The following is a 55,643-nucleotide window of genomic DNA, read 5'->3' on the forward strand; positions in this document are numbered from 1 at the left end:
AGGGCGCACGCTTGAGCAGGTGATCGGTCTGCTGATGCGTGCCGAACCGAAAACCGATGTCGACTTTATTTCCACCAGTGGTTTCAACTGATTCAGCAGGGAGCAGGCCATGAACGATCCGAAAACCGAAGCCAAATATGAATCCATCCTCCTGCGGGTGTTGTGGATGATTGTTTACATCCTGGTCTGGCAGGTGGCGCAGTTCATCCTCGGCGCGGTGGTGCTGGTGCAGTTGATCTATCGTTTGTTCTATGGCGCCCCAAGCGCCAGCCTGATGAATTTCGGCGACAGCCTGAGCCAGTTTCTGGCGCAGATCGGCCGTTTCGGCAGCTTCCACAGCGACCAGAAACCCTGGCCGTTCGCCGACTGGCCGGCGCCGCGTACGCCGGAAGGTGAAGCGCCACACGTTGTCGCGCCGGCACCGCATCCGGCCCGGGATGAGGAACCCAAGCTATGAAACTCTGGGTATTGCGTCACGGTGAGGCCGAGCCCTATGGCTCGCGCCCCGACTCCGAGCGAGAACTCACCGCCCACGGTCGCAAGGAAGTGTTGAGCAGCGCGGCCCGTTTGATGGGTCAGCCGCTGACCGCCATCTACGCCAGCCCGTACCTGCGGGCGCAGCAGACGGCGCAACTGGTGCGCGAGGCGCTGGGCTTCGAGCCGGAAATCCGTACAGTCGAGTGGTTGACCCCGGAAGTTGACCCGGACCGCGTGGCCGAGCAACTGGTGTCGGTGAGCAACGTGCTGCTGGTCAGCCACAATCCGCTGGTGGGCAATCTGCTCAGCTACCTGCAACACGGTGCGGGCTATCCACCGGAAAAGGTCAGCACCGCCGGGCTCGCCGAGCTTGAACACAGCGAGTTGCTGATCGGCTCGATGACGCTCAACAGCCTTAAACATCCCTGAAATTTTTTGTATGAAATAGTCAACCAAGCACTTGCTTGGTTGACTACGCTTGCTCCAGACCAAAAAACAGGAGCGAGTCGAATGTCTTCCGCCTTCCGTTTGCCGCTGGACGTGTTTTACGAACGCGAGGCCCGGCACCCGCGTCAGCGTTTTCTGGTGCAGCCGATCGGCGGCGGGCAGGTCGAGACACTGACCTGGGCCGACGTCGGCCATCAGGCCCGCTGCGCGGCGCACTGGCTGCGCTCCCGAGAGTTGCCGCAAGGCAGCCACATCGCCCTGATCTCGAAAAACTGCGCGCACTGGATCATCGCCGACCTGGCGATCTGGATGGCCGGGCATGTCTCGGTGCCGCTCTATCCGAACCTCACCGCCGAATCGGTGAATCAGGTGCTGACCCACTCGGAAAGCGTGCTGGCGTTTATCGGCAAACTTGATGACTGGCAGGGTATGTCGCCAGGCGTGCCGGCCGGTCTGACGACGGTCAGCCTGCCGCTGCATCCACTGGGTACGTTCGATTTCAACTGGGACGATGTGCAACGCAGCTCGCCGATCCAGGACGATCCGCGTCCCGCCGCCGAGCAACTGGCGACGATCATTTACACCTCCGGCACCACCGGCCAGCCCAAGGGCGTGATGCACAGCTTCGCCAATCTCGGGTTTGCGACGACGCGCGGCACGCAGTTGTTCGGCCTCAATGAGAACGACCGGCTGCTGTCGTATCTGCCGCTGTGTCATGTGGCCGAACGGATGTTCGTTGAACTGGCGTCGATCTATACCGGGCAGACAGTTTTTTTCGCCGAAAGCCTCGACACCTTTCTTGCCGATCTCAAGCGGGCGCGGCCGACGGCGATGTTCGGGGTGCCGCGGATCTGGACCAAGTTCCAGATGGGCGTCTACAGCAAGATCCCGGCAAAACGTCTGGATTTCCTGCTCGGTCTGCCCTTTATCGGCAAACGGATCGGCCACAAGGTATTGGCGGGGTTGGGGCTGGATGCGTTGCGCGTGGCGCTGTCCGGTGCGGCGCCGGTGCCGCTGACCCTGTTGCGCTGGTATCAGAAACTCGGGCTCGACGTGCTGGAGGTCTACGGCATGACCGAAAGCTGCGGTTATTCGCACATCTGCCTGCCGGGGCAATACAAGGAAGGCTGGATCGGCCGGCCGTGCCCCGAAGTTGAAGTGCGGATCGACGAGTCCGGCGAAGTGCAGGTGCGCAGCCAGGCGAACATGCTCGGCTATTTCAAGGAACCGCAGAAAACCGCCGAGACCCTCACCGAAGACGGCTTCCTGCGCACCGGCGACAAGGGCGAACAGGACGCCGAAGGGCGCTTGCGCCTGACCGGGCGGCTCAAGGAAATCTTCAAGACCAGCAAGGGCAAATACGTCGCCCCGGCGCCGATCGAAAACCGTCTGGCGGTGCATTCGCGGATCGAGCAGGTCTGCGTGGTCGGCGATGGCCTGAGTGCGCCGCTGGGGTTGTGCGTGCTCTCGGCGGTGGGCCGGGAAGAGCCCCGCGCGCCGCTGCATTCGAGCCTGGAAAAATTGCTGGAGGAGGTCAACGCCGTGCTCGACAAGCACGAGCGCCTGCGTCGGCTGGTGGTGGTCAAGGACAGCTGGGCGGTGGAGAACGGCTTCCTCACGCCGACCCTGAAGATCAAACGCAACATCATCGAAGACACCTACGGGGCCCGTTTCGAAGAATGGAGCGAGCGCAGCGAGGCGGTGCTGTGGCAGGATTGAGCGTCGATCAAAACAACAAAGGAAGCCTGCGATGACCTTGTGGCGCACCACTCCGAACATCGAGCAGTTGAACGCAATCCAGAAAAACACCATCGGCGAAGTGCTGGACATTCGCTTCGAGTCCTTTGACGAGGAATCGCTGACGGCCAGCATGGTCATCGACCATCGCACCCATCAGCCTTACGGCCTGCTGCACGGCGGCGCCTCGGTGGTGCTGGCCGAGACGGTCGGCTCGATGGCCAGTTACCTGTGCATCGACGCCAGCAAGTTCTATTGCGTGGGCCTGGAAATCAACGCCAACCATCTGCGCGGCCTGCGCAGCGGGCGGGTGACGGCGGTGGCCAAACCGATTCACATCGGCCGCACCACCCACGTCTGGGACATCCGCCTGACCAGCGATGAAGGCAAGGCCAGTTGTGTGTCGCGTCTGACCATGGCGGTGGTGCCGCTGGGAGAACAACCGCCGGCGCGTTGATGGCCGCAGCGTCATAGCCCTGACCGGACTGTCATCATTCCTGGCAGTTACGGTCATTGCCGTAGGACACGGTCTTACGGACAATCAACGCCTGTTTTCCGCTCATGGATTTGCCGGTATGTCGCAACCGATCTTCTTCGCCCACGCCAACGGTTTCCCTTCGGGCACCTACGGCAAACTGTTCGCGGCGCTGGCGCCCGAGTACCGGGTCGCGCATCTGGAACAACATGCCCATGACCCGCGTTTTCCGGCGGGTGACAACTGGTATCACCTGGTCGATGAACTCATCCATCATCTTCAACAGCAAGACGAGCCGGTGTGGGGCGTGGGCCATTCCTTCGGCGGCATGCTGCATTTGCACGCCGCACTGCGTTGCCCTGAACTGTATCGGGGCGTGGTGATGCTCGATTCACCGGTGCTGACCCGCACCGATCAATGGGTGATCCGCGCCGCCAAGCGCTTTGGTTTCATCGACAAACTGACCCCGGCCGGCCGCACGCTGGGGCGCCGCGAAGAGTTTGCCGATCTGGACAGTGCCCGTGGTTATTTCGCCGGCAAGACATTGTTCCGCAGCTTTGATCCGGAATGTTTCGATGCCTATCTGCAACACGGTCTGCACAAGGTCGGTGACAAGCTGCGTCTGCGCTTCGATCCCGCGACCGAGATCAGCATCTATCGCGGCGTGCCGCACACCAGTCCTGCGCATACCCGGCAATTGAAAGTGCCGCTGGCGGTGGTACGTGGACACAAGAGCCGCGTGGTGATGAACCACCACACCCGATTTGTCGGACGCCTGCCTCAGGGTGAGTCGCTGACCGTGCCTGGCGGCCACATGTTTCCGCTTGAGCGTCCGCAGGACACCGCACAATTACTGAAAAACCTGTTCAATCGCTGGGAGCGCCGGCAAGACAAGGATTGCGCATGAACCCCGCCGTTGAAGAAGTGCGCCTGAGCCTGCCGCATATCGAACTGGCGGCCCACCTGTTCGGCCCGGAAGACGGGTTGCCGGTGATCGCCCTGCACGGCTGGCTGGATAACGCCAACAGCTTCGCGCGCCTGGCGCCGAAGCTCAAAGGCTTGCGCATCGTGGCGCTGGACATGGCCGGTCACGGGCATTCCGGGCACCGGCCGAACGGCGCCGGTTACGCACTGTGGGACTACGCCCATGACGTGCTGCAGGTCGCCGAGCAACTGGGCTGGAAACGTTTCGGCCTGCTCGGGCATTCCATGGGCGCCATTGTTTCGCTGGTGCTGGCCGGCTCGTTGCCCGAACGCATCACCCATCTGGCGTTGATCGACGGAGTGATTCCTCCTACCGACAAAGGCGAAAATGCCGCCGAGCGCATGGGCATGGCCTTACAGGCGCAGCTCGATCTTCGGGAAAAGCGCAAACCGGTCTACAACACCCTCGACCGGGCGATCGAAGCGCGGATGAAAGGGCTGGTGGCGGTCAGTCGCGAAGCCGCCGAACTGCTGGCGCAACGCGGTCTGATGCCGGTGCCCGGTGGTTACACCTGGCGCACTGACAATCGTCTGACGTTGCCGTCGCCGCTGCGTCTGACCCAGGAACAGGCGATGGCGTTCGTGCAGCGCATTGCCTGCCCCGCGCAGTTGGTGGTCGCCGCCGACGGCATGCTGGCCAAACATCCCGAGCTGCTGGAACGTCTACCCTTTGCCCGGGAACAGCTGCCGGGCGGGCACCATCTGCACCTGAACGATGAGGCCGGGGCCGAGCTTGTCGCAGACTGTTTCAATCGGTTCTTCGCCATTCCTTGACTTGCTCCCGGCAACTGTCGAGGCTGGGCGGGTTGAAATGGGAGACAACCAAGATGGATTTCTACACCGCTGCGACTTCGAACTGCCCTCAAGGCACCCAGGCCATGCCCCTGCGATGAGCCTGTCCATGCGATCTATCAGTCTGCTGGCGCTGTGCTGTTTCAGTCCCTTTCTATTCGCTGCCGACCTGCCGGGCAGTCAGGACCTGCCGATCGTGCCGCGTGTGGCCGATGCGCAGATCGTCGACTATCGCCCCGCCGTGGAGCTGGAGCGGATCTACCCGCTCGGCTCGATCCGCAAGATCAGCGGCCAGTTGCGTTTCGACGGGCAGGTCAGCGCCCGGGGGCAAACCACCTCGGTGACCTATGAATTACCGCCGGAACATTCCGCCACCGAAGCCTTTACCCTTGCCCGCGAAGCCCTGCAAAAGCAGGATGCCCAGCTGTTGTTCTGGTGCCAGGCCCGGGATTGCGGCGAGAGCAGCCTGTGGGCCAATGAGGTGTTCGGCAACGCCAAGCTGTACGGTGCCGACGAGCAGCAGGCCTATCTGCTGCTGAGGCTCGCGGCCCCGCGCGACAACACGCTGGTGGCGCTGTACAGCATCACCCGCGGCAATCGCAAAGCCTATCTGCACGTTGAACAGTTCGAGGCGCTGGCCCCGCTGGGTGACCTGCTGCCGACTTCGGCCACGCTGCTGCGGGAACTGAAAAGCACCGGCGAACTGGACTTTCCCAAGCTCGCCGGCGACCCGGATGACACCTGGCTGCGCTTGCTGTCCCGTGGTTTGAACCTCGACACCACCTTGCGGGTGACGGTGTCCGGGCCCAAGGCCGAGGCCTGGCGGCAGGCGCTGATCGGGCAGGGCGTGCGCGCCGCGCGAATGGAAACCGGCAGTGTCGACGGCGAAGGTCTGCGCATCGATCTGTTGCGATAAGGTGTCTTTGGCGGACACGCTCGACGTGTTCGCCTACTCTTTGCCTGACTGATTTTTTTCGAGATTTCACATGCCCAATAATGATCGTCTGTTGGTGCAGATCCTGTTGCTGGTGCTGTTTGGTGCCAGTTTCTGGGTGATGGCGCCGTTCTGGTCGGCGCTGTTCTGGGGCGCGGTGCTGGCGTTTGCCAGTTGGCCGCTGATGCGCTTGCTGACCCGCTGGCTCAATGGCCGGGAATCCCTGGCGGCCCTGGTTCTGACCATGGGCTGGATGTTGCTGGTAGCGGGGCCGCTGGTGTGGCTCGGCTTTAACCTGGCCGATCACGTACGTGACGCTACGGCGTTCATCAAGGATGTGCAGGTCGACGGGCTGCCCGAGGCGCCGAGCTGGCTGGGTGGCGTGCCTTTGGTGGGCGAACGGCTGGTGGGGATCTGGAACAGCATCGATCAGCAGGGCGCGGCGCTGATGGTGACGGTCAAACCCTATCTGGGGCAGGTCGGCAACTGGCTGCTGGCGCGCAGTGCGCAGATCGGCAGCGGGATTCTCGAGCTGACCCTGAGCATTGTCTTCGTGTTCTTTTTCTACCGCGACGGGCCGCGGCTGGCGGCATTCGTGCACAGTCTGCTGGAGCGCTTGATCGGTGATCGGGCCGGGTACTACATCGATCTGGTGGCCGGTACCGTGCAACGGGTGGTCAACGGGGTGATTGGTACAGCGGCGGCGCAAGCGGTGCTGGCGCTGATCGGGTTCCTGATTGCCGGCGTGCCGGGGGCGCTGGTGCTGGGGATCGTGACGTTTCTGCTCAGTCTGATTCCGATGGGGCCACCGCTGGTGTGGATTCCGGCCACGGCATGGCTGGCCTGGAAGGGCGAGTACGGGATGGCGGTGTTTCTCGGGATCTGGGGGACGTTCATCATCAGTGGCGTGGATAACGTGCTCAAGCCGTATCTGATCAGCCGGGGCGGGAATCTGCCGTTGGTGATTGTGTTGCTTGGGGTGTTTGGCGGGTTGATTGCGTTTGGGTTTATCGGGTTGTTTATCGGGCCTACGCTTTTGGCTGTTGCTTATAGTTTGTTGACGGATTGGAGTAAGAGTCAGGCTCGGGTTTGAGGCTTTGGACTTGGCGGCCTTTGGGCCGACCAGGTTTTGGGTTGACTGTGTACATATCCGTTTCTTCGGGTGCTGCGGGTGACGGTTTCGCCCTTACGGCGAGTCCCTTTTGGCAAACGCCCCAAAAGGAACCAAAAGGTCTTGGCCCCTGCGTTCGGCGCCTCGCTGAGGCTCGGCGTTCCTTCGTTCCGGGATTCATCCGGGGGCATCGCCTACGGTTTGCTTCGCTGCACCTCCTCTCGATGCATGCGGCTGCGCCGCACGGTCGCTGCGCTCCCACCCCCGGATAAATCCCTTCACTCAGCCTGCCGATGGGGCCGGTACGTCAAAAGCGGTACTCGAGCTAACGCTCATTGTGTTGAGTGGTGGGAAGCCAAAGCGAAAGCCAAAGCCAAAGCCAAAGCCAAAGCCAAAGCCAAAGCCAAATCAGGAGTGGGGTTGTATATGTTTTTGAAAACCTGAGTTCACTTCGGTATTTCACGTCGGTGTAGTTCGCTTAAAACACCTCGATCGGTCCCCTCTCCCTCTGGGAGAGGGCTAGGGTGAGGGCAGCTTTGATGACACACCGCAAAGCCAAAGCAAACCACTCACCCAGCCAACCTCAGTCGTCCCTCAAATCCTCACCCCATCTCAAGTCGCCACATTCAAATACTTGCCCACCGACGCAGTGCTTTCGAGCGAGTACTGCTTGCTCAGATTGGCAATCATGCGGTTCAGCGCTTCGGTGGTGGTTTGAGTATTGCTGGCGGTCTGTTCGTCGTCCGGGCGTTCGCGACCTGCATGCAGTGCAGCTTTCAGTTCGTCGCTGCTGACGCCTCCGCTGCTGTCGCTGTCCAGCACCTTGAGCAGAGCGGCGGCGGTGTCGGTGTTGTTCGAGGAGGTGCTGTCGCTGACCTGCAACGCGCTGTTCAGTTCGGTGGCGGTAACCGTGCCGTCGCCGTCGGCATCGAGTTGGCTGAAGAGTTCGTCGCTGGAGGCTTGAGGCGGCGGGGGTGGCGGTGGGGTGAGGCTGGCGGCGAGTTCGTCCTGGCTGACGACGCCGTCTTCGTTTTTGTCCAGGGCCGAGAAGATTTTGCTGCTGTCGGCGGTGCTGCCGGCGCTGGTCAGGCCGTTGCTCAGTTCGTCGCTGCTGATGGCGCCGTCGCCGTCGGCGTCCAGGGCGCTGATCAGGGCGTCGGCGAGTTCGGTGTTGGGGGCTTGGTCGCCTTGGGGCGGTGGGGGCGGGGCCATGGCGGTCATTTCTTCGGCGCTGAGGCTGCCGCTGGCGTCGCTGTCCAGATCGCCGAATTGTTTGCTCAGGCTGACCAGCAGGCCGTCATTGGACTTTTGTGACAGGGCACTGCCCAGTTCGTCCTGGTCCACCGCGCCGTCGCCGTTGCTGTCGAGCTTGGCGAACAGTTCCTTTTGCAATTGCTGGCTGCGGGCGTTTTGGGTGGAGGTGCTGCTGGTATAGCTCGTGTAGTTGCTGACACTACCGATCATCGGGCTCACTCCTTGGACTGGAAAACCGGTGGGTGTACCGGCTTATGCAGCCTCCAGTCGCAAGGTGTCGTGGGTATGTGAAGTTTGTACCGGTCGGTACACAGTCAGGCTAAGTGGCGGGGCAGCTGGATCACGGCGGTCAGGCCGCCGCCGGGTGTTTCTGCCAGGGTCAGTTGTCCGCCCTGGCGTTGTGCGGCTTCCCGGGCGATGGTCATGCCCAGGCCGACGCCGCCGGAGTTGCGGTTGCGTGAGCCCTCGAGGCGGAAGAACGGCTCGAATACCGCTTCACGCTTGTCCGCCGCGATGCCCGGGCCGTGGTCGATGACGCGGATCAGCAGTTGTTCGCGCTGGTCTTGCAGTTCGATGTGCGCTTGGCCGGCGTAGCGCAGGGCGTTGTCCATCAGGTTGTTGATGCACGAGCGCAGGGCCATCGGTTGTACCTGCAAGGGGGCGCAGTGGCCGCTGACCTGTACGTCGGCGCCTTGATCCTGGGCGTTTTCGCACAGTGATTCGACCAGCGCCTGCACGTCCATCAACTGCAAGGCCTCGCTGGTGCGCTGTTCGTGCAGGTAGGTGAGGGTGGCGTCGAGCATGCCGATCATGTCGTCCAGATCCTGGCGCATCTGGCCCTGCAGTTTGTCGTCGCTGATATTTTCCAGACGCAGTTTCAGTCGCGACAGCGGGGTGCGCAGGTCGTGGGAGACGGCGCCGAGCATCCGCGCCCGTTGCTGCACCTGTTCGCGGATGCGCTGCTGCATCAGGTTGAAGGTGTACGCAGCCTGCCGTGCTTCCCGGGGGCCGGTTTCGTCCAGTGGCGGGCTGTCGAGGTCTTCGCTCAGGCGCTCGGCCGCATCGCTCAGACGCTGGATCGGTCGGGTCAGCAGCTTGGCGCCGTACCAGGCGGCGATGATCAGCGAGATGAACTGGAAGGTCAGCGGCACGACCGGCCCGCCGAACCAGGGTCGCGGCGGACGGGGCGGGTAGCGTGGATCCTGAGCCGGCTGTTGACCGTCGAGGTTTTGCGAGAACTCCGGCGGCGGTGGCGGGGGCGGTGGGCCGTAGAGGCGGAACCAGGCGAAGGCCAGCAGGTGCGCCAGGACGATCGCCACCAACAGCATGCCAAACAGGCGGCCGAACAGCGTGTCGAAGCGCGCCCGCATCAGCCGATGTCTCGCGCGTCGAACAGGTAGCCTTCACCCCGAACGGTCTTGATCAGTTGCGGGGCTTTCGGGTCGTCGCCGAGTTTTTGCCGCAGACGCGAGACCAACAGGTCGATGCTGCGGTCGAAGGCTTCGATCGAGCGGCCACGGGCGGCGTCCAGCAACTGTTCGCGGCTGAGCACCCGGCGCGGACGTTCGATGAATACCCAGAGCAGGCGGAATTCGGCGTTGGACAGCGGCACCACCAGGCCATCGTCGGCGATGAGCTGGCGCAGGACGCTGTTCAGGCGCCAGTTGTCGAAGCGAATGTTCGCACGCTGTTCGGTGCGGTCGTCGCGCACCCGACGCAGAATTGTCTGGATCCGTGCCACCAGTTCGCGGGGTTCGAACGGTTTGGCCATGTAGTCATCGGCGCCCAGTTCCAGGCCGATGATCCGGTCGGTGGGCTCGCAGCGGGCGGTGAGCATCAGGATCGGGATATCGGATTCAGCGCGCAGCCAGCGGCACAGCGACAGACCGTCTTCGCCGGGCAGCATCAGGTCGAGCACTATCACGTCGAAATGCTCGGCCTGCATCGCCTGGCGCATGGCCGCGCCGTCGGTGACGCCGCTGGCGTGAATGTTGAAGCGGGCCAGGTAATCGATCATCAGTTCACGGATCGGCACGTCATCGTCGACGATCAGGGCGCGGATGCTCCAGCGCTTGTCGTCTTTCTGCTCGTCGTTCACGGAGGCTTGGGAGTTGTGCATGAGGCTGTTCATCTGCCAGTAGGCCGCCAACCACAAAGATAGGCTGCGAGGTTGTGGTTTCAGCATAGGCGTCCGGCCGTGAGGCGGGAAGGGCTGCTGTAAGGACTTGTTGCGGCTGGCGAGGCTAGCGCGGGCGCATGTTGCCGGCGTGTCGGTTGTGTATCGGGTTCGACACAATACCCTGCAAGGCTATGCTGATCACGGTTGGCGCGACGATTTACCGATCATCGGGTGCCGCGCCGCCGCCGGTTCCGCTACAATGCGCGCCGATTTCGACTTGCCTGAGAGCCCATCCATGTCCGCCTGCCAGACTCCTATCATCGTCGCCCTGGATTTCCCTACCCGTGACGCCGCACTGAAGCTGGCCGACCAGTTGGACCCGAAACTGTGCCGGGTCAAAGTGGGCAAGGAACTGTTCACCAGCTGCGCCGCGGAAATCGTCGGCACTCTGCGTGACAAGGGTTTTGAAGTATTCCTGGACCTTAAATTCCACGACATTCCCAACACCACGGCGATGGCGGTCAAGGCTGCTGCCGAGATGGGTGTGTGGATGGTCAACGTTCACTGCTCCGGCGGCCTGCGCATGATGGCGGCCTGCCGTGAAGAGCTGGACAAGCGCAGCGGCCCGCAGCCGTTGCTGATCGGCGTGACCGTGCTGACCAGCATGGAGCGCGAGGATCTGGCGGGTATCGGTCTGGACATCGAGCCGCAGGAGCAGGTGCTGCGTCTGGCGGCGCTGGCCGAAAAGGCCGGGATGGACGGTCTGGTGTGCTCGGCGCTGGAAGCCACTGCGCTGAAAACCGCGCATCCATCGCTGCAACTGGTGACCCCGGGGATTCGTCCGGCGGGCAGCGCCCAGGACGACCAGCGTCGCATCCTGACCCCGCGTCAAGCGCTGGATGCCGGTTCCGACTATCTGGTGATCGGCCGTCCGATCAGCCAGGCGGCGGATCCGGCCAAGGCGCTGGCCTCGGTGGTTGCCGAACTGGCCTGAGCGAACAGCTGAAGCATCAAAGAAGGGAGCCCGATGGCTCCCTTCTTTGTTTTCAGACCTTCAACACCAGCTTGCCGAAGTTCTCGCCGCTGAACAGTTTGCCCAAGGTTTCCGGAAAGGTTTCCAGGCCTTCGACGATGTCTTCCTTGCTCTTGAGTTGACCTTTGGCCATCCAGCCGGCCATTTCCTGGGCGGCGCTGGCGTACCGCGCGGCGTAATCCATCACCACAAAACCTTCCATCCGCGCGCGGTTGACCAGCAGCGACAGGTAGTTGGCCGGGCCTTTGACAGCTTCCTTGTTGTTGTACTGGCTGATCGCGCCGCAGATCACCACGCGTGCTTTCAGGTTGATACGGCTGAGCACGGCGTCGAGTATATCGCCGCCGACGTTGTCGAAATACACGTCCACGCCTTTCGGGCATTCGCGTTTGAGACCGGCCAGCACGTCTTCGCTCTTGTAGTCGATGGCGCCGTCGAAGCCCAGTTCGTCGATCAGGAACTTGCACTTGTCGGCGCCACCGGCGATGCCGACCACCCGGCAGCCTTTGATCTTGGCGATCTGACCGGCGATGCTGCCGACCGCGCCCGCTGCACCGGACAACACCACGGTGTCACCGGCCTTCGGTGCGCCGACATCGAGCAGGGCGAAGTAGGCGGTCATGCCGGTCATGCCCAGTGCGGACAGATAAACCGGCAGCGGTGCCAGTTTCGGACCGACCTTGTAGAAACCTCTTGGCTCACCGAGGAAATAATCCTGCACGCCAATGGCACCGTTGACGTAGTCGCCGACGGCAAACCCCGGATTGTTTGACGCGACGACTTTGCCTACGCCCAACGCGCGCATGACTTCGCCCAGACCCACCGGCGGGATGTAGGACTTGCCTTCGTTCATCCAGCCGCGCATGGCCGGGTCGAGGGACAGGTATTCGTTCTTGACCAGAATCTGCCCCGCCGCCGGCTCGCCGACCGGTACTTCCTGATAGGTGAAGGTCTCGCGGGTGGCGGCGCCCACCGGGCGTTTGGCGAGCAGGAACTGGCGATTGGTCTGGTTGGTCATGACAGGCACTCGAATTGAATGAAGCCTTGTTGATAGACCTTCATGGGCGATGCCGCAAGGTTGGCTCACGGGGCGAATGCAGGTTGATCCAGTACGGTGATAGTCCCCGGCGGGGTTTCATCACTGCGATTCATGCAAGCCTAACCGGCCTTTTGATAGTGCTGACGTCACTCAGGCCCCTGTGGCTATGCTGCCTTCATCAATCCCCCCGCATTCGAGGACATAACAATGAGCATGACGTTTTCCGGTCAGGTCGCCGTCGTCACCGGCGCGGCCAACGGCATTGGCCGCGCGACGGCCCAGGCGTTCGCCGCCGAAGGTCTGAAAGTGGTGGTGGCCGATCTGGATGCGGCCGGGGGCGAGGGCACCGTGGCGCTGATTCGTACAGCCGGTGGCGAAGCGACCTTCGTGCGCTGCAACGTGACCGTCGAAAGCGAAGTGAAAAATCTGATGGACGAGGTGATCAATACCTATGGCCGTCTCGACTACGCCTTCAACAATGCCGGGATCGAAATCGAGAAAGGCAAACTGGCCGAAGGCTCGATGGACGAGTTCGACGCGATCATGGGCGTCAACGTCAAGGGCGTCTGGCTGTGTATGAAGTATCAGTTGCCGTTGCTGCTGGCGCAGGGCGGCGGGGCGATCGTCAACACCGCGTCGGTGGCTGGATTGGGCGCCGCGCCGAAGATGAGCATCTATGCCGCCTCCAAGCATGCGGTGATCGGCCTGACCAAGTCGGCTGCGATCGAATACGCCAAGAAGAAAATCCGCGTCAACGCGGTATGCCCGGCGGTGATCGACACCGACATGTTCCGTCGCGCCTATGAAGCGGACCCGAAAAAAGGTGAATTCGCCAACGCCATGCACCCGGTCGGGCGCATTGGCAAGGTCGAGGAAATTGCCAGTGCCGTGCTGTATCTGTGCAGCGACGGTGCGGCTTTTACCACCGGCCATTCGCTGGCCGTGGATGGCGGCGTGACCGCCTTCTAAAGTGGCGTCGACCGAGACAAAGAATGACCCGCCCACTGGCGGGTTTTTTTTCGCCTCGGGAGCGGTTCCGTGAGTCCGCTAAACAATGTGTTTCAAATGGTGAGAACGGAGGCTTTTGGCGGTTTTGTCGCACAGCCTCAAGGGCGTGGCTGTGATTTACTGCCGCCAGCAAAAACGGACAGGAGTTTGCGTGCTCATGGAATTGAGAATTGACCGACAGGCAATGGTGCCGGTCGTACAGCAGATTGTTGACGGGTTGACCGAGTGGATCATGCAGGGGCAGGTGCCGCCGACGACGCGTCTGCCCTCCGTGCGCGAGATCGCACGGTGCAATTTGCTCAGCCAGTCCTGCGTCATGGAGGCTTGCGAGCGGCTGGTGGCGCAAGGGGTTCTGGCCTCGCGTCAGGGCTCGGGATTCATGGTGGCGGCTTCGTCGCCCTATTGTTGCAAGGCGATCGATGGCTCCGGGTGTGAGGGGGAGCGCACCGGGGGCGATCCGGCCCTCCGATGGCGCGGCGGTTTGACGCTGGGGAGTGGCGTCCTGCCAGAGAGTTGGCGCGAGCCCGATGATCTCGGCTATGCGATCCGCGAGGTGACACGCGCCGACATGGCCAGCCTGTTCAACTACAGCACGCCTCTTGGGCTGCCGGCGTTGCGCGAACAGATTGTCAGGCGCCTCGGATTGCTGAATATCAAGGCTACTGACGAGCAGGTGATGACCACCGCCGGCGCCAGCCACGCACTCGACCTGATCGTGCGGACCTTGTTCAAGGCCGGTGATTGCGTCGTGGTAGAAACCCCCGGTTATGCGCCGCTGTTCGATCTCCTGCGCTTGCACGGCGTGCGCATGCTGGAGGTTCGCCGTACGGCGGGCGGGCCGGATGTCGAGGCGCTCGAGGTGTTGTTGCAACAGTTTCGGCCCAGCGCGCTGTTCGTCAACAGTCACCATCACAATCCCACGGGCAGTTGCCTGCTGCCGGCGGTCGCCCGACGCATCCTGGAGTTGAGCAGGATCTACGATCTGCGACTGATCGAAGACGATGTATACGCCGATCTGCACAACGGCAGCGGCACTCGCCTGGCAGCACTGGATGACGAGGGACGGGTGATTTACGTCGGCAGTTTTTCCAAGACCCTGAGCAGCTCGCTACGGGTGGGTTTCGTGCTGGCCGATGGCGAGCTGATCGAGCGGATGGCGCGGGTCAAGATGATCAGTTGCATGGGGACCCCGAGGTTCTGCGAGGCGGTGCTGGCCGGGATGCTGGCCAGTGGCGCCTATCGAAAACTGGTACAGCGTCAGCGTCAGCGGCTTTCCACTGATCGTGCGGCTGCTCTTCAGACGCTGGAAGACGCTGACTGGGAGGTGTTCGGCAAGCCCACGGGCGGCCTGTTCATCTGGGCACGTTCGCCAGTGGCCGATGAGGCGCGCCTGCGCTGGCATGCTCTGCGATGCGGTGTGCAGTTGTCCTGCACAACATCGTTCAGTCCCAGTGGCGAAGCCTGCGACTGGCAGCGGATCAACGTGGCTTACGCCTGCGATCCGCGGGCACGGCAGTTTTTTCGCGATACCGCCATGGATCGACCTCGAACGTTCTGAAAACGACGCGTGCGTAGCTTTTTGCCATTATTCCGACGCCAGAGACTTGTGCTGGTTCAAGGCCGTTGCGAATCTTCGGCTACAGACTATGGCAGGGGACTACGCGCAATGATTTCGGCCGTGCAAGGACGTTTTGCCAACCTCGGTATGGCAAAAAAACTGGGTATCGGGTTTGTGCTGGTGTTGTTGCTGACTGCACTGGTGGCGGCGATTGGCGTCTGGTCCCTGCAGACCATCAGTCAGCGCTTCGACGGCCTCAAGCAGATGTCATCGCTCAACAGTGGCCTGCTCAAGGTGCGACTGCTGGAGCAGGACTACGCCTTGCACGGCAACCCGAAAACCGTCGATGCCTTGCATGAGGGGGTCGACGGCTTGATTGCCATGGCCGACCAACTCAAGGTTTTGTCGCCGGGCAATGAGTCGGTCATGAACGACGTCCAACAGTCATTGGGCGCGTACCGCAAGGCGTTCGATGAGTTCGTCTCGTTGTCCCAGGCCAAGGACCTGGCACTGGAGATGGCCAGTTGGTCGGTGTCCAGCGTTGCCAACAATCTCGATGTGTTGCAGGCCGGTCTGGCCGACGACGGCGCGTACACCCTGAAAGACAGCGAGGGCAAGGACGGGGCGCAATTCATCGAGCAGGCCGGCCAGGTCAGTCAGGTCTCACGCTTGATGCTGCAGGCGATGAACGAGGCGCGGGTACGCCTGGATCAAAGCCGCAAGGGTGATGACAGCGCAGGTCAGGGCAATATCGAGCAGGCTGCCCAGGCTCAGGCCCAGGCCGAACAGCTCAAGTCCACGGTCAAGGACGAAGGCTATCTGACGGTGCTCAATGAAGTGTCCGGGCACATTGCCGGTTTCAGCGACAAGCTGGCCGAGTACACCGGGTTGCTGGCCCAGGAAAAGACTGTCTATCAACAGCTGCACCAACGGGCCGACGAAGTCGTGGCACGGGTCCAACAGGCCTATGTCGCGCAAGACGGCGCCATGCAGAGCGAACTGAAAAAGAATTCGGTGCTGATCATCGGCTCATCGGCGTTGGCATTGCTGGTCGGGCTGATTGCGGCGTGGGTGATTACCCGGTTGATCGTTGCACCGTTGCGCAGCGTGATTCACGTGGCGCAACAGATTGCGGCCGGTGATTTGAGCGCAACGATCGAGGTCTCCCGCCGTGATGAAATCGGTCAATTGATGCTGGCCATGCAGCAGATGGGCGCGGGCTTGAGCACGATTGTCAGCGGGTTGCAGGCGGGAATCGAACAGTTGGCCAGTTCGGCGCAATCGCTGTCGGCGGTGACCGAGCAGACCAACCTGGAGGTCAGCAGCCAGAAAGAGGAAACCGAACAGGTGGCGACGGCGATGAACCAGATGACCGCCACCGTGCACGATGTGGCGCGTAATGCCGAAGAAGCGGCGCTCGCGGCGCAGACCGCCGATGGCAAGGTTGAAAGCGGTCAGCAGGTGGTGCGTCAGAGCATGGCGCGGATCGAGCAACTGGCGGATTCGGCGACGTCGGCCAGTTCGAGCATCGAAAGCCTCAGTGCGGAAATCCAGAACATCGGCACGGTGCTGGAAGTGATCAAGAGTGTCGCCGAGCAGACCAATCTGCTGGCGCTCAACGCGGCGATCGAAGCGGCGCGGGCGGGCGAGCAGGGCAGGGGCTTTGCGGTGGTCGCCGATGAGGTGCGGGCGCTGGCCCGGCGCACGCAGCAGTCGACCGAGGAAATCGAGCGGCTGGTCAGTGCCTTGCGTTCGGCGGCGCATTCGTCGGTGCAGCAGATTCAGAGCAGTGGCGAACTGGTGAAACTGGCGGTGAGCGATGCGTTGCAGACCGAAAGCGCGCTGGGGAGTATTGCGGCGGCGGTTTCGTTGATTCAGCAGATGAACCAGCAGATTGCGGCGGCGGCCGAGGAGCAGAGTTCGGTGGCCGAGGAGATCAATCGCAGTGTGACGAGTATTCGGGCGAGTGCGGATCAGTCTTCGATTGCCATGCGCGGGAATGCGGCTTCGAGTGTTGAGCTGGCGCAGTTGGGGAGTGAGCTCAGGGGCATGGTTGGGCATTTTCGGCTTTGATTTGGACTTGGCGGCCTTTAGGCCGACCAGGTTGTTGGTTGTTTGGGGTGAATATCCGTTGCTTCGGGTGCTGCCGCTGGCGGTTTCGCCCTTACGGCGAGTCCCTTTTTCAGACGCCAAAAAGGAACCAAAAGGCTTGGCCCCGGCGTTCGGCCCCTCGCTGTGGCTCGGCGTTCCTTCGTTCCGGGATTCATCCGGGGGCATCGCCTACGGTTTGCTTCGCTGCACCTCCTCTCGATGCATGCGGCTTCGCCGCACGGTCGCTGCGCTCCCACCCCCGGATAAATCCCTCCACTCAGCCTTCCGAAGGGGCCGGTACGTCAAAAGCGGTACTCGAGCTAACGCTCATCGTTTTGAGTGGTGGGAAGCCAAAGCCAAAGCAGAAGCAAGAGTAGAAGAAGCAGAGGATGCAGAAGGTGCAAGGTGCAGCAGGTGCAGCAGGTGCAGCAGGTGCAGCAGGTGCAGCAGTGTGAGTTGAGTTGCATACATTTCAAAACCCGAGTGCGACTCGGTCTTTCATGTCGGCGTACCTCTCCCAATCAACTCGGTCGGCTCCCTCTCCCTCCGGGAGAGGGCTGGGGTGAGGGCGCTTTTGATTTTGATCTTTCTCGGGGGCAATAAAAAAGCCACCTCCCGGTGGCTTCTCTCTTTGACTGCACTCAGTCGTAAATCACTTTCTTCTTCCAGTCCGCATCAGCCTCGACATCTTTGAGGCCGGCAGTCAGTTGGTTTTCTTCGCCTTCGACCGGGGCGATTTTGTCCATGACCTGGGCGTTGGCGCGGGCCAGGAGTTTTTCCAGGTATTGGAGTTGTTCGGCGTAGATTTGCGGGTCCTGCTGTTTGCGCAGGTATTGCACGCCGCGTTCGAAGGCGAGGCGGGCCTGGCCGGGTTGGTTTTGCTGGAGGGCGTGTTGGCCGAGGTTGTTGAAGAACTCGATGTGCAGCAATACGAGGATGTGGCGGACTTCGCGGATCCAGTGTTTGGCTTCGTTCGGTGGCAGGAAGCCGTCCTGGGCGGCGCGGGTGATCTGGCCGTGGAGGGCTTCGAGGAGGAAGCGGACGTCCTTGGCTTTTGCTTCGGTCTGGATCGGGGCCGGCGGGTTGTTGACCGGGATCGATTCGCCCTGGGCGACCAGGGCGCTGAGTTCGGTGATGCGGGCCTTGGTGGTGGCGCTGGTCTTTTCCAGGTTCAGCAGGCGCTGGCAGACGTTCAGCTCGAGGCGAGTCAGCAGTAGTTTGAGGGCCGGGGTCATGAACTGGCCGGGGAAGGTTTCGGTCAGTTCGCCGCAACGGCGCAGGCGGTCGTTGAGTTCGACCTTGGTGCGGGCCTTCTCCAGTTTGGTGTTTTCCACCACATGGTTCATGTAGCCAATGGCGATCAAGATTGCGATCCCGGCTATGACTAGCAGGGTGATCATGAGTGGTGTCACCGGTAAGACCTCTTTATAGGGTTCGCGTGCGAGTGTAGTGGCTTGGCATACAGGAGCCTAGCGCCGCTCGACGGGTTTGGATCGGCGAAGCTGAATCTGTATCGGCCAGGAACCGGCTTATATAAATGCTGGCCCTTGGGGTGCAGATTGCCATCACCTGTGCCGTGGACTATAACGCCTTGGCGAGTGTCGGAATATAGGCGTCAATCGTCGGGCGACGCAAAAGCCGGAAACGGTGCGTAAAGCAGGTCGAAGTCATTGATTTAAATAAATTTATATCTGGGGGTTGACGACCTTTCAATCCATCCATAGAATGCGCGCCACTTGCAGCGTAAAGCACACAGCGAAACGCGGCAGGGAGTGAATGTTGTAGTGTGTCCCCTTCGTCTAGTGGCCTAGGACACCGCCCTTTCACGGCGGTAACAGGGGTTCGAGTCCCCTAGGGGACGCCAATGCGGGAATAGCTCAGTTGGTAGAGCACGACCTTGCCAAGGTCGGGGTCGCGAGTTCGAGTCTCGTTTCCCGCTCCAATTTTAAACAGCAACGCTTCAGGGCGGTGCTGAGTGAAACCAGAGCCAACTCTTCGGAGGCGGATCTGGACACCGAAACACACACCATGTGTTCCGGGTAGCGTGTCCCCTTCGTCTAGTGGCCTAGGACACCGCCCTTTCACGGCGGTAACAGGGGTTCGAGTCCCCTAGGGGACGCCATTTGCGGGAATAGCTCAGTTGGTAGAGCACGACCTTGCCAAGGTCGGGGTCGCGAGTTCGAGTCTCGTTTCCCGCTCCAAATTCAAAAAGCGCCGCTTTGCAAAGAGCGGCGTTTTTATTAGTGAAAGTTGTAGCCTGTCCCCTTCGTCTAGTGGCCTAGGACACCGCCCTTTCACGGCGGTAACAGGGGTTCGAGTCCCCTAGGGGACGCCATTGCGGGAATAGCTCAGTTGGTAGAGCACGACCTTGCCAAGGTCGGGGTCGCGAGTTCGAGTCTCGTTTCCCGCTCCAAATTCACAAAAACGCCGCTCAGTGATGAGCGGCGTTTTTGTTTGTGCGGTTTTTGTCAGGCAATAGAAAAGGACCTCGCGGTCCTTTTTTTGTGGGCCCGCCAATGTGGCGAGCCCGGTACGCGATCAGAGCTTCGGCAATTGCCCGATGCGTCCCATCATTTCGGTGACGATCTGCAGGTCCAGCAGGAACTGGTCAACGGTCTTGAATTCGCCATCGGTGTGACCGGTGTACTTGACCTCCGGTCGCGCCAGGCCGAATTGCACGCCGTTCGGCAGTTCATGCACCGAGGTGGCGCCGGCCGACGTGCCGAATTCGTGTTTCATGCCCAGGTTTTCGGTGGCCACGGCCAGCAGCGCCTTGACCCATTCGCCTTCAGGGTTGCGGTACATCGGTTCGGCGATCGAATAGTCGAATTTCACCGCGACATGGTTTTTCTTGCTCCACGCCGCCAGTTTGTCGGCGATTTCGGTCTTGAGCACTTCCGGCGACTTGCCCTTCGGCACGCGCAGGTTGACCGCGAGTTTGAAGGTTTTGTCGTCCATGCCGACATAGGTCAGGGACGTGGTCAGCGGGCCCATGAAGTCATTGGCGAAGCCGACGCCCAGCTTGCCACCCTTGTAATCCAGGCCCCAGTTGTCGGCGGCGTAGTGGGCAGCGTCGGTGATGTGGTTGTGCTTGAAGACGATCTTGCCGTCCACGCTATGGATGAAATCGAGCATGCGCGCGACCGGATTAACGCCGGATTCTGGCTCGGACGAGTGCGCGGAAACACCGGTAACGGTGAGTTTGACGTCTTTGCCATCGACCTTGGCGTTCACTTCGAAATCGCCGCCGTTGCGCTTGGCGTATTCAGCGCCGGCCTTTTGCAGGCTGGCCGCCAGCTCGGCGGGTTTGTCAGTCACCAGCGTGACGACCGAAACCGATGGAATCTGGTTGGTCGCCAGGCCGCCGGTCATCGAGGTGATTTCCGCGCCTTTACCCTCGGCCTTGCGCTTGGCGAATTTGGCCATGACGGTGCCGTAGCCTTTTTCCGCAATCACTACGGGATAGCCGCCATCCAGTGCCAGGTTGTACTCCGGCGTCGGGTTGCGTTCGAAGTAGTAGGGAATCGCGTCGCCGGTGGTTTCTTCGGTGGTATCCACCAGCAGTTTGAAATTGCGCGCCAGTGGCAGCTTCTCTTCCTTGATCACCTTCATGGCATACAGCGTCACAACGATGCCGTTCTTGTCGTCCTCAGTGCCGCGGCCGTACATGCGGTCGCCGATCAGCGTGACCTTGAACGGATCAAGTTTGGTGCCGTCCTTCAGCACCCAGTTTTCCGGCGTTACCGGCACCACGTCGGCGTGAGCGTGAATGCCGACGACATCCTTGCCGCTGCCGTCGAGGGAGATTTCGTAAACGCGGTTGTCGATGTTGCGATAGTTCAGGCCGAAAGACTCAGCCAGATCCTTGATCTTGCCGGCGATCTTGATGAATTCGGGGTTGTCGTGCTGATCGACACCGTCCTTGCGGAAGGTCGGGATTTCCACCAGTTCGCGCAGGGTTTCCAGGGCGGCTTTGCCGTACTTCACACGGGTGTAGAGGCCGAGCAGGCGATGGATTTCGTTTTGCTGTTCAGCGGTCAGCGTCTTGTTGTCGAGGAAGGCGCTGATGGCCGGGCGCAGATCGTCGGTCTTGCTCAGGTCGTTCTTGGCCAGATCACCGAGAAATGCTCTGAAGTCACTGACCTTTGCCTCATTGAAGGTCTTGAGAATGGTCGCGCTCTGCTGCTCGGTAAGGTTGGCTTGGGCTGGCAGCGTGACGGACGAAAGGCTGGCCAGAATCAGCGTCGACGCGGCCAGTTGCTTGAGTGAAAAATCCATTGCTAAGGGCATTCCTTTGCAGGCAGTGAGTAGGAGGTGTCTGATCGAAGCGTCAGACGGTTTTGCAAACTAACACCACCAGCGAGTGATAGGGGAGCCCCCGAAGTGGGACGCGTCGCACAGAAATGCAAAAGCGGCGCAGAATCGAAAAAGCCCGTCCAGTCTGTCTGGATCGGGCTTCTGCGATAAGCGCGCTTTACATCGACAACACCAGACGCCCGGCAAACAGGATCAGAATCACCCCCATGCTGCGCTCGAACCAGTGGCCCATGCGCATGAACAGCACGCGCACTTGGCTGCTGGAAAAGAACAGCGCGACGATCACGAACCACAACGCATTCACCCCGCACATCCACAACCCGTACAGGGCCTGGATTTGCAGCGGCGTGCTGGCGCTGATGATCGTGGTGAAGATTGCAAGGAAAAACAGAGTGGCCTTGGGGTTGGTGGCGTTGGTCAGAAAACCGGTGGAAAACGCCTTGAACAGCGATTGCTCGACCAGCGGTTCGTCACTGGTCTTTTCGCCTTCCATTGTCGTCTTGGGTTTGCTGCGGATCAGGCTGACGCCCAGATAAAGAATGTAAGCACCGCCGACCACTTTGGCGACGGTCAGCAACCACGGCGTGGTGTGCATCAAGGCGCCGACGCCCAGCAGGGTGTACAGCACGTGCACGGAAATCCCCGCGCCGATGCCCAGTGCCGTGCAGATGCCGACCAAACGGCCGAAACGCACACTCTGGCGGATGGTCACGGCGAAGTCCGGGCCGGGAGCGACCACGGCCAGAAAGTGGATGGTGGCCAGCGCCAGAAACTCGCCCAGGTAATTCGATGTCATTTCAGCTCCAGAAAGTCAGGGGTGAAGCATTGCCGCGATAGCCGACAAAAAACGAAAGGCTCAAGCGCGGATCGGCCACGCCCGGCGTTACCGAGTGCATGCGGCGCGAATTGAACATGATGAAATCCCCCGGTTCCGGGCGTACTTCGAGGGCGGGCGGGCCGAGCAGCGCCGGGTCGATGCCGTAGCTGTCGCCGCGCATTTCGTCGAAGCGGTCCGGGGAAATGTCGTCTTCCCACATCTGCAATGCGCCGCCTTCGGTTGGCATGTTGAGGTAGACGTTGCAGGCGAACTGCGCCTCGAGGCTGCGGGCCTGAAAACTTTCCGGGGCGTCCTTGGCGAAGATGTCGTGATGGGCCAGGAAGCACACGCCCGGTTTCACCACCCGGGACAGGCCGACGTACATCTTGCGACCGTAGAGGTTTTCCAGGTGGGCACCCGCCGGCCAGGATTCGTCGAGCATGCAGCGCAGGGTGTCGACCGGCGACGAGTAGGGCGCGCAGCGGTTGCGCAGTTCGGCAATGTTGCTGGTGGCGCGCTCGAAGTAGTCCTCGATCAGCAGCGGCTGGTTTTCCGCCTCGTAGAACGCCATGCCGATACGACCGATACTGGGCGCGTTGATGTAGCCCTCGAAGCCGGGGGCGAGGATCTTGTCGCCAATCTGGATCGCCTGCGCCTGGGGCAGAAAGCCTTTGACGCGGATGGCAAGGACTTCTTCGTTGGCCAGTTTTTTTATGCACGTCTCATCGAGACGCTCGACGTCAAGCATCATGGTTTCAGGTCCATCTATCGAATAGTCAACGGAACCGGCGAACGCGGTTCCCCCGGCGTCGGACGCTGCATCTGACAGCGCCCGAAATCCTCAATCCACGCTGTAGTGGACGGACAACGTGCCTTTCTTCTGCGAAAGGGACGCGATCGTGACTGTGCCCAAATCCTTCAGGCTGCGTACATGGGTGCCACCGCAGCCATAGGCTGGCAGTTCACCGAAACCGATTTCCCGCGCGCCTTCGCGCAGGGACGTCAGGCGCGGCAGGTCGTGTTCGATCCATTGGCCGATGCCGTATTGAACGGTTTGCGCATCGACTTTCTGGGCCGAATCTCCGGGTTTGAATTGAACCCGGCCCTCGTCCGGCCAGTGGTGGGCCTTGATCGGCATCCAGCCCATGGCCTGGACGAAGTGGCCGATCAAATGCCCGGCAGAGTGCATGCGGGTGTTGAAGCGTCTGCGTTCTTCATCGACACGGATCTGGGTCATGCCCAGTGGCACCGGTTGATCGACGAAATGAATGATCCGGTCCGCTTCCTGGACGACGCGCAGAACCTGGCTGTCGCCGATCCAGCCGGTATCACAGGGTTGGCCACCGCCCTGGGGATGGAAAAGCGTGGCGCGCAACACAACGGCGAATTCGTTCTCGTGGGGCGTGCAGTCGAGGACTTCCACATTGGCCTTGAGGTCATCACTATGGAAAAAGAGGCGAAGCGTCATATTCCATGCCCTTATTAAAGTTTCTTTTTTAATTATATGAATCGTGCAATAACGTGATAATCCGTTCAAACATCAAAGGACTGTTGCGCTGTGAGCATAAATCTCCCGCTGCCGCTGCTCGGTGAAATGGCGATTTTCGTCAAGGTCGTCGAGACCGGCAGTTTCTCCGAAGCCGCTCGCCAGTTGGGCTCATCGCCCTCGGCAGTCAGTCGCAGTATTTCCCGACTGGAGAAGGCGCTGGCCACGCGTCTGCTGCAACGCACCACGCGCAAACTGCGCTTGAGCGATGGCGGGGAAGAGGTGTTCAAGCGCTGCCAGGAAATGGTCAGCGCGGCGAAGTCGGTGATGGAGATCAGCGGTCAGTTCACCCACGAAGCGGAGGGGCTGGTGCGGGTCAGCGTGCCGAAAGCGGTTGGGCGCTTCGTGATTCATCCGCACATGCCGGAGTTTCTGCGGCGCTATCCGAAGGTCGACGTGGAGCTGTTGCTGGAGGACCGCCAGGTCGATCTGATCGATGACCATGTCGACCTGGCCATTCGCATCACGGATCGTCCACCGGCGGGACTGGTGGGACGACAACTGCTGACCATCGACCATTTGCTCTGCGCCACACCGCAATACCTGGCCGAACACGGGACGCCAACTCATCCCCACGACTTGCTCAATCACAGTTGCATTTACCTGGGCGAGACCCCGAGTGATGCGCGCTGGAAATTCAAGAAAGGTACGAAAGCCGTTACCGTCGGCGTGCGCGGCCGGTATGCCGCCAATCACACCGGCGTGCGTCTGGGCGCCGTGTTGCAACACATCGGTATTGGCAGCCTGCCGTATTTCACCGCCCGTTATGCGCTGGAGCAGGGGCTGATCGTACAAGTGTTGCCGGACTGGACATTCCTGGCGTCGTACCACGGCGGATTGTGGTTGCTGCATTCGCCGACGCGCTATCTGCCGCCGAAGCTGCGGGTGTTCATCGACTATCTGGTGGAGTGCCTGGAGAAAGAGCCGACCCTGAGCAAGCCGGGGAAGTCTGGCGGTTCAAAACCATTGGCCGAGTACGAATTGCCCGAGAGTGAGGGGTTACTCTGACCCAATAAAAAAAGGCCCGCCTGGATCACCATGCGGGCCTTTTTATTGGGCGAAAATCAGTGCTTGCTGTCCTGGGCGGACATCGCCAGCAGCTGTTTTTCCTGGTTCCAGTCGAACGGTTCGTCGTTCTGTTCGGCTTCGTAGCGGCGTTCTTCCAGTGCCTGATACAGGTCGATTTCTTCGTCGGACAGGTAATGCAGGCAGTCGCCGGCGAAGAACCACAGTAGATCCCGCGGGATCAGGTGGGCAATTTGCGGGTAACGGGTAATCACTTGAGTCAGGATGTCCTGGCCCAGGTATTGGCTTTCGATCGGCTCGATCGGCAGTGACGCCAGCAGTTCGTCGAAACGCTCCAGGAACAGGGCATGGCTTTCTTCGGGAACCTGATCGGCCTCACCTACGGCGACCAGGATACTGCGCAGATGGTCGAGCAAAACCAGATGATCGGCAACGACGTTGGACACGAGATAAGTCCTCAAGAGCAAAACGGGCGCGGGAGTATAAAGCGCCCGCGCCCGTTTTTCACTGATTGAAGGGATCAGCGGATTTTGCCTTCCGCGGGTTTGAGTTGCTCCTTGTCGAAATCATCGACATCGATCACCTTGCGCCGCGCCGCTTCGGCATCACGCAGGGTCTGGGCTTCCACGGCCTGCAACACGCCGGCTTCCAGTGCCGCATCGATGGCGTGTTCGCCTGCTACCGGTTTGACCTGACCGCTCTTGAGCGACGAGTGCAATTTCTTGTGCAGCGGTTGCGCAGCGTTCAACTGATCGCAGGCGTGTTGCAGCGCACCGACCGCATCGTCGGCCGATTGTGGGCGATAGCAACCGGCAAGCAGTTCTTCCAGCGCCGGATCGCCCTTGGCCCGGCCGATGACCGCAGCCACCTCGGCACCGAGTTTGTCCGACGGGCCTTTGTGACGGCGGCCGAACGGGAACACGATCACACGCAACAGGCAGCCAAAGACTCGGTTCGGGAAGTTGGTCAGCAGTTCATCCAGCGCCTTTTCCGACTGGCCGAGGCTTTCCTCCATGGCCCATCTGAACAGCGGTTCCATGTACGCCGGGGAATCGAGGTCGTGATAACGCTTGAGCGCCGCCGACGCCAGATACAGGTTGCTCAGTACATCGCCCAATCGTGCCGACAGACGCTCGCGGCGTTTCAGTTCGCCGCCCAGCAGCATCATGCTCAGGTCGGCGAGCATGGCAAACGCGGCAGCCTGACGGTTGAGGGCGCGGAAATAACCCTGGCTGAGCTTGTCTCCCGGTGCATGTTCGAAATGGCCAAAACCTAGGTTCAGCACCAGCGTGCTGGCGGCGTTGCTCACGGCAAAGCCGATGTGCTTGAGCAGCAGGTCATCGAATTCCTTGAGTGCCTGATCCTTGTCCTCGCGCCCGGCGAGGGCCATTTCCTTGAGGACGAACGGATGGCAGCGGATGGCGCCCTGGCCGAAGATCATCAGGTTGCGCGAAAGAATGTTCGCGCCTTCCACCGTGATGAAGATCGGCGCGCCGTTCCAGCTGCGGCCCAGGTAGTTGTTCGGGCCCATGATGATCGCCTTGCCGCCGTGTACGTCCATGGCGTGGCTGATGCACTCGCGACCGCGTTCGGTGAGGTGGTACTTGAGGATCGCCGACAGCACCGACGGCTTCTCGCCCAGATCCACCGCGTTGGCGGTCAGCATCCGCGCGGCGTCCATCATCCAGGCGTTGCCGCCGATCCGTGCCATGGCTTCCTGAATGCCTTCGAATGCTGAGAGTGGCACGTTGAACTGCTCGCGAATCTGCGCGTACTGCCCGGTCACCAGACTGGTGAACTTGGCCGCGCCGGTGCCCACTGCCGGCAGCGAGATCGAGCGCCCGACCGACAGGCAGTTCATCAGCATCATCCAGCCTTTGCCGAGCATGTCCTGGCCGCCGATGAGGAAGTCCAGCGGGATGAATACGTCCTTGCCGGAGTTCGGGCCGTTCATGAACGCAGCGCCCAGCGGCAGGTGGCGACGACCGATTTCCACGCCGGGGGTGTCGGTCGGGATCAGCGCCAGGCTGATGCCGAGGTCTTCCTTGTCGCCGAGCAGGTGATCCGGGTCATAGGCCTTGAAGGCCAGGCCGAGCAAGGTCGCGACCGGGCCGAGGGTGATGTAGCGTTTTTCCCAGTTCAGGCGCAGGCCGAGGGTTTCCTGACCTTCCCATTCGCCTTTGCAGATGACCCCGGTGTCGGGCATCGCACCCGCGTCTGAACCCGCGAGCGGGCCAGTCAGCGCAAAGCACGGAATGTCGTCGCCCCGGGCCAGCCGTGGCAGGTAATGATTGCGTTGTTCGTCGGTGCCGTAATGCAGCAGCAGTTCAGCCGGACCGAGGGAGTTGGGCACCATTACGGTGGAGGCAAGATCGCCGCTGCGGGTCGCCAGTTTCATCGCTACCTGGGAGTGGGCGTAGGCGGAGAAACCCTTGCCGCCGAATTCCTTGGGGATGATCAGGGCGAAGAAACCGTGTTCCTTGATGTGGGTCCAGGCTTCGGGCGGCAAGTCCATCGACTGGCCGATCTGCCAGTCGGTGACCATCGCGCAGAGTTCTTCGGTCGGGCCGTCGATGAATGCCTGTTCTTCTTCGCTCAGTTGCACCTTGGGATAGGACAGCAGCTTGTCCCAGTCCGGACGGCCGCTGAACAGTTCGCCGTCCCACCACACCGTGCCGGCGTCGATCGCGTCGCGTTCGGTCTGCGACATCGGTGGCAGGGTTTTCTGGAACCAGCTGAACAGCGGCGCGGTGAAGTGTTTGCGGCGCAGGTCAGGCAACAGCAGCGGGGCGGCCACCAGGGCCAGCACGACCCAGAAAATCAGCAGCAACCAGCCCGGTGCGTGGCTGAAAATCCCCATCGCCAACAGATAAGCGGCCACGATGCCCAGTGCCGGCAGCGGGGCGATGCGCCGGTGGGCCAGATACGCCACGCCGACGATCAGAACCAGTATCCACAACAACAGCATATTTAATCCTCCGTGAACCAGGGCGAACCGACCCTCCAGAGCTTAGACGGCATCTGCAAAACGGGGCGGTCAGAGCAAGGTGATTGAAATCGTGGGAAACCCCGGATGTCTTTTGTAGGTTCGGTGGGCAACACGCGTGGGAAATCGTTCGCCGCTTCCGCGTCTTTGCGTGCATGTTTGGCCGAAACGTCGTTATCTCTGTGCTGAACCTCTCGCTAGACTCGGGGCTCAATCAGGAGAATGTCGTCATGCACGAGTATCTGAGCCCCGGCCGCTTCATCGATAGTGACCACCCCTCGGTGGTGGAGTTCGCCGAGCAGCACCGTGGTGCCAGTCGCGATCCGCTCGCGCAAGCGATCAGTCTTTATTACGCCGTGCGCGAGGCGGTGCGCTACAACATGTATACCTTCAGCCGCGACCCGCAGACCTTGCGCGGCAGCTACGCGCTGGCGGCAGGTGAAAGTTATTGCGTGCCCAAGGCCACGTTGCTCGCCGGTTGTGCGCGCCATTGCGGGATCCCCGCACGCATCGGTCTGGCGGATGTGAAAAATCATCTGTCGACGCCGCGTCTGCTTGAACTGCTGAGAAGTGAAGTGTTCGCCATGCATGGTTATACCGAGCTGTTTCTCAATGATCGCTGGGTGAAAGCCACACCCGCGTTCAACCAGAAGCTCTGCGAAATGTTCAACGTTGCGCCGCTGGAATTCGACGGCATGAACGACAGCGTTTTCCACCCGTACAACAGCGATGGTGCGCTGCTGATGGAGTACCTGGTCGATCACGGCCAGTTCGCTGATGTACCGGAATCTTTTTTCTTCGAACATCTGCAGAAATGTTATCCGCACCTGTTCAACGATCAGCAGACGCCACTGTCCAGTGACATGCGCGGTGATGTCGGCCGCCTCTGATCCGGCGTATGCTGCCTGCCCATTTACTGGAAAAGAGGCGGTCATGCTGAAGATCTGGGGTCGCAAGAATTCGTCGAATGTCCGAAAGCCCTTGTGGGCTGCCGAAGAGCTCGGGTTGGCCTACGAGGCCATCGATGCCGGTGGCGCGTTTGGTGTGGTCGACACGCCGGAGTATCGGGCAATGAACCCGAACGGGCGGGTGCCGGTCATTCAGGACGACGGTTTCGTGTTGTGGGAATCGAATGCCATCGTGCGTTACCTGCTGGCAAAACATGCAGCCGACACTTCGTGGTATCCGGCGGATCCGCAGATCCGCGCCACCGCTGACAAATGGATGGACTGGACGACTTCCAGTTTTGCAGGACCGTTTCGCACGGTGTTCTGGGGCGTTTTGCGTACCCCGGCAGACAAGCAGGACTGGCCGGCAATCCATGCGGCGATCAAGGAATGTGACGGCTTGCTGGCGATGGTCGATCAGGCACTGAAGCACCAGCCGTATCTGTCCGGCAATGAAATCGGCATGGGCGATATTCCGCTCGGCAGTTTCATTTATGCCTGGTTCGAGATGCCCATCGAGCGCGCGCCACAGCCGAATCTTGAAGCCTGGTACGCGCGGTTGAAGCAGCGTCCGGCGTATCAGAAAGCTGTCATGACCGCGTTGACTTAATACCTACTATCGACACACTTGACTGTACTTGTGCGGCGACGGCAAGCACCATTGCGCTCGAGCGCTGCGGTTGTCTTCCTCGCCGCCGGCTTTTTATCAGTCCTTTTTTCCTTACTGGGTGCGTAAATCCGATATGAGTTCCGCTCTGTCCATCCGGCAGCTAACCAAAACCTACGGCAACGGGTTCCAGGCCTTGAGTGGTATCGATCTGGACGTCGCCGAAGGTGACTTCTTCGCCTTGCTCGGCCCCAACGGCGCCGGCAAATCCACGACCATCGGCATCCTCTCGACCCTGGTCAACAAGACCAGCGGCACCGTGAATATCTTTGGCCACGACCTGGACAAGAACCCGGCGGCGCTCAAGCGCTCGATCGGCGTGGTGCCCCAGGAATTCAACTTCAACCAGTTCGAAAAGACGTTCGACATCGTCGTGACCCAGGCCGGTTACTACGGCATTCCGGCGAAGGTCGCCAAGGAACGCGCCGAGCAGTATCTGACCCAACTCGGCCTGTGGGACAAGCGCGATGTGCCGTCGCGTTCGCTGTCCGGCGGCATGAAGCGGCGTCTGATGATCGCCCGTGCGCTGGTGCATGAACCGCGTCTGCTGATCCTCGACGAGCCGACTGCCGGCGTCGACATCGAGCTGCGCCGCTCGATGTGGACGTTCCTCACCGAACTGAACCAGAAAGGCATCACCATCATCCTCACCACCCACTACCTGGAAGAGGCTGAGCAGTTGTGCCGCAACATCGGCATCATCGACCACGGCACCATCGTCGAGAACACCAGCATGCGTCAGCTGCTCGGCCAGCTGCATGTGGAGACTTTCCTGCTCGACCTGAAGAGCGATCTGGCGGTTGCGCCGCAACTGGTCGGCTATCCGGCCCGGCTGGTAGACGCTCATACGCTGGAAGTCCAGGTCGACAAGTCCATGGGCATCACTGCGCTGTTCGGCCAGCTGGCCCTGCAGAACATCGAAGTGCTGAGCCTGCGCAATAAAACCAATCGCCTCGAGGAGCTGTTCGTGTCCCTGGTGGAGAAAAATCTGTCGAAGGTGGCGGTATGAGTTCCGAGCTGCGCCCCAACCTCGTTGCCCTCAACACCATCGTTTACCGCGAAGTCAGACGCTTCACCCGGATCTGGCCGCAGACTCTGCTGCCGCCGGCGATCACCATGGTCCTGTACTTTGTGATCTTCGGTAACCTGATCGGCCGGCAGATCGGCGACATGGGTGGCTTCACCTACATGGAGTACATCGTGCCGGGGCTGATCATGATGTCGGTGATCACCAACTCCTACGGCAACGTGGTGTCGAGTTTCTTCGGCAGCAAGTTCCAGCGCTCCATCGAAGAACTGATGGTCTCGCCGGTTTCGCCGCACACGATCCTGATCGGTTACACCATTGGTGGTGTGCTGCGAGGCCTGATGGTGGGCGTGATCGTGACGATTCTGTCGCTGTTCTTCACCCATTTGCAGGTACACCATCTCGGTGTGACGGTGCTGGTGGTGGTGCTGACCGCGACGATCTTCTCGCTGCTGGGCTTCATCAACGCGGTGTTTGCACGCAACTTCGATGACATCTCGATCATCCCGACCTTCGTGCTGACCCCGCTGACCTACCTCGGTGGCGTGTTCTACTCGATCACCTTGCTGCCGCCGTTCTGGCAGACCGTGTCGCTGGCCAACCCGGTGCTGCACATGGTCAACGCTTTCCGTTACGGCATCCTCGGTGTGTCGGACATTCGCATCGGTATCGCGATCACCTTCATGCTGGTGGCGACGGTGGTGCTGTATATCGGTTGTTCGCGGTTGCTGGTGAGCGGGCGCGGCATGCGCACCTGATCCCTTCGACGCTGCAACGAAAAACGGCCTCCCACAGTGGAGGCCGTTTTGCATTCACGCCTGACGTCTTTTCTTGCGCCGCGCCCATTGCCGGGCCACCCACCAGCGCCAGTACAGCATCACCAGACAGTAGGCGAGGGCGCCCAGTGCCAGCCCGACCACCACAGAACCCAGCAGGAACGGTTGCCACAAGGTCGAGAGCTCACCGCTGATCCATTCCCAGGTCAACTCGTCCGGAAGTGTGCGGGCCGGAACGTCCATCAGCCAGGCCCCGGCCTGATAGGTGCAGAAGAACACCGCCGGCATGGTGATCGGATTGGTCAGCCAGACCAGGCTGACCGCAATCGGCATGTTGCCGCGCACCATGATCGCGAGGACGGCGGCCACCAGCATTTGTGCGGGAATCGGCAGGAACGCGGCGAACAGGCCGACGGCCATGGCGCGGGCCACCGAGTGTCGGTTGAGGTGCCAGAGGTTCGGGTCATGCAGCAACGTGCCGAGAAAGCGTAAGGATTTGTGTTCCCTGATGCTCGTCGGGTCGGGCATGTAACGTTTGAATAAGCGCCGGGGCATAAGGCTTCTCGGTCGGTTAAGGCGGCAAGTATGTCTGGATTCTACGAACCGCCCATTCAGACTTTGTGACAATTGATAACGACGCCCTTGCCCCGCAGCCGCTATGCCTGAAGGTGGGACTCTCAAGGACGGGCTTATGCGCACAGGGATGATGGCGCTGGCGGTCGGTCTGCTGGCAGCGGTTTTTTTACCGGCCCTGCCGCCGGTCGGGTTATTGCTGGTGTTGCCGTGGGTGGCGCTGATGCTGCTGCCGTTTCGCAGCTATTCACTGGCGTTTTTGCTGCTTGGATTTACATGGGCGGGTTTCAACGCGCAGATGGCGTTGAATGATCGACTGCCTTCCCGGCTGGATGGCGAAACGCGCTGGGTGGAAGGGCGGGTCGTCGGCTTGCCGCAGAACGCCGAGGGCGTCGTGCGCTTCGAACTGGCCGATGCGCGCTCGCGTCACGACAAACTGCCATCGCTGATGCGTCTGGCCTGGTACGCCGGGCCCGAAGTCAAAAGCGGCGAACGCTGGCGATTGGCGGTCAAGCTCAAGCGTCCCGGTGGCCTGCTCAATCCGGATGCGTTCGATTACGAGGCCTGGCTGCTGGCGCAACGCATTGGTGCTACCGGGACGGTGAAGGATGGCCAGCGTCTGGCGCCGGCGCAGTGGGCCTGGCGCGACAGTATTCGCCAGCGCCTGCTTGCCGTTGACGCCCAGGGTCATAACGGCGCCTTGGCCGCGTTGGTGCTCGGCGATGGTTCCGGCCTCAGTCGCGAAGACTGGCAAATCTTGCAGGACACCGGCACCGTGCATCTGCTGGTGATTTCCGGCCAGCACATCGGGCTGTTGGCAGCGTTGATGTACGCGCTGGTTGCCGGGTTGGCCCGATTCGGATTTTGGCCGCTGCGTTGGCCCTGGCTGCCCTGGGCGTGCGGTCTGGCATTCGCGGCGGCGCTGGGTTACGGCCTGCTGGCTGGATTCGATGTGCCGGTACGACGGGCCTGCGTGATGGTTGCGCTGGTGCTGTTGTGGCGTTTGCGTTTTCGCCACCTCGGTGCCTGGTGGCCGTTGCTGCTGGCCTTCAACGGCGTGTTGTTGATGGATCCGCTGGCCAGTCTGCGTCCGGGATTGTGGCTGTCGTTCGTGGCCGTGGCCGTATTGATCTTCACCTTCGGTGGCCGTTTGGGACCGTGGCGCTGGTGGCAGACCTGGACACGCGCGCAGTGGCTGATCGCAATCGGATTGTGCCCGGTGCTGCTGGCGTTGAGTCTGCCGATCAGTCTCAGCGGGCCGCTGGCCAATCTGCTGGCGGTGCCGTGGGTCAGTTTTGCGGTGCTGCCGCCGGCGTTGCTCGGGACTTTGTTGCTGCCAATTCCTTATGTCGGTGAAGGGCTGCTGTGGCTGGCCGGTGGACTGATCGATGGATTGTTCCGGGCACTGGCCCTGATTGCCGGGCGTTGGCCAGCTTGGGTGCCGACGACGATGGAAGGGTCGGTCTGGGCGCTGGGAGGTCTTGGTGCAGTGCTGTTATTGCTGCCCCGAGGCGTTCCTTTGCGCCCGCTGGGCTGGCCGTTGCTGCTGGTGCTGGCATTCCCGCCCCGGGAACGACTGGACGAAGGCATCGCCGATGTCTGGCAACTCGACGTCGGCCAAGGCTTGGCGATTCTGATCCGCACGCGCCATCACGCCTTGCTGTACGACAGCGGCCCGCGCTTCGGTGATTTTGATGTCGGCGAGCGGGTGGTGTTGCCAGCCTTGCACAAGCTGGGCGTCGAGCGACTCGACCTGATGCTGCTCAGCCATGCCGATGCCGATCACGCAGGTGGCGCACTCGCCGTAGCGAAAGGATTGCCGGTCAGCCGGGTCATCAGCGGCGATCCGCAGGGGTTGGCCGAAGCGCTGAACGCCGAAGCCTGTGAAAGCGGTCGGCAATGGCAGTGGGACGGCGTTGCCTTTCATCTATGGCAATGGGCAGAAGCCCATGACAGCAACCAGCGTTCCTGCGTGTTGCAGATCGAAGCCAACGGCGAGCGGCTGCTGCTGACCGGTGACATCGACACCAATGCCGAGCGGGATTTGCTCAACAGCGCGCTGGCGGTTCCGACCCAGTGGCTGCAAGCCCCGCATCACGGCAGCCGCAGTTCCTCATCGATGGCCTTGCTCAAGGTTTTGCAGCCCCAGGCCGTGCTGATTTCCCGAGGGCAGGGCAACTCGTTCGGCCATCCGCACCCGACGGTCATTGCCCGTTACCGCAAGCAGGGAATACACATCCACGACAGCGCCGAGCAGGGCGCCATTCATCTGCAACTGGGGCGGTTTGAGCCGGCCCGGTCGATGCGTCAACAACGCCGGTTCTGGCGCGCCCCGCCGTTGCCGGGGACGGAGTACCGTTGAGCACGGTCGTCGGGGCGACGGGTCTTTATCGCGAACCGGTATGGTAAAGTGGCGCACTTTTTCGAGGGGGCTGTCACTGTGTGGGAATTGGTCAAATCCGGCGGCTGGATGATGTTGCCGATCATTCTGAGTTCCATCGCCGCCATGGCGATCGTCGCCGAGCGCCTGTGGACCCTGCGCGCCAGTCGCGTCACCCCTGAGCATTTGCTGGGTCAGGTCTGGGTCTGGATCAAGGACAAGCAGCTCAACAAGGAAAAACTCAAGGAATTGCGCGCCAACTCGCCGCTGGGGGAAATCCTCGCCGCAGGCCTGGCCAACTCCAAGCATGGTCGCGAGATCATGAAGGAGTGCATCGAAGAAGCCGCCGCCCGGGTCATCCACGAGCTGGAACGCTACGTCAACGCGCTGGGCACCATTGCCGCCATGTCGCCGTTGCTGGGTCTGCTGGGGACGGTGCTGGGCATGATCGACATTTTCAGTGCCTTCACCGGCTCCGGCATGACCACCAATGCTGCGGTGCTGGCCGGCGGTATTTCCAAGGCGCTGATCACTACCGCTGCGGGCCTGATGGTCGGTATTCCGGCAGTGTTCTTCCACCGTTTCCTGCAACGCCGCATCGATGAACTGGTGGTGGGCATGGAACAGGAAGCGATCAAACTGGTGGAAGTGGTGCAGGGCGACCGTGACGTCGATCTGGCCGGGGGCAAAGCGTGAAATTCCGTCGCAAGCCCCGGGAAACGATCGACATCAACCTCGCGTCGCTGATCGACGTGGTGTTCATCCTGTTGCTGTTTTTCGTCGTGACCACCACCTTCACCCGCGAAACCCAACTGCGTGTCGACCTGCCGGAAGCGGTCAGCGGCTCGCCGGCCGAGGATCAGCAGGTCAAGCAACTGGATGTGGCCATCAGCGCCGAAGGCGTGTTTTCGGTGAACAACAGGATTCTGCCGAAAAACGATCTGGCCACCCTGATGGAAGCCATGCAGAAAGAATCCAACGGCGACACCAACATGCCGTTGTCGATCAGTGCTGACGGCAAGGCTCAGCATCAATCCGTGATCACCGCCATGGACGCGGCCGGCAAGCTCGGTTTCAGCCATCTGCGCATGACCACGGTCGAGGCGGCGCCCAAATCCTGATGGCCATGTCCGATCGTCTGCTCGCCGCGTGGTATCAGGGGCACCCGGCCCTGACGCTGTTGCGGCCGCTGGAGTGGCTGTACCGCCGCGTGGTGGAGGGCAAGCGTCAGCGGTTTCTCGATGGCGAAGGTGAGATCTACCAGTCGCCGGTGCCGGTGATCGTGGTCGGCAACATCACCGTCGGTGGCACCGGCAAGACCCCGATGATCCTGTGGCTGATCGAGCACTGCCGACGCCACGGGCTGCGGGTCGGTGTGGTCAGTCGTGGTTACGGCGCCAAACCGGCGCAACTGCCGTGGCGGGTCGAGGCTGACCAGACTGCCGACATCGCCGGCGACGAGCCGTTGCTGATCGTGCAGCGCACCGGCGTACCGCTGATGATCGATCCCGATCGCAGCGCCGCCGTCAGAGCCCTGCTGGACAGCGAGCCGCTGGACCTGATCCTGTCCGATGACGGTATGCAACATTACCGCCTCGCGCGGGATCTGGAACTGGTGCTGATCGACGCCGCCCGAGGGCTTGGCAACCGGCGCTGTCTGCCCGCCGGCCCCCTGCGCGAACCGGTCGAGCGCCTGCAAAGCGTTGACGGTGTGCTGTTCAACGGCGCCCTTGAGGATCGCGACGGCGGTTTCGCCTTCCGTCTCAAGCCCTCGGCGCTGGTCAATCTGCGCAGCGGTGAACGCCGGCCGCTCGATCATTTTCCGCCCGGCCAAGCCGTGCACGCGGTGGCCGGGATCGGCAACCCGCAACGTTTCTTCAATACCCTCGAAGCGCTAGACTGGCGGCCTGTGCCCCACGCCTTCGCCGACCACGCCGAATACAGCGTGCAGGCCTTGAGTTTTACGCCGTCATTGCCAGTGGTGATGACTGAAAAGGACGCGGTGAAGTGCCGTGCCTTCGCCGCTGCCGACTGGTGGTACCTGGCGGTCGATGCTGTGCCGTCACCGGCCTTCGTGGCCTGGTTCGACACGCAGTTGATGCGCCTGTTGCCGGATCGTCTTTTGCCTTAATCCGTTTTTATCCAGGGAATGTTCATGGACACCAAATTGCTCGACATCCTCGCCTGCCCGGTCTGCAAAGGCCCGCTCAAGCTCAGCGCCGACAAGACCGAACTGATCAGCAAGGGCGCCGGTCTGGCGTACCCGATCCGCGACGGTATCCCGGTCATGCTGGAAAGCGAAGCCCGCACCCTGACCACCGACGAGCGTCTGGATAAATGACCACCGCCTTCACTGTTGTCATCCCGTCGCGCTACGCCTCGACCCGCCTGCCGGGCAAGCCGCTGCTGGACATCGCCGGCAAGCCGATGATCCAGCACGTCTGGGAACAGGCGAGCAAAAGCAGCGCCAGCCGCGTGGTCGTGGCAACCGACGATGCGCGTATCGTCGAGGCCTGCAAGGCTTTCGGCGCTGAAGTGGTGCTGACCCGTGAAGATCATAACTCCGGCACCGATCGTCTGGCCGAAGTGGCGGCGAAGCTGGGTCTGGAGCCGGATGCCATCGTGGTCAACGTGCAGGGTGACGAACCGCTGATCCCGCCGAGCGTGATTGATCAGGTCGCCGCGAATCTTGCGGCCCACACCGAAGCGCGCATGGCCACCCTGGCCGAGCCGATCGAAGACGTCGAAACCCTGTTCAACCCGAACGTGGTCAAGGTCGTCAGCGACCTCAACGGTCTGGCGCTGACCTTCAGTCGAGCGACCCTGCCATGGGCCCGCGATGCTTTCGCCAAGAGCCGCGACGTGCTGCCGGAAGGCGTGCCGTATCGTCGCCACATCGGCATTTATGCCTACCGCGCAGGCTTCCTTCAGGACTTCGTGAACTGGGGTCCGTGCTGGCTGGAAAACACCGAATCCCTCGAACAGCTGCGTGCCCTGTGGCACGGCGTGCGGATTCATGTGGCTGACGCGTTGATCGCGCCGCCGACCGGGGTCGACACCGCCGAAGACCTCGAGCGCGTCCGTCGCCTGCTGGAGGCCTGATGCGCGTTCTGTTCGTGTGCCTGGGCAACATCTGCCGTTCGCCCACCGCCGAAGGCGTGTTGCGCCACAAGTTGCGTGAAGCGGGGCTGGCGGATCAGGTCGAAGTGGCCTCTGCCGGCACTGGCGACTGGCACGTTGGCAATCCGCCGGACAAGCGCAGCCAGGCGGCGGCCAAGCTGCGCGGTTATGACCTGTCGGCGCAACGCGCGCAGCAGGTCAGCCGCGCCGATTTCGCCAGCTACGACCTGATCCTCGCCATGGACAACAGCAACCTGCGCAATCTCAAGGCGCTGCAACCGTCCACCGGCAAGGCCGAGCTGGACTTGTTCCTGCGCCGCTACGAAGGTGAAGTCGACGAGGTGCCGGATCCGTATTACGACGGCGATCAGGGCTTCGAGCAGGTGCTGGATCTGATCGAGCGTGCCTGCGATCAGTTGTTGATTGAAGTGAAGGGGCGGTTATGAGTTTGCAGATACAACCGCAGGTTTCCCTGAAACCCTTCAATACCTTCGGCGTTGATGTGCGCGCACAGCTGTTTGCCGAAGCCCACAGTGACGCCGATGTGCGCGAAGCCCTGGCGTATGCGAGTGCCCATGATGTGCCGTTGCTGGTGATTGGCGGCGGCAGCAATCTGTTGCTCACGGCGGACATCCCGGCACTGGTGCTGCGCATGGCCAGCCGTGGCATCCGTGTCATCAGCGACGACGGCAATCGTGTGGTGATTGAAGCCGAAGCCGGTGAGCCGTGGCACCCGTTCGTGCAGCACACGCTGGCGCAGGGTTTTTCCGGGCTGGAGAATCTCAGCCTGATCCCCGGCACTGTCGGTGCTGCGCCGATGCAGAACATCGGTGCCTACGGTGTCGAGATCAAGGATGTGTTCGCCGGCCTGACGGCGCTGGATCGCCAGACCGGCGAGCTGCGCGACTTCAGCCTGGAGGAATGCCGGTTCGCCTACCGCGACAGCGTGTTCAAGCAGCAGCCGGGACGTTGGCTGATCCTGCGGGTGCGCTTCGCGCTGGATCGAGTCGCGCATCTGCACCTGGAATACGGCCCGGTGCGTCAGCGCCTGACCGAGCAGGGCATCGAGCAACCGACGCCGACGGATGTCAGCCGCGCGATTTGCAGCATTCGCAGCGAAAAACTGCCGGACCCGGCGGTGCTCGGCAATGCCGGCAGCTTCTTCAAGAACCCGCTGGTGCCGGCGGCCGTGGTTGCACAGATCAAGGCGCAGCATCCGGATCTGGTGGCCTACGCGCAACCGGACGGGCAGATGAAACTGGCGGCCGGCTGGTTGATCGAGCGTGCCGGTTGGAAGGGCTTTCGCGAGGCCGATGCCGGCGTGCATAAATTGCAGGCGCTGGTGCTGGTCAACTACGGTGCGGCGACCGGGCTGCAATTGCTCGATCTGGCACAGCGGATCCAGAAAGACATTTCAGAACGTTTCAATGTCGAGCTGGAAATGGAGCCCAACAGGTATTGAGGCTACGCTTTCAAGGCTGAACCCAAAGCCCTGCACTTATTTAAAAAGTGCAGGGCTTTTTTGTTAATCGCGGGTTAACGTAGCCAGCTAACGATACCAACCATTTGCTCCACCAAAGGCCCGGTGCAGACATTCCCGTCGGCACAAGAGAGCCTGATTAGCCTGAGCCGATCTGCGCGAACCACTACCGTCCCTGCGGTGGCAGATGGCTCGACCCCATAACCTCCAAGAATATGCGGGCGTGCCCATGATTACCCTGAAACTCAATGGTCAAGATCATCCACTCGATGTCACCGAGGACATGCCGCTGTTGTGGGCGATCCGCGACGTCGCCGGTTACAACGGCACCAAGTTCGGCTGCGGCATGGGCCTGTGCGGTGCATGCACCATTCATATCGACGGCGCGCCGGCGCGCAGTTGCATCACCCCGATCGGTTCGGTGGTCGGGCAGAACGTGACCACCATCGACAACCTGCATGCCGACCCGGTCGGTCAGATCGTCCAGCAAGCCTGGCTCGACACCGCTGTGGCCCAATGCGGTTACTGCCAGGGCGGCCAGATCATGTCCGCCACCGCGTTGCTCAAGACCAACCCGAACCCGAGCGACGAGCAGATCGAAGAAGCGATGGTCGGCAACATTTGCCGCTGCGGTACCTATAACCGGATCAAGACCGCGATCCGTCAGGCATCCACTCACCTGAAGGAGGCCAAGGCATGAGCCGTCTACCGAACGATTTTGCCCTGAGCAACCTGAGTCGCCGGGGCTTCCTCAAGGGCGTCGGCGCCACGGGTGCGCTGGTGCTGGCGGCGAGCTGGGGCTGGCAGGATGCGCTGGCCGAAGACAAGCCCAAGCAGTTCGGCGCCGATGGCATGCCCAACGGCTGGATCGACGATCCGAAGGTCTACGTCAGCATTGCCGCCGACGGCACGGTGACCGTGGTCTGTAACCGTTCGGAAATGGGCCAGGGCGTGCGCACCAGCCTGACCATGGTGGTCGCCGATGAACTGGAAGCCGACTGGGCGCACGTCAAGGTTCAGCAGGCGCCGGGTGATGAGGTGCGCTTCGGCAACCAGGACACCGACGGCTCGCGCAGCATGCGGCACTGGTACGAACCGATGCGCCGTTGCGGCGCCGCCGCCCGTACCATGCTGGAACAAGCCGCCGCTGCGCAGTGGAAGGTGCCGGTCGGCGAATGCCGCGCGCAACTGCATAAAGTCATTCACACACCGTCCGGGCGTGAGCTGGGTTACGGTGAGCTGGCCGCTGCGGCCAGTGCGCTGACGGTGCCGGCCCGTGACAGTCTGCGGCTCAAGCAACCGTCGGAATTCCGCTACATCGGCAAGGAAGGCACCAAAGCCATCGACGGTGCCGACATCGTCAATGGCCGCGCGGTGTACGGGGCCGACGTGCATTTCGACGGCATGCTGTTCGCGGTCATTGCGCGTCCGGCGGTGTACGGCGGCAAGGTCAAGTCGGTGGACGACAGCGCCGCGCTGAAAGTGCCGGGCGTCCTCAAAGTCATCCAGATCGAGCCCCGGCCATTGCCTTCGGAATTCCAGCCATTGGGCGGCGTGGCCGTGGTGGCCAGCAACACCTGGGCGGCATTGAAGGGCCGTGAAGCGCTGAAGATCGAGTGGGACGATGGCCCGAACGCCACTTATGACTCGGTCGCCTATCGCAAAGAGATCGAAGGCGCTTCGCTGAAACCGGGCAAAGTGGTGCGCAATACCGGCGACATCGACAAAGCCATCGGCAGCGCCGCCAGCACGCTCGAAGCCTCTTATTACTTGCCGCATCTGGCCCAGGCACCGATGGAGCCGATGGTCGCCATCGCCCGTTACAAGGATGGCACTTGCGAAGCCTGGGCACCGAGCCAGGCGCCGCAGGTCACCCGCGAGCGGATCGCTGAACGCCTGGGGCTGCCGTTCGATAACGTCACTTTCAATGTCACGCTGCTGGGCGGTGGATTCGGGCGCAAGTCCAAACCGGACTTCGTCGTTGAGGCTGCTGTGCTCGCCAAGGAATTCCCCGGCAAAGCGGTGCGTGTGCAGTGGACCCGGGAAGACGACATCCACAATTCGTATTTCCACACCGTGTCCGCCGAATACCTCAAGGCCGGTGTGGGCAAGGACGGTTTGCCGTCCGCCTGGTTGCACCGCACGGTGGCGCCGAGCATCACCGCGCTGTTCGCACCGGGCATGAACCACGAAGCCGCCTTCGAGCTGGGCATGGGTTTCACCAACATGGCCTACGCGATTCCCAACGTGCGCCTGGAAAACCCTGAGGCCACGGTGCACACGCGGGTGGGCTGGTATCGCTCGGTGTCGAACATTCCCCATGGCTTCGCAATCCAGAGCTTCGTCGACGAACTGGCGCACAAAGCCAAGGAAGATCCGCTCAAGTACCAGATCAAGTTGCTCGGCCCGGATCGGCAGATCGACCCGCGTACGCTCAGTGAAGAGTGGAATTACGGCGAATCCCCCGAGCGTTATCCGATCGACACCGGGCGCATGCGCACCGTGCTCGAAACGGCAGCCAAGGCGGCGGGGTGGGGGCGTCAATTGCCCAAGGGTCGTGGCCTCGGATTGGCGGTGCATTACAGCTTCGTCACCTATGTGGCGGCGGTGATCGAAGTCGAGGTCAAGGATGACGGCACATTGATCGTGCTCAAGGCCGATATCGCCGTGGATTGCGGCCCGCAGATCAACCCCGAGCGCATCCGTTCGCAGTTCGAAGGCGCCTGCGTGATGGGCCTGGGCAACGCCGTGTGGGGCGAAATCAGCTTCAAGGACGGCAAGGTGCAGCAGGACAACTTCCATATGTATGAAGTCGCGCGCATGTCGTTGGCGCCGAAGGAAGTCGCGGTGCATCTGGTAACGCCGCCGGGCGAGGTGCCGCTGGGTGGCGTCGGCGAACCGGGCGTGCCGCCGATTGCGCCGGCGCTGTGCAATGCGATCTTCGCCGCCACCGGCCAGCGCATCCGTAACCTGCCGGTGCGTTACCAGTTGCAGGGCTGGCAGAAGGCGCAAGCGTAATGGACAGCGCCGATCTGAATGTCCTGCGTAGTGTGCTCGAATGGCGTCGCGCCGGGCAGCGAGTGATGCTGTTCAGCGTCGTGCAGACCTGGGGCACCGCGCCCCGGGCGCCCGGCGCAATGCTGGCGTTGCGCGAAGATGGCGTGGTGATCGGTTCAGTGTCCGGCGGTTGCGTCGAGGATGATCTGATCGCCCGGCTGCACGATGGACGGATTCCCGCCAACGGGCCGCCGGTGCAGTTGATCACCTACGGCGTGACGCAGGAAGAAGCGGCGCGCTTCGGCCTGCCTTGCGGCGGCACCCTGCGCCTGACCGAGGAGCGGGTCGGCGATCCGGCGTGGGTCGCCGAGTTGCTGGATCGCTGCGAGGCCCACGAAATCGTCGCGCGCGAGCTGAACATCGGCACTGGCGAGGTGGTGCTGCGACCGGCCGGCAAGACTGACACCTTGAGCTTCGACGGCCAGACCCTGCGCGCCATCTATGGCCCGCGCTGGCGCCTGCTGTTGATCGGCGCCGGGCAGTTGTCGCGGTATGTGGCCGAGATGGCGCGATTGCTGGATTTCGAAGTACTGATCTGTGATCCGCGCACCGAGTTCGTCTATGGCTGGGAAGAGCAGCATGGACGTTTTGTCCCCGGCATGCCGGACGAAGCAGTGCTGAATATCCAGACCGATGAACGCACGGCGATTGTCGCGCTGACTCACGACCCACGGCTGGATGACATGGCGTTGCTCACGGCGCTCGACTCCAAGGCGTTCTACGTCGGCGCACTCGGCTCACGGGTCAACAGCCGCAAGCGTCGGGAAAACCTGGCTGAGCTAGGCTTGTCGGAAGCGGCCATCGCCCGTTTGCACGGGCCGATCGGTTTGCATATCGGCAGCCATTCACCGGCGGAAATCGCCCTGTCGCTGTTGGCGGAAATCGTCGCGATCAAGAATGGTGTCGAGCTCAAGCAGAAGAAGACACTGGAGAGCGTATGAGCCGATCCATCGGAGTGATTGTGCTGGCGGCGGGCGAGGGCAGCCGCTTTCGCGAAGTGGCGGGTGTCGACAAGGACAAGCTGCTGGCTGATTGCACCGGGCGCGACGGCGCGGTGCGTTCGGTGATCGAGCAGGTGTTGGTGAACCTGCCGGCGAGTCTCGACAAGCGAGTGCTGGTGACGACCCAGGCGCGACCGCAGGCGATGCGCATGGCGCAGGCCTACGGGTGTGACATTATCTCGATCGAGTCCACGGGAATGGGCGACAGCATCGCGGCGGGTGTGGCGGCTTGCCCGGAAGCCGATGGCTGGCTGATTGTGCTGGGCGACATGCCGTTCATCCTGCCGTCGAGTATTGAGCGGGTCGTGGCGGCGATGGCCGAGGATGCGGTCAGCGTACCGACGTTGAACGGTGATTATGGGCATCCGGTCGGGTTTGGCCGCTCGTTCGCCGCAGGGCTGATGGCTTTGTCCGGTGACCGGGGCGCCAGACCGCTGTTTGCCCAAGGACGGGTGATTGAAGTCGCGGTGGATGACCCGGGTGTGGTGTGGGATATCGATGTACCGGATGCGCTGGTGTTCCCGCCATCCTGATAAAACCTTGAGATATAAAAAAGCCCCGCCTGGATCACCAGGCGGGGCTTTTTAGTGGCTTTTGGAATCAGACGAGGGGTTTAGGCTCGTGTTCTTTTTCCTGGGCCTCTTCGTGTTGCTCGACCGCTTCCTGAACGGAGCGTGGTGCTTCGGCAATCACGGCTTCAACGGCAACTTCCTCAGCGACCGGGGCAGGAGCCGCCTCGACCACGTCGGCAGCTGGAGCAGCAGCGGCGGCAGCCAGCTCGGCTTCCTTCTGCAGACGCTCTTCTTCACGCTTGCGACGACGCACTTCGCGCGGGTCGTTCGGCGCGCGCCCGCTTGGGGTCAGGGCGCTGACCGGAGCAGCTTCAACCACTGGCGCTGGTGCTTCGGCTACTACTGGCGCTTCAACCACAGGGGCTTCAACGACCGGTGCCGGTTCAGCAACAACTACTGGCTTGGCAGCCTTGGCTTCTTCAACAACAGGCGCTTCAACCACTGGCGCTGGTGTTTCAGTGACAGCCGGCTCGGCGACCCAGTTGAACGCGGTCTGTTCTTCGCGAACTTCACGCACGGTTTCGGTCACGGTTTCAGCGACGGTTTCGACAACCGACTGTTCAGCGACGGCTGGCGCTTCAAAGGACACAGCTGGTTCGGCAGCGACTTCAACCTGAGGCTGAGCTTCGCGAGCCGGAGCTACTTCGACTTCCGGAGCAGCAGGTGCTACGACCGGAGTGGTGGCTTCAACAACCGGCGCTTCTACTGGAGCAGTTTCCAGTGTTGCAGCGGTAGCGCGTTCAGCTTGCTCGTGGGCCTGAGCTTCAGCTGGAGCGCTGATCACGGTGCTGGCAACAGCAGCGGTCACAGCCAGGCCAGCGGCCAGATCGGCAGTGCTTGGCGCCTGGGCGTTTTCGCCGGACTCGGACTCTTCCGAACCTTCGATCACGTTGCCGTTGGCATCACGCTGACGCTCGCGACGGTTGCTGCGACGACGCTGACCACGGGAGCGGCGGCGTGGACGATCGCCTTCGGCGTTCTCCGAACCGTCTTCCGGCAGTTGCTCTTCGTTGGTGGTGATTTCTTCTTCAGCGACGGCAGCAGCGGCCTGTTCGGCACGCGGTTGACGCTCTTCACGCGGAGGACGTGGCGCACGCTCTTCACGTGGCTGACGGGCAGGACGCTCTTCAGCGGTGGCGGCGGCAGCAACGGCCGGAGCGGCATCCAGCGGCTCGCGCAGTTCACGTACGCGTTCTTCACGCTCGCCACGCGGCTTGCGATCTTCGCGCGGAGCACGTGGTGCACGTTCTTCACGAGGGGCGCGTGGTGCGCGTTCTTCGCGGGCTACCGGTGCTTCGTCACGGGATTCGCGTGGCTCGCGGACTTCACGTGGTTCGCGCGGCTGACGCTCTTCTCGCGGCTCACGTGGGGCGCGCTCTTCACGCGGTGCACGCTCTTCGCGCGGCTTGCGCTCTTCATCGCGGCGACCATTACGGTTGCGGCTCTGCTGACGACCGTTGCGACGCTCTTCGTTGCGGGCCGGACGCTCGGTGGCTGGTTTTTCAACCACGACCGGAGCAACCGGCTCTTCCTTGGTGGCGAACAGGCTGACCAGCGACTTCACCAGGCCTTTGAACAGGCTTGGCTCTGGCGCAGCAACCGGAGCAGGTGCCGGGGCCGGAGCGGCGACTTCGGTCGGAACCGGAGCGTTGGCGCGGGCCGGAGCGGTCTTGACCGCGGCTTCCTGGCGAACCAGGGTGCGGGTCGCGGCGGCTGGCTGGACGTCTTCGACATCGGCGGCAGCGGCAGCGATTTCGTAGCTGGACTGGTTGGTTGCGGCTTCCGGGCTGTCGTCACGCAGGCGCTGAACTTCGAAGTGCGGGGTTTCGAGGTGATCGTTCGGCAGGATGACGATGCGGGCGCGGGTGCGCAGTTCGATCTTGGTGATCGAGTTGCGTTTTTCATTGAGAAGGAACGCGGCCACCGGGATTGGCACTTGAGCGCGAACTTCGGCGGTGCGGTCTTTCAGGGCTTCTTCTTCGATCAGACGCAGGATCGCCAGGGACAGCGATTCGACGTCACGGATGATGCCGGTGCCGCTGCAGCGCGGGCAGACGATGCCGCTGCTTTCGCCGAGCGAAGGACGCAGGCGCTGACGGGACATTTCCAGCAGGCCGAAGCGCGAGATGCGGCCGATCTGCACGCGGGCGCGGTCGGCTTCCAGGCATTCGCGGACTTTCTCTTCCACGGCGCGCTGGTTCTTGGCAGGGGTCATGTCGATGAAGTCGATGACGATCAGGCCGCCGATGTCGCGCAGGCGCAACTGACGGGCGATTTCTTCGGCGGCTTCAAGGTTGGTCTGCAGGGCGGTTTCTTCGATGTCGCTACCTTTGGTGGCGCGCGCCGAGTTGATGTCGATGGACACCAGGGCTTCGGTCGGATCGATGACGATGGAGCCGCCGGATGGCAGTTCGACGACGCGCTGGAAAGCGGTCTCGATCTGGCTTTCGATCTGGAAACGGTTGAACAGCGGAACGCTGTCTTCGTACAGCTTGATCTTGCTGGCGTACTGCGGCATCACCTGGCGGATGAAGGTCAGGGCTTCGTCCTGGGCTTCAACGCTGTCGATCAGCACTTCGCCGATGTCCTGGCGCAGGTAATCGCGGATGGCGCGGATGATCACGTTGCTTTCCTGGTAGATCAGGAACGGCGCGGAACGATCCAGCGAGGCTTCTTTGATGGCGGTCCACAGTTGCAGCAGGTAATCGAGGTCCCACTGCATTTCTTCGCTGCTGCGGCCAAGGCCGGCAGTGCGCACGATCAGCCCCATGTCGGCCGGAGCGACCAGACCGTTCAGCGCTTCACGCAGTTCGTTGCGCTCTTCGCCTTCGATGCGACGGGAGATGCCGCCGGCACGCGGGTTGTTCGGCATCAGAACGAGGTAACGACCGGCCAGGCTGATGAAGGTGGTCAGGGCTGCGCCCTTGTTGCCACGTTCTTCTTTTTCGACCTGAACGATGACTTCCTGGCCTTCGCTCAGGACGTCCTTGATGTTGACGCGGCCTTCAGGGGCTTTCTTGAAGTATTCGCGGGAGATTTCTTTGAGGGGCAGGAAGCCGTGGCGCTCGGAGCCGAAATCGACAAAGGCAGCCTCAAGGCTTGGTTCGATGCGAGTGATGCGGCCTTTATAGATGTTGGCCTTCTTCTGCTCGCGTGCACCGGATTCGATGTCCAGGTCGTAGAGGCGCTGGCCATCTACCAGTGCAACACGCAACTCTTCGGGTTGAGTTGCGTTAATCAGCATTCTTTTCATGTAGTACCGTCGGTTTCCGGGCTGCCGGAAACGGCGTTCGGCACACACGACTTCTCACGGTCGGTGTCAGGTGCGTCGGGAGTGGTTGGCCATTCCCGTGTCCAGCGATGTCCGGCCAATTGGGCCGTTATCGCGACGTACGCGTCCTGCTTGCTGTGGCTACTTAAGCACTCAGTCAGGAGGAGGAATCAACCGGTGGCTGTGGACGAGATGAAGCGTCTTGATAAAACCTGTTGCTACACAGTCCAGCGGTTGTGCATCTCCACCCTACACGTATCCCTGATAATTCGGGTGCTGCCGCGCGCAGAATCCGCAGCGGGTTGGCATTTACCGTGAGCTCCGAAAGGGGAGGTCACGCATCATGGCTAATTCAGGCGGTGTTTCCGGAGTCTTCGCTCGGGGTCATCCGCGGCTGACTGCACTTTGTGAACTGGCCGTGAATATGGCTCGCGTGGCGAGTCAAAACTCTGCTTTGCGGCGTGATTCAGGCCTCATGTCACCTGCGCTTGTTACAGCTGCAAACTCCACCGTTACGTAGCAAAAGCCCCGTAGGACGGCCTCGCGTCCTGGTGAATTGCGTTGGTCAGGGCCGGTTTTTGACCGTGGTTCCGCTGTCCAGGCCGCTTTTGGCGGCGTTCGCGACTATAGCAGCAATGATTAAGTGCTTCAATTCCATAAAAAATTGTTATTATCCGCGCCATGACGACTACTGCCCCTACGACCCCAGGCGTTCAACTGCTTGAGGTCTCGCCGGAATATGCCGGCCAACGAATCGACAATTTCCTCCTCGCCCGGCTCAAAGGCGTGCCCAAGACCTTGATTTACCGCATTTTGCGCAAGGGCGAAGTGCGCGTGAACAAAGGTCGGATCAAGCCCGAATACAAGCTGCAGGCCGGCGATATCGTGCGCGTGCCGCCAGTGCGCGTGCCTGAGCGTGACGAACCGGTGCCTTTGGCCCAAGGCCTGTTGCAGCGCCTGGAAGCCTCGATTGTCTACGAAGACAAAGCCCTGATCGTGATCAACAAGCCCGCCGGCATTGCGGTTCACGGTGGCAGCGGCCTGAATTACGGCGTTATCGAAGCCTTTCGTCAGTTGCGCCCCGATGCCAAGGAGCTCGAGCTGGTTCACCGTCTCGATCGCGACACCTCCGGCCTGCTGATGATCGCCAAGAAACGCAGCATGTTGCGTCACTTGCATGCCGCGTTGCGCGGTGACGGTGTCGACAAGCGCTACATGGCACTGGTTCGCGGCAACTGGGCGACCTCGATCAAGCAGGTCCGTGCGGCGCTCGGCAAGAGCAATCTGCGCTCCGGTGAGCGCATGGTCGAGGTCGACGAGGAGGAGGGCAAGGAGTCTGTGACCGTGTTCAAGGTCCTGCGTCGCTTCGGCGATTTTGCCACTTTGATCGAGGCCAAACCGATCACCGGTCGCACGCACCAAATCCGCGTCCACACGTTGCACGCCGGGCACTGCATTGCCGGCGACACCAAATACGGCGATGACGGTTTCAGTAAGGAAATCCGTGATCTGGGCGGCAAGCGCCTGTTCCTGCACGCCTACATGCTGACCGTGCCGCTGCCCGATGGCGGTGAACTCAAGTTGCAGGCACCAGTCGATGAAATGTGGGCCAAGACTGTGGAGCGATTGAGTGCGCCCATCTGATTACAAGCTGCTGATTTTTGATTGGGACGGCACCCTGGCCGATTCCATTCATCGGATTGTCGAGGCGATGCACTCGGCGTCCGGGCGTTCAGGTTTCGAGTTGCGTGATGATTTTGCCGTTAAAGGCATCATCGGTCTGGGCTTGCCCGAGGCGATCCGCACCTTGTATCCGGAAATCAGCGATGCCGAGATGACCTTGTTTCGCGAGTATTACGCGGATCACTACATCGCTGCAGAAGCCGTGCCTTCGCCGTTGTTCGAAGGCGTAGTCGAGTCGATGGCGTCCTTTCGCGAGCAGGGCTATCACCTGGCTGTCGCGACCGGCAAAAATCGTCGCGGGCTGGATCGGGTGCTCAAGGCCAATGGCTGGGAAGATTATTTCGATATCACCCGCGCAGCCGATGAAACTGCAAGCAAGCCGCACCCTCTGATGCTGGAGCAGATCCTTGCGCATTGCGGTGTGCGTGCCGAGCAAGCGCTGATGGTCGGTGACTCGTCCTTTGATCTGTTGATGGCGCGCAATGCGGGGATGGATTCGGTGGCGGTCAGTTATGGCGCGCAATCGATCGAATCACTGCAACAGTTCGAGCCGCGACTGTCGATCGACCATTTTTCCGAATTGCACGCCTGGCTGGGGCAGCAGGCTTAATACGTTTTTGCTGGGGTGGATGGCATGACCGACGAATGGAAAGCACCGGCCAAGGCAACTGCCGACGACGGTGATGCGAAAAGCTGGAAGCTGCTGGAAAAGACCTTGCTTGCCGGCGTGCAGGAGCAGCGTCGTTCGCGGCGCTGGGGCATCTTCTTCAAGTTGCTGACCTTTGTTTATCTGTTTGTTGCACTGATCCTGTTCACGCCGTTGATGGACATGGAAAAAAGCGCCACCCGCAGTGGTAACTACACCGCACTGATCGACGTCACCGGCATGATTGCCGACAAGGAACCGGCCAGCGCCGACAATATCGTCGGCAGCCTGCGCGCGGCGTTTGAGGACAAGAAGGTCAAGGGCGTAATCCTGCGCATCAACAGTCCGGGCGGCAGTCCGGTGCAGTCGGGTTATGTGTATGACGAGATCAAGCGCCTGCGCGGCCTGCATCCCGACACCAAGCTGTACGCGGTGATTTCCGACCTGGGCGCTTCCGGTGCCTATTACATTGCCAGTGCGGCGGATCAGATTTATGCCGACAAGGCCAGTCTGGTGGGTTCCATTGGTGTGACGGCAGCCGGTTACGGCTTTGTCGGCACCATGGAAAAGCTCGGTGTCGAGCGCCGCACTTACACCTCCGGCGAGCACAAGGCGTTCCTTGATCCGTTCCAGCCGCAGAAGCCGGAAGAAACGGCGTTCTGGCAGAGTGTGCTGGATACCACGCACAAGCAGTTCATCAACAGCGTCAAGCAGGGGCGTGGTGATCGCCTGAAGGACAAGGAGCATCCGGAGCTGTTCTCCGGGCTGGTCTGGTCTGGCGAGCAGGCGCTGCCATTGGGGCTGATCGATGGTCTGGGCAATGCCAGCTCGGTGGCGCGTGACGTGATTGGCGAAAAGGAGTTGGTGGACTTCACCGTTCAGGAATCGCCGTTTGATCGCTTCTCGAAGAAGCTCGGTGCCAGCGTTGCCGAGAAACTGGCAATGTGGATGGGTTTTAACGGCCCGTCGTTGCGCTGATCGGTTGCTGCAAGGAAAAACCGGCCTGAGGGCCGGTTTTTTGTGGGTCAGGGAATTTGTACGCCTTCGATCAACAGCATGTCGATTAGGCGAATCAGTGGCAGGCCGATCAGGCTGGTGGCGTCCGGGCCTTCGGTGGATTGGAAGAAGCTTACACCCAAGCCTTCGGCCTTGAAGCTGCCGGCGCAGTCGTAGGGTTGTTCGGCGTGCAAATAGCGCTCGACGCGGGCCTGATCCAGTACGCGCATGTGCACCGTGAAAGGCACGCAGTCGACCTGGCAGTGGCCGGTCTGGCTGTTGAGCAGGGCCAGGCCGGTGAGGAAGGTCACGCTGGCGCCGCTGGCGGCCATCAGTTGTTCGCGGGCATTTTCGAAGGTGTGCGGCTTGCCGATGATGCGCTCGCCGAGTACCGCAACCTGATCGGAGCCGATGATCAGGTGAGCAGGGTGGCTGTCGGCCAAGGCTCGGGCTTTCTGTTCGGCGAGGCGCTTGACCAGCTCGATTGCCGACTCGTCCGGGCGATGGCTTTCATCGATATCCGGCGAGCTGCAGGCGAACGGCAGGCGCAGGCGGCTGAGCAATTCCCGACGATAGGTCGAGCTTGAAGCGAGTAATAAAGGCAGCATTCGCATCTCCAGAGGCAGGCGGCAGATTCTAGCGGAGCCGCGCAAGTGACGGACAGGGCACAATTTCCTTTGACATGGGTGGGTGCATCCCTATAATGCTGCGCCTATGTTGAATGACCCGATTCCACCTCACGTTGACCCGCGCAAATTGGCTGACCGTGGCACCACCCTCCAAGGTGAACTGCTGCTGGCCGATTTGAAGAGACTCTGCGACCCGCTTTCCGACGATGTCGGTACGGTGCAGGCCAAATTCGTTTTTGAACGAGATGAACGTAAATCTGTGGTGATCCACAGCTTTATCGACACCGAAGTCAAAATGGTTTGCCAGCGTTGTCTTGAGCTGGTCACCCTGCCGATCCACAGCGAATGCAGTTACGCTGTAGTGAAGGAGGGTGCGAATACCCAGTCGTTGCCGAAAGGTTATGACGTGCTGGAACTGGGCGAAGATCCATTGGATCTGCAGTCACTGATCGAGGAGGAGCTTCTGCTCGCCTTGCCCATTGTGCCTGCTCATCATCCGGAAGAATGCCAGCAGCCGGCGGGAGCAGATGAGCCCGAACCGAGCGAGGACGAGGTAACGCGGTCCAACCCGTTCAGTGTATTGGCGCAGTTAAAGCGTGACCCAAACGTTTAGGAGTTAATCAATTATGGCTGTTCAGCAGAACAAAAAATCCCGCTCTGCCCGTGACATGCGCCGTTCGCACGACGCTCTCGAGGCTAGCACCCTGTCTGTAGAAAAAACCACTGGTGAAGTTCACCTGCGTCACCACGTATCGCCAGAAGGCGTATACCGTGGCCGTAAAGTGATCGACAAGGGCGCTGACGAGTAATCACTTGTCCGCTCAAGTCATCGCGATTGACGCAATGGGCGGGGACTTCGGTCCCCGCAGCATTGTTCAGGCCAGCCTCGCTTGCCTTTCTGCTACACCCTCGCTGCACCTGACCCTCGTCGGTCAACCCTCCCTTCTTGAAGAACTGATCACCGGCCAATCGGCTGCCGATCGTGCGCGCCTGACAATTGTTCCGGCGTCCGAAGTCATCACCATGGACGAAAAACCTGCCCAGGCCCTGCGTGGCAAGCCGGACTCGTCGATGCGTGTCGCCCTTGAGTTGCTGCGTGATGGCAAGGTCCAGGCCTGTGTCAGTGCCGGCAATACAGGGGCACTGATGGCCCTGTCGCGATTCGTGCTCAAGACCCTGCCGGGGATTGATCGTCCGGCCATGGTCGCCGCGATCCCCACTCAGAAAGGCTACTGCCAGTTGCTTGATCTCGGCGCCAACGTCGATTGCAGTGCCGAGCATCTGTTGCAGTTTGCTGTAATGGGGTCCGTGGCGGCGCAGACGCTGGGCATTGCCCGTCCGCGCGTTGCGCTGTTGAATATCGGCACTGAAGACATCAAGGGTAATCAGCAGGTCAAGCTGGCTGCGACGTTATTGCAGGCTGCGCGGGGTATCAATTACATCGGTTTCATCGAAGGTGACGGCTTGTATCGCGGCGAGGCGGATGTGGTGGTGTGCGACGGTTTTGTCGGCAATATCCTGCTCAAGTCCAGCGAAGGCCTGGCGACGATGATCGCTGCGCGCATCGAGGCCTTGTTCAAGAAAAACCTCGCTTCCCGTGCTGTTGGTGCTCTGGCGCTGCCATTGATGAAGCGTCTGCAGGCTGATCTGGCGCCGGCGCGACATAACGGCGCAAGCTTCCTCGGCTTGCAGGGGATTGTCGTGAAAAGTCACGGTTCGGCCGGGGTTCAGGGGTTTCAGAGTGCGATTCAGCGAGCGCTGATTGAGATTCAGGAGAATCTTCCCGAGCGCCTGCACGGCCGTCTGGAGGATTTGTTGTCTTAGGCGTTTTCGTCGGACAATGCTTAAATGTGACCGCCCGGTTCAAAGGGCCATCCAACTGTCAGTTTCTTGCGTCCCTCTAGCGGGATGCCATTTTTCCGACGACAAGATCATTAGGGGCTTGTTACATGTCTGCTTCCCTCGCATTCGTCTTTCCAGGACAGGGTTCGCAGTCCCTCGGCATGCTGGCCGAGCTGGGCGCGCAACATCCGCTGATCCTTGAAACTTTCAAAGAAGCATCCGATGCTCTGGGCTATGACCTGTGGGCACTGACCCAGCAGGGCCCGGAAGAGCTGCTCAATCAAACCGACAAAACCCAACCGGCCATTCTGACCGCTTCGATCGCCCTGTGGCGTCTGTGGCTGGCTGAAGGTGGCGCGCGTCCGGCCTTCGTTGCCGGTCACAGCCTGGGTGAATACAGCGCGCTGGTCGCTGCCGGCAGCCTTAGCCTGGCCGACGCGGTAAAGCTCGTCGAGCGCCGTGGCCAATTGATGCAGGAAGCCGTACCGGCCGGGCAGGGCGGCATGGCTGCCATCCTCGGTCTGGAAGATGCTGACGTTCTCGCTGCCTGTGCCGAAGCGGCGCAAGGCGAAGTGGTCAGCGCGGTGAACTTCAACTCCCCGGGCCAGGTAGTGATCGCCGGTGCCAAGGCGGCAGTTGAACGCGCCATCGAGGGTTGCAAGGCCCGTGGCGCCAAGCGCGCCATGCCGCTGCCGGTCAGCGTGCCGTCGCACTGTGAACTGATGCGCCCGGCTGCCGAGCGCTTCGCCGAGTCCATCGCTGCCATCGACTGGCAGGCGCCGCAGATCCCTGTGGTACAGAACGTCAGCGCCCAGGTGCCGGCGGATCTGGAAACCCTCAAGCGTGATCTGCTGGAGCAACTCTACAAGCCGGTTCGCTGGGTTGAATCGGTCCAGACCCTGGCCGCCAAAGGCGCGACCAACCTGGTCGAATGTGGCCCTGGCAAAGTGCTGGCCGGTCTGAACAAACGTTGCGCCGAAGGCGTTTCGACTTCCAATCTCAATACCCCAGACGCTTTCGCTGCTGCTCGCGCAGCGGCTGTCTGAATCAGGAGAAGCTTGCATGAGTCTGCAAGGTAAAGTTGCACTGGTCACCGGCGCAAGCCGTGGCATCGGCCAGGCTATCGCACTGGAACTGGGTCGTCAGGGCGCCATCGTTGTTGGCACCGCGACTTCCGCTTCGGGCGCCGAGCGTATTGCTGCGACCCTGAAGGAAAACGGCATTCAAGGCGCAGGTTTCGAACTGAACGTCACCAGCGATGAATCGGTTACCAAGGTGCTGGCGAGCATCCAGGAGCAGTTCGGTGCGCCGGTAGCGATTCTGGTCAACAATGCCGGCATCACCCGCGATAACCTGATGATGCGCATGAAAGACGACGAGTGGTACGACGTGATCGATACCAACCTGAACAGTCTGTATCGCCTGTCCAAGGGCGTTCTGCGCGGCATGACCAAGGCGCGTTGGGGCCGAATTATCAGTATTGGCTCGGTGGTGGGTGCCATGGGCAACGCTGGCCAAGTAAACTATGCAGCCGCCAAGGCCGGGCTGGAAGGTTTCAGCCGTGCCATGGCGCGTGAAGTCGGTTCGCGTTCGATTACGGTCAACTCGGTAACCCCAGGGTTCATCGACACCGATATGACGCGCGAGCTGCCTGAAGCACAGCGTGAAGCCTTGCAGACGCAGATTCCGCTGGGCCGTCTGGGACAAGCTCAAGAGATCGCGTCCGTGGTCGCTTTTCTTGCATCCGACGGTGCGGCATACGTGACCGGGGCTACAATCCCGGTTAACGGCGGGATGTACATGTAATTCAAATGTGACGGATTGCTTCAAAAAAATGTCATACGAGCTGTCTAAAATCCGTTATAAAGCTGCAATCTATTTATAGGCAGAGGGCCGCAGGGTTTGAGGAGTGAAGCTTTCAGTTGAAAAGCTGAAAAGTCTTTCTATACACTTACCCACTGGCCAGCTGCCTGAATTTGTCCATTAGGAGTGAAAACAAGGTATGAGCACCATCGAAGAGCGCGTCAAGAAAATCGTTGCCGAGCAACTGGGTGTTAAAGAAGAAGAAGTGGTCAACACCGCTTCCTTCGTAGAAGACCTGGGTGCCGACTCCCTTGACACCGTTGAGCTGGTGATGGCTCTGGAAGAGGAATTCGAGACCGAAATCCCTGACGAAGAAGCTGAGAAGATCACTACTGTACAAGCTGCAATCGACTACGTTACCAGCCACCAGGCGTAATAGTTTGTAATCGTTGCTTGCTGTCATGGAAAAACCGCACTGCCATCATGGCGTGCGGTTTTTTCTTTAGGCCTGATGCAAAGTCGTCATTTGAAAAAGGAGAGTGCTGTGTCGCGTAGACGCGTCGTAGTCACCGGTATGGGTATGTTGTCGCCACTGGGCACGGATGTGCCGAGCAGTTGGCAGGGCATTCTGGCTGGCCGCAGTGGCATTGGTCTGATCGAACACACCGACCTTTCTGCCTATTCCACCCGCTTTGGCGGCTCGGTAAAGGGCTTCAATGTCGAGGAATACCTGTCGGTCAAGGAAGCGCGCAAGCTCGACCTGTTCATTCAGTATGGTCTGGCGGCCGGCTTTCAAGCCGTACGCAATGCCGGTCTGGAAGTCACCGATGCCAACCGTGAACGCATAGGCGTGGCCATGGGTTCGGGTATCGGCGGTCTGACCAACATCGAAGAAACCAGCCGCACCCTGCACGAGACCGGCCCGCGCCGGATTTCTCCGTTCTTTGTGCCTGGCTCGATCATCAATATGATTTCCGGTTTCCTGTCCATCCATTTGGGTGCACAGGGGCCTAACTACGCCATCGCCACGGCGTGTACCACCGGTACGCACTGCATCGGCATGGCGGCGCGCAACATCATGTACGACGAAGCCGACGTGATGATTGCCGGCGGTGCCGAGATGGCCGCGTGCGGTCTGGGCATGGGCGGCTTTGGTGCTTCCCGTGCGCTGTCGACCCGCAACGACGAGCCGACCCGCGCCAGCCGTCCGTGGGACAAGGGCCGTGACGGCTTCGTGCTGTCCGACGGTGCCGGCGCCCTGGTGCTCGAAGAACTCGAGCACGCCAAGGCCCGTGGCGCAACCATCTACGCCGAGCTGATCGGCTTCGGCACCAGTGGCGACGCCTTCCACATGACTTCGCCACCCGCCGACGGCGCCGGTGCTGCACGCTGCATCACCAACGCGCTGCGCGATGCGAAGAT

54 protein-coding genes, 6 tRNA genes and 1 pseudogene (2 of these 61 running past the window's edge) are annotated in these 55,643 nt (G+C 61.3%); 47 read left to right on the plus strand and 14 right to left on the minus strand.

Translation table 11 applies throughout. The features are described from left to right. The 9 genes from ACM6JM_RS14970 to ACM6JM_RS15010 all read left to right on the plus strand — a co-directional run. Positions 1-91, plus strand: the final stretch of a protein-coding gene (locus ACM6JM_RS14970) for an NAD(P)H-dependent glycerol-3-phosphate dehydrogenase (RefSeq protein ID WP_064598625.1). Its footprint begins 935 nt before the window's first position; 91 of the gene's 1,026 nt are visible here — the last part of the coding sequence; its start codon lies off the left edge, out of view; the stop codon is at positions 89-91. An 18-nt stretch (positions 92-109) separates the two neighbouring features. Then, the gene (locus tag ACM6JM_RS14975) at positions 110-457 is read left to right on the plus strand and encodes a DUF4389 domain-containing protein (protein WP_039772859.1); all 348 of its coding nucleotides are present in this window, start codon (positions 110-112) and stop codon (positions 455-457) included. Further along, a complete protein-coding gene (gene sixA / locus ACM6JM_RS14980; RefSeq protein WP_007957806.1) occupies positions 454-906 on the plus strand; it encodes a phosphohistidine phosphatase SixA in 453 nt (150 codons plus the stop codon). Before ACM6JM_RS14975 ends, sixA begins: the two co-directional genes overlap by 4 nt. Positions 907-987: 81 nt before the next feature. After that, a complete protein-coding gene (locus tag ACM6JM_RS14985; RefSeq protein WP_414882127.1) occupies positions 988-2,643 on the plus strand; it encodes an AMP-binding protein in 1,656 nt (551 codons plus the stop codon). A gap of 31 nt (positions 2,644-2,674) precedes the next feature. Further along, positions 2,675-3,118: a hotdog fold thioesterase gene (locus tag ACM6JM_RS14990; protein WP_007957810.1), complete on the plus strand. Its 444-nt coding sequence runs from the start codon at positions 2,675-2,677 to the stop codon at positions 3,116-3,118. A 118-nt stretch (positions 3,119-3,236) separates the two neighbouring features. After that, on the plus strand, positions 3,237-4,043 hold the full coding sequence (locus ACM6JM_RS14995) for an alpha/beta fold hydrolase (protein WP_039772855.1): 807 nt from the start codon (positions 3,237-3,239) through the stop codon (positions 4,041-4,043). Continuing rightward, positions 4,040-4,894: an alpha/beta hydrolase gene (locus ACM6JM_RS15000; RefSeq protein ID WP_074688149.1), complete on the plus strand. Its 855-nt coding sequence runs from the start codon at positions 4,040-4,042 to the stop codon at positions 4,892-4,894. Before ACM6JM_RS14995 ends, ACM6JM_RS15000 begins: the two co-directional genes overlap by 4 nt. 127 nt (positions 4,895-5,021) lie before the next feature. Further along, positions 5,022-5,828, plus strand: a complete 807-nt coding sequence (locus ACM6JM_RS15005; RefSeq protein WP_007957816.1) for a DUF4892 domain-containing protein — start codon at positions 5,022-5,024, stop codon at positions 5,826-5,828. A 70-nt stretch (positions 5,829-5,898) separates the two neighbouring features. Next, entirely contained in the window at positions 5,899-6,939 is a 1,041-nt protein-coding gene (locus ACM6JM_RS15010; RefSeq protein ID WP_039772850.1) for an AI-2E family transporter, read from the plus strand. Positions 6,940-7,569: 630 nt separating this feature from the next. Here the strand turns inward: ACM6JM_RS15010 and xopAW are convergent. The 3 genes from xopAW to ACM6JM_RS15025 form a co-directional block, all read right to left on the minus strand. Then, positions 7,570-8,421, minus strand: coding sequence for a XopAW family type III secretion system calcium-binding effector (gene xopAW, locus ACM6JM_RS15015; RefSeq protein WP_414882128.1), 852 nt, complete (start codon positions 8,419-8,421; stop codon positions 7,570-7,572). 104 nt (positions 8,422-8,525) lie between these two features. Beyond that, a complete protein-coding gene (locus tag ACM6JM_RS15020; protein ID WP_414882129.1) occupies positions 8,526-9,581 on the minus strand; it encodes a sensor histidine kinase in 1,056 nt (351 codons plus the stop codon). Next, entirely contained in the window at positions 9,581-10,330 is a 750-nt protein-coding gene (locus ACM6JM_RS15025) for a response regulator (protein WP_074688516.1), read from the minus strand. Before ACM6JM_RS15025 ends, ACM6JM_RS15020 begins: the two co-directional genes overlap by 1 nt. A 295-nt stretch (positions 10,331-10,625) precedes the next feature. Between ACM6JM_RS15025 and pyrF the strand changes: the two genes are divergently transcribed. Beyond that, positions 10,626-11,324, plus strand: coding sequence for an orotidine-5'-phosphate decarboxylase (gene pyrF / locus ACM6JM_RS15030; protein ID WP_007960372.1), 699 nt, complete (start codon positions 10,626-10,628; stop codon positions 11,322-11,324). Between the two features lie 52 nt (positions 11,325-11,376). On the opposite strand, the gene ACM6JM_RS15035 is transcribed toward pyrF, so the two are convergent. Next, positions 11,377-12,381: an NADP-dependent oxidoreductase gene (locus tag ACM6JM_RS15035; RefSeq protein ID WP_414882130.1), complete on the minus strand. Its 1,005-nt coding sequence runs from the start codon at positions 12,379-12,381 to the stop codon at positions 11,377-11,379. A gap of 228 nt (positions 12,382-12,609) precedes the next feature. On the opposite strand from ACM6JM_RS15035, the gene ACM6JM_RS15040 reads away from it, so the two are divergent. The 4 genes and pseudogenes from ACM6JM_RS15040 (at position 12,610) to ACM6JM_RS15055 (ending at position 17,041) form a co-directional block, all read left to right on the plus strand. Next, on the plus strand, positions 12,610-13,371 hold the full coding sequence (locus ACM6JM_RS15040; RefSeq protein ID WP_007917441.1) for an SDR family oxidoreductase: 762 nt from the start codon (positions 12,610-12,612) through the stop codon (positions 13,369-13,371). 196 nt (positions 13,372-13,567) lie between these two features. After that, positions 13,568-14,968 carry a PLP-dependent aminotransferase family protein gene (locus ACM6JM_RS15045; protein WP_414882131.1) on the plus strand — a complete coding sequence of 467 codons (1,401 nt, stop codon included), beginning with the start codon at positions 13,568-13,570 and terminating at the stop codon, positions 14,966-14,968. Positions 14,969-15,955: 987 nt separating this feature from the next. Further along, positions 15,956-16,180: pseudogene (locus ACM6JM_RS15050) on the plus strand (HAMP domain-containing protein); the annotation flags it as partial. Further along, entirely contained in the window at positions 16,178-17,041 is an 864-nt protein-coding gene (locus tag ACM6JM_RS15055) for a methyl-accepting chemotaxis protein (RefSeq protein WP_371855248.1), read from the plus strand. The pseudogene ACM6JM_RS15050 and the gene ACM6JM_RS15055, both read left to right, overlap by 3 nt. A gap of 659 nt (positions 17,042-17,700) precedes the next feature. Here the strand turns inward: ACM6JM_RS15055 and ACM6JM_RS15060 are convergent. After that, positions 17,701-18,459 (minus strand): hypothetical protein, encoded by a 759-nt coding sequence (locus tag ACM6JM_RS15060; RefSeq protein WP_011335462.1) that lies wholly within the window; start codon positions 18,457-18,459, stop codon positions 17,701-17,703. Positions 18,460-18,847: 388 nt separating this feature from the next. Between ACM6JM_RS15060 and ACM6JM_RS15065 the strand changes: the two genes are divergently transcribed. From ACM6JM_RS15065 to ACM6JM_RS15090, 6 genes are all read left to right on the plus strand, one after another. Then, positions 18,848-18,923: transfer RNA gene (locus tag ACM6JM_RS15065), tRNA-Glu, on the plus strand. A gap of 2 nt (positions 18,924-18,925) precedes the next feature. Beyond that, positions 18,926-19,001 (plus strand) — tRNA-Gly (locus ACM6JM_RS15070). Positions 19,002-19,105: 104 nt separating this feature from the next. Next, positions 19,106-19,181 (plus strand) — tRNA-Glu (locus tag ACM6JM_RS15075). Between the two features lie 3 nt (positions 19,182-19,184). Beyond that, positions 19,185-19,260, plus strand: a tRNA-Gly gene (locus ACM6JM_RS15080). A gap of 58 nt (positions 19,261-19,318) precedes the next feature. Further along, positions 19,319-19,394, plus strand: a tRNA-Glu gene (locus ACM6JM_RS15085). A gap of 2 nt (positions 19,395-19,396) precedes the next feature. Continuing rightward, positions 19,397-19,472 (plus strand) — tRNA-Gly (locus ACM6JM_RS15090). Positions 19,473-19,597: 125 nt separating this feature from the next. Here ACM6JM_RS15090 and ACM6JM_RS15095 read toward each other — a convergent pair. The 4 genes from ACM6JM_RS15095 to ACM6JM_RS15110 form a co-directional block, all read right to left on the minus strand. Continuing rightward, positions 19,598-21,337 (minus strand): dipeptidase, encoded by a 1,740-nt coding sequence (locus ACM6JM_RS15095; protein ID WP_414882132.1) that lies wholly within the window; start codon positions 21,335-21,337, stop codon positions 19,598-19,600. Between the two features lie 196 nt (positions 21,338-21,533). After that, complete coding sequence (locus ACM6JM_RS15100; protein WP_414882133.1) at positions 21,534-22,172, minus strand: LysE family translocator; 639 nt, start codon at positions 22,170-22,172, stop codon at positions 21,534-21,536. A gap of 1 nt (position 22,173) precedes the next feature. After that, positions 22,174-22,944, minus strand: coding sequence for a 2OG-Fe(II) oxygenase (locus tag ACM6JM_RS15105; RefSeq protein ID WP_007952184.1), 771 nt, complete (start codon positions 22,942-22,944; stop codon positions 22,174-22,176). Positions 22,945-23,034: 90 nt separating this feature from the next. Further along, the gene (locus tag ACM6JM_RS15110) at positions 23,035-23,661 is read right to left on the minus strand and encodes an alanyl-tRNA editing protein (RefSeq protein ID WP_414882134.1); all 627 of its coding nucleotides are present in this window, start codon (positions 23,659-23,661) and stop codon (positions 23,035-23,037) included. Between the two features lie 90 nt (positions 23,662-23,751). On the opposite strand from ACM6JM_RS15110, the gene ACM6JM_RS15115 reads away from it, so the two are divergent. Then, positions 23,752-24,747, plus strand: coding sequence for a LysR family transcriptional regulator (locus ACM6JM_RS15115; protein WP_064598590.1), 996 nt, complete (start codon positions 23,752-23,754; stop codon positions 24,745-24,747). 56 nt (positions 24,748-24,803) lie between these two features. Here ACM6JM_RS15115 and ACM6JM_RS15120 read toward each other — a convergent pair whose 3' ends face one another. After that, on the minus strand, positions 24,804-25,211 hold the full coding sequence (locus tag ACM6JM_RS15120; RefSeq protein ID WP_039770706.1) for a PA2817 family protein: 408 nt from the start codon (positions 25,209-25,211) through the stop codon (positions 24,804-24,806). Positions 25,212-25,285: 74 nt separating this feature from the next. Continuing rightward, positions 25,286-27,733: an acyl-CoA dehydrogenase gene (locus tag ACM6JM_RS15125; RefSeq protein ID WP_074688129.1), complete on the minus strand. Its 2,448-nt coding sequence runs from the start codon at positions 27,731-27,733 to the stop codon at positions 25,286-25,288. Positions 27,734-27,981: 248 nt separating this feature from the next. Between ACM6JM_RS15125 and ACM6JM_RS15130 the strand changes: the two genes are divergently transcribed. The 4 genes from ACM6JM_RS15130 to ACM6JM_RS15145 all read left to right on the plus strand — a co-directional run bounded on the left by ACM6JM_RS15130 (position 27,982) and on the right by ACM6JM_RS15145 (position 31,150). Then, the gene (locus ACM6JM_RS15130; protein ID WP_039770701.1) at positions 27,982-28,641 is read left to right on the plus strand and encodes a transglutaminase-like domain-containing protein; all 660 of its coding nucleotides are present in this window, start codon (positions 27,982-27,984) and stop codon (positions 28,639-28,641) included. A gap of 43 nt (positions 28,642-28,684) precedes the next feature. Beyond that, on the plus strand, positions 28,685-29,308 hold the full coding sequence (locus tag ACM6JM_RS15135) for a glutathione S-transferase family protein (protein WP_039770700.1): 624 nt from the start codon (positions 28,685-28,687) through the stop codon (positions 29,306-29,308). 133 nt (positions 29,309-29,441) lie between these two features. Further along, the gene (locus ACM6JM_RS15140) at positions 29,442-30,374 is read left to right on the plus strand and encodes an ABC transporter ATP-binding protein (RefSeq protein WP_039770736.1); all 933 of its coding nucleotides are present in this window, start codon (positions 29,442-29,444) and stop codon (positions 30,372-30,374) included. Beyond that, positions 30,371-31,150, plus strand: a complete 780-nt coding sequence (locus ACM6JM_RS15145; protein WP_007950763.1) for an ABC transporter permease — start codon at positions 30,371-30,373, stop codon at positions 31,148-31,150. The genes ACM6JM_RS15140 and ACM6JM_RS15145 overlap by 4 nt, the downstream gene beginning before the upstream one ends. Positions 31,151-31,204: 54 nt before the next feature. Here ACM6JM_RS15145 and ACM6JM_RS15150 read toward each other — a convergent pair whose 3' ends face one another. After that, positions 31,205-31,723, minus strand: coding sequence for a DUF2062 domain-containing protein (locus ACM6JM_RS15150; protein WP_064598575.1), 519 nt, complete (start codon positions 31,721-31,723; stop codon positions 31,205-31,207). 136 nt (positions 31,724-31,859) lie between these two features. On the opposite strand from ACM6JM_RS15150, the gene ACM6JM_RS15155 reads away from it, so the two are divergent. From ACM6JM_RS15155 to ACM6JM_RS15210, 12 genes are all read left to right on the plus strand, one after another. Next, positions 31,860-34,103: a DNA internalization-related competence protein ComEC/Rec2 gene (locus ACM6JM_RS15155; RefSeq protein ID WP_414882135.1), complete on the plus strand. Its 2,244-nt coding sequence runs from the start codon at positions 31,860-31,862 to the stop codon at positions 34,101-34,103. 78 nt (positions 34,104-34,181) lie between these two features. Further along, positions 34,182-34,817, plus strand: coding sequence for a MotA/TolQ/ExbB proton channel family protein (locus ACM6JM_RS15160; protein ID WP_163976130.1), 636 nt, complete (start codon positions 34,182-34,184; stop codon positions 34,815-34,817). Next, positions 34,814-35,242, plus strand: a complete 429-nt coding sequence (locus ACM6JM_RS15165; RefSeq protein WP_064383505.1) for an ExbD/TolR family protein — start codon at positions 34,814-34,816, stop codon at positions 35,240-35,242. Before ACM6JM_RS15160 ends, ACM6JM_RS15165 begins: the two co-directional genes overlap by 4 nt. After that, positions 35,242-36,252, plus strand: coding sequence for a tetraacyldisaccharide 4'-kinase (gene lpxK, locus ACM6JM_RS15170; protein WP_414882136.1), 1,011 nt, complete (start codon positions 35,242-35,244; stop codon positions 36,250-36,252). The genes ACM6JM_RS15165 and lpxK overlap by 1 nt, the downstream gene beginning before the upstream one ends. A gap of 24 nt (positions 36,253-36,276) precedes the next feature. Next, positions 36,277-36,462 carry a Trm112 family protein gene (locus tag ACM6JM_RS15175; RefSeq protein WP_003179363.1) on the plus strand — a complete coding sequence of 62 codons (186 nt, stop codon included), beginning with the start codon at positions 36,277-36,279 and terminating at the stop codon, positions 36,460-36,462. Then, positions 36,459-37,223 carry a 3-deoxy-manno-octulosonate cytidylyltransferase gene (gene kdsB / locus ACM6JM_RS15180; protein WP_074688122.1) on the plus strand — a complete coding sequence of 255 codons (765 nt, stop codon included), beginning with the start codon at positions 36,459-36,461 and terminating at the stop codon, positions 37,221-37,223. Before ACM6JM_RS15175 ends, kdsB begins: the two co-directional genes overlap by 4 nt. Then, positions 37,223-37,687 carry a low molecular weight protein-tyrosine-phosphatase gene (locus ACM6JM_RS15185; RefSeq protein WP_064598568.1) on the plus strand — a complete coding sequence of 155 codons (465 nt, stop codon included), beginning with the start codon at positions 37,223-37,225 and terminating at the stop codon, positions 37,685-37,687. Before kdsB ends, ACM6JM_RS15185 begins: the two co-directional genes overlap by 1 nt. Continuing rightward, a complete protein-coding gene (gene murB / locus ACM6JM_RS15190; protein ID WP_414882137.1) occupies positions 37,684-38,703 on the plus strand; it encodes a UDP-N-acetylmuramate dehydrogenase in 1,020 nt (339 codons plus the stop codon). The genes ACM6JM_RS15185 and murB overlap by 4 nt, the downstream gene beginning before the upstream one ends. Before the next feature lie 247 nt (positions 38,704-38,950). Continuing rightward, on the plus strand, positions 38,951-39,421 hold the full coding sequence (locus tag ACM6JM_RS15195) for a (2Fe-2S)-binding protein (RefSeq protein WP_039770687.1): 471 nt from the start codon (positions 38,951-38,953) through the stop codon (positions 39,419-39,421). Further along, positions 39,418-41,739, plus strand: coding sequence for a molybdopterin cofactor-binding domain-containing protein (locus tag ACM6JM_RS15200; RefSeq protein ID WP_414882138.1), 2,322 nt, complete (start codon positions 39,418-39,420; stop codon positions 41,737-41,739). Before ACM6JM_RS15195 ends, ACM6JM_RS15200 begins: the two co-directional genes overlap by 4 nt. Beyond that, positions 41,739-42,719: an XdhC family protein gene (locus tag ACM6JM_RS15205; protein WP_414882139.1), complete on the plus strand. Its 981-nt coding sequence runs from the start codon at positions 41,739-41,741 to the stop codon at positions 42,717-42,719. Before ACM6JM_RS15200 ends, ACM6JM_RS15205 begins: the two co-directional genes overlap by 1 nt. Beyond that, positions 42,716-43,312, plus strand: coding sequence for a nucleotidyltransferase family protein (locus ACM6JM_RS15210; RefSeq protein ID WP_414882140.1), 597 nt, complete (start codon positions 42,716-42,718; stop codon positions 43,310-43,312). The genes ACM6JM_RS15205 and ACM6JM_RS15210 overlap by 4 nt, the downstream gene beginning before the upstream one ends. Before the next feature lie 67 nt (positions 43,313-43,379). On the opposite strand, the gene rne is transcribed toward ACM6JM_RS15210, so the two are convergent. Then, the gene (gene rne / locus ACM6JM_RS15215; RefSeq protein ID WP_103386989.1) at positions 43,380-46,604 is read right to left on the minus strand and encodes a ribonuclease E; all 3,225 of its coding nucleotides are present in this window, start codon (positions 46,602-46,604) and stop codon (positions 43,380-43,382) included. A gap of 699 nt (positions 46,605-47,303) precedes the next feature. Between rne and rluC the strand changes: the two genes are divergently transcribed. The 3 genes from rluC to sppA are packed head-to-tail and all read left to right on the plus strand — an operon-like array spanning position 47,304 to position 49,929. Further along, positions 47,304-48,266, plus strand: coding sequence for a 23S rRNA pseudouridine(955/2504/2580) synthase RluC (rluC, locus tag ACM6JM_RS15220; RefSeq protein ID WP_039770677.1), 963 nt, complete (start codon positions 47,304-47,306; stop codon positions 48,264-48,266). After that, positions 48,253-48,915, plus strand: a complete 663-nt coding sequence (locus tag ACM6JM_RS15225; RefSeq protein ID WP_085607333.1) for an HAD-IA family hydrolase — start codon at positions 48,253-48,255, stop codon at positions 48,913-48,915. The genes rluC and ACM6JM_RS15225 overlap by 14 nt, the downstream gene beginning before the upstream one ends. Before the next feature lie 24 nt (positions 48,916-48,939). Continuing rightward, positions 48,940-49,929, plus strand: a complete 990-nt coding sequence (gene sppA / locus ACM6JM_RS15230; protein WP_039770673.1) for a signal peptide peptidase SppA — start codon at positions 48,940-48,942, stop codon at positions 49,927-49,929. Positions 49,930-49,976: 47 nt separating this feature from the next. Here sppA and ACM6JM_RS15235 read toward each other — a convergent pair whose 3' ends face one another. Then, positions 49,977-50,555 carry a Maf family protein gene (locus ACM6JM_RS15235; protein WP_103386988.1) on the minus strand — a complete coding sequence of 193 codons (579 nt, stop codon included), beginning with the start codon at positions 50,553-50,555 and terminating at the stop codon, positions 49,977-49,979. Positions 50,556-50,661: 106 nt separating this feature from the next. Here ACM6JM_RS15235 and ACM6JM_RS15240 point away from each other — a divergent pair, with 106 nt between their 5' ends. The 7 genes from ACM6JM_RS15240 to fabF all read left to right on the plus strand — a co-directional run. Further along, positions 50,662-51,189 (plus strand): YceD family protein, encoded by a 528-nt coding sequence (locus tag ACM6JM_RS15240; RefSeq protein WP_003204262.1) that lies wholly within the window; start codon positions 50,662-50,664, stop codon positions 51,187-51,189. Positions 51,190-51,202: 13 nt separating this feature from the next. Further along, a complete protein-coding gene (gene rpmF / locus ACM6JM_RS15245) occupies positions 51,203-51,385 on the plus strand; it encodes a 50S ribosomal protein L32 (RefSeq protein WP_003179396.1) in 183 nt (60 codons plus the stop codon). A 4-nt stretch (positions 51,386-51,389) separates the two neighbouring features. Continuing rightward, entirely contained in the window at positions 51,390-52,400 is a 1,011-nt protein-coding gene (plsX, locus tag ACM6JM_RS15250) for a phosphate acyltransferase PlsX (RefSeq protein ID WP_074688106.1), read from the plus strand. Between the two features lie 125 nt (positions 52,401-52,525). Beyond that, on the plus strand, positions 52,526-53,464 hold the full coding sequence (gene fabD / locus ACM6JM_RS15255; RefSeq protein WP_007950787.1) for an ACP S-malonyltransferase: 939 nt from the start codon (positions 52,526-52,528) through the stop codon (positions 53,462-53,464). 16 nt (positions 53,465-53,480) lie between these two features. Next, the gene (gene fabG / locus ACM6JM_RS15260) at positions 53,481-54,224 is read left to right on the plus strand and encodes a 3-oxoacyl-ACP reductase FabG (protein WP_007950790.1); all 744 of its coding nucleotides are present in this window, start codon (positions 53,481-53,483) and stop codon (positions 54,222-54,224) included. A gap of 196 nt (positions 54,225-54,420) precedes the next feature. Beyond that, positions 54,421-54,657, plus strand: a complete 237-nt coding sequence (acpP, locus tag ACM6JM_RS15265; RefSeq protein WP_003175607.1) for an acyl carrier protein — start codon at positions 54,421-54,423, stop codon at positions 54,655-54,657. 108 nt (positions 54,658-54,765) lie between these two features. Further along, positions 54,766-55,643, plus strand: partial view of a beta-ketoacyl-ACP synthase II gene (fabF, locus tag ACM6JM_RS15270; RefSeq protein WP_007908259.1) — the 5' portion only. Its footprint extends 367 nt past the window's final position; 878 of the gene's 1,245 nt are visible here — the first part of the coding sequence; its start codon is at positions 54,766-54,768; the stop codon falls past the right edge of the window.

It is taken from the genome of Pseudomonas sp. IT-P2, assembly GCF_949767575.1.
In the GTDB taxonomy this organism is placed as follows: domain Bacteria; phylum Pseudomonadota; class Gammaproteobacteria; order Pseudomonadales; family Pseudomonadaceae; genus Aquipseudomonas; species Aquipseudomonas pharyngis.

Bases quoted from the DNA above. Each gene is read 5' to 3' on its own strand.
- ACM6JM_RS14975 (WP_039772859.1), top strand. From the start codon at position 110: ATGAACGATCCGAAAACCGAAGCCAAATATGAATCCATCCTCCTGCGG.
- sixA (WP_007957806.1), top strand. From the start codon at position 454: ATGAAACTCTGGGTATTGCGTCACGGTGAGGCCGAGCCCTATGGCTCG.
- ACM6JM_RS14985 (WP_414882127.1), top strand. From the start codon at position 988: ATGTCTTCCGCCTTCCGTTTGCCGCTGGACGTGTTTTACGAACGCGAG.
- ACM6JM_RS14990 (WP_007957810.1), top strand. From the start codon at position 2,675: ATGACCTTGTGGCGCACCACTCCGAACATCGAGCAGTTGAACGCAATC.
- ACM6JM_RS14995 (WP_039772855.1), top strand. From the start codon at position 3,237: ATGTCGCAACCGATCTTCTTCGCCCACGCCAACGGTTTCCCTTCGGGC.
- ACM6JM_RS15000 (WP_074688149.1), top strand. From the start codon at position 4,040: ATGAACCCCGCCGTTGAAGAAGTGCGCCTGAGCCTGCCGCATATCGAA.
- ACM6JM_RS15005 (WP_007957816.1), top strand. From the start codon at position 5,022: ATGCGATCTATCAGTCTGCTGGCGCTGTGCTGTTTCAGTCCCTTTCTA.
- ACM6JM_RS15010 (WP_039772850.1), top strand. From the start codon at position 5,899: ATGCCCAATAATGATCGTCTGTTGGTGCAGATCCTGTTGCTGGTGCTG.
- xopAW (WP_414882128.1), bottom strand. From the start codon at position 8,421: ATGATCGGTAGTGTCAGCAACTACACGAGCTATACCAGCAGCACCTCC.
- ACM6JM_RS15020 (WP_414882129.1), bottom strand. From the start codon at position 9,581: ATGCGGGCGCGCTTCGACACGCTGTTCGGCCGCCTGTTTGGCATGCTG.
- ACM6JM_RS15025 (WP_074688516.1), bottom strand. From the start codon at position 10,330: ATGCACAACTCCCAAGCCTCCGTGAACGACGAGCAGAAAGACGACAAG.
- pyrF (WP_007960372.1), top strand. From the start codon at position 10,626: ATGTCCGCCTGCCAGACTCCTATCATCGTCGCCCTGGATTTCCCTACC.
- ACM6JM_RS15035 (WP_414882130.1), bottom strand. From the start codon at position 12,381: ATGACCAACCAGACCAATCGCCAGTTCCTGCTCGCCAAACGCCCGGTG.
- ACM6JM_RS15040 (WP_007917441.1), top strand. From the start codon at position 12,610: ATGAGCATGACGTTTTCCGGTCAGGTCGCCGTCGTCACCGGCGCGGCC.
- ACM6JM_RS15045 (WP_414882131.1), top strand. From the start codon at position 13,568: ATGGAATTGAGAATTGACCGACAGGCAATGGTGCCGGTCGTACAGCAG.
- ACM6JM_RS15055 (WP_371855248.1), top strand. From the start codon at position 16,178: ATGGGCGCGGGCTTGAGCACGATTGTCAGCGGGTTGCAGGCGGGAATC.
- ACM6JM_RS15060 (WP_011335462.1), bottom strand. From the start codon at position 18,459: ATGATCACCCTGCTAGTCATAGCCGGGATCGCAATCTTGATCGCCATT.
- ACM6JM_RS15095 (WP_414882132.1), bottom strand. From the start codon at position 21,337: ATGGATTTTTCACTCAAGCAACTGGCCGCGTCGACGCTGATTCTGGCC.
- ACM6JM_RS15100 (WP_414882133.1), bottom strand. From the start codon at position 22,172: ATGACATCGAATTACCTGGGCGAGTTTCTGGCGCTGGCCACCATCCAC.
- ACM6JM_RS15105 (WP_007952184.1), bottom strand. From the start codon at position 22,944: ATGATGCTTGACGTCGAGCGTCTCGATGAGACGTGCATAAAAAAACTG.
- ACM6JM_RS15110 (WP_414882134.1), bottom strand. From the start codon at position 23,661: ATGACGCTTCGCCTCTTTTTCCATAGTGATGACCTCAAGGCCAATGTG.
- ACM6JM_RS15125 (WP_074688129.1), bottom strand. From the start codon at position 27,733: ATGCTGTTGTTGTGGATACTGGTTCTGATCGTCGGCGTGGCGTATCTG.
- ACM6JM_RS15130 (WP_039770701.1), top strand. From the start codon at position 27,982: ATGCACGAGTATCTGAGCCCCGGCCGCTTCATCGATAGTGACCACCCC.
- ACM6JM_RS15135 (WP_039770700.1), top strand. From the start codon at position 28,685: ATGCTGAAGATCTGGGGTCGCAAGAATTCGTCGAATGTCCGAAAGCCC.
- ACM6JM_RS15140 (WP_039770736.1), top strand. From the start codon at position 29,442: ATGAGTTCCGCTCTGTCCATCCGGCAGCTAACCAAAACCTACGGCAAC.
- ACM6JM_RS15145 (WP_007950763.1), top strand. From the start codon at position 30,371: ATGAGTTCCGAGCTGCGCCCCAACCTCGTTGCCCTCAACACCATCGTT.
- ACM6JM_RS15150 (WP_064598575.1), bottom strand. From the start codon at position 31,723: ATGCCCCGGCGCTTATTCAAACGTTACATGCCCGACCCGACGAGCATC.
- ACM6JM_RS15155 (WP_414882135.1), top strand. From the start codon at position 31,860: ATGCGCACAGGGATGATGGCGCTGGCGGTCGGTCTGCTGGCAGCGGTT.
- lpxK (WP_414882136.1), top strand. From the start codon at position 35,242: ATGGCCATGTCCGATCGTCTGCTCGCCGCGTGGTATCAGGGGCACCCG.
- ACM6JM_RS15175 (WP_003179363.1), top strand. From the start codon at position 36,277: ATGGACACCAAATTGCTCGACATCCTCGCCTGCCCGGTCTGCAAAGGC.
- kdsB (WP_074688122.1), top strand. From the start codon at position 36,459: ATGACCACCGCCTTCACTGTTGTCATCCCGTCGCGCTACGCCTCGACC.
- ACM6JM_RS15185 (WP_064598568.1), top strand. From the start codon at position 37,223: ATGCGCGTTCTGTTCGTGTGCCTGGGCAACATCTGCCGTTCGCCCACC.
- murB (WP_414882137.1), top strand. From the start codon at position 37,684: ATGAGTTTGCAGATACAACCGCAGGTTTCCCTGAAACCCTTCAATACC.
- ACM6JM_RS15195 (WP_039770687.1), top strand. From the start codon at position 38,951: ATGATTACCCTGAAACTCAATGGTCAAGATCATCCACTCGATGTCACC.
- ACM6JM_RS15200 (WP_414882138.1), top strand. From the start codon at position 39,418: ATGAGCCGTCTACCGAACGATTTTGCCCTGAGCAACCTGAGTCGCCGG.
- ACM6JM_RS15205 (WP_414882139.1), top strand. From the start codon at position 41,739: ATGGACAGCGCCGATCTGAATGTCCTGCGTAGTGTGCTCGAATGGCGT.
- ACM6JM_RS15210 (WP_414882140.1), top strand. From the start codon at position 42,716: ATGAGCCGATCCATCGGAGTGATTGTGCTGGCGGCGGGCGAGGGCAGC.
- rne (WP_103386989.1), bottom strand. From the start codon at position 46,604: ATGAAAAGAATGCTGATTAACGCAACTCAACCCGAAGAGTTGCGTGTT.
- rluC (WP_039770677.1), top strand. From the start codon at position 47,304: ATGACGACTACTGCCCCTACGACCCCAGGCGTTCAACTGCTTGAGGTC.
- sppA (WP_039770673.1), top strand. From the start codon at position 48,940: ATGACCGACGAATGGAAAGCACCGGCCAAGGCAACTGCCGACGACGGT.
- ACM6JM_RS15235 (WP_103386988.1), bottom strand. From the start codon at position 50,555: ATGCTGCCTTTATTACTCGCTTCAAGCTCGACCTATCGTCGGGAATTG.
- ACM6JM_RS15240 (WP_003204262.1), top strand. From the start codon at position 50,662: ATGTTGAATGACCCGATTCCACCTCACGTTGACCCGCGCAAATTGGCT.
- rpmF (WP_003179396.1), top strand. From the start codon at position 51,203: ATGGCTGTTCAGCAGAACAAAAAATCCCGCTCTGCCCGTGACATGCGC.
- fabD (WP_007950787.1), top strand. From the start codon at position 52,526: ATGTCTGCTTCCCTCGCATTCGTCTTTCCAGGACAGGGTTCGCAGTCC.
- fabG (WP_007950790.1), top strand. From the start codon at position 53,481: ATGAGTCTGCAAGGTAAAGTTGCACTGGTCACCGGCGCAAGCCGTGGC.
- acpP (WP_003175607.1), top strand. From the start codon at position 54,421: ATGAGCACCATCGAAGAGCGCGTCAAGAAAATCGTTGCCGAGCAACTG.